This window comes from Marinobacter antarcticus (genome assembly GCF_011049865.1).
Classification (GTDB): Bacteria; Pseudomonadota; Gammaproteobacteria; order Pseudomonadales; family Oleiphilaceae; genus Marinobacter; species Marinobacter antarcticus_A.
In genome coordinates, this window is the sequence record NZ_DRGY01000103.1 from 1 (window position 1) to 40,374 (window position 40,374).

Annotated in this window: 40 protein-coding genes and 1 tRNA gene; 25 read left to right on the forward strand and 16 right to left on the reverse strand. The window is 55.1% G+C overall.

All coding sequences use genetic code 11. The annotated features are described in order from the left end of the window. From ENI00_RS12990 to ENI00_RS13010, 5 genes are all read left to right on the forward strand, one after another. Positions 1-338, forward strand: a 338-nt coding sequence (locus ENI00_RS12990; RefSeq protein ID WP_304103072.1) for a sigma-70 family RNA polymerase sigma factor, incomplete at its 5' end; no start/stop codon positions are given. A gap of 95 nt (positions 339-433) precedes the next feature. After that, positions 434-510, forward strand: a tRNA-Ile gene (locus tag ENI00_RS12995). Positions 511-901: 391 nt separating this feature from the next. Further along, on the forward strand, positions 902-1,276 hold the full coding sequence (locus tag ENI00_RS13000) for a DUF4398 domain-containing protein (protein ID WP_304103075.1): 375 nt from the start codon (positions 902-904) through the stop codon (positions 1,274-1,276). Between the two features lie 26 nt (positions 1,277-1,302). Next, positions 1,303-2,118 (forward strand): OmpA family protein, encoded by an 816-nt coding sequence (locus tag ENI00_RS13005; protein ID WP_304103078.1) that lies wholly within the window; start codon positions 1,303-1,305, stop codon positions 2,116-2,118. A gap of 118 nt (positions 2,119-2,236) precedes the next feature. Continuing rightward, complete coding sequence (locus tag ENI00_RS13010) at positions 2,237-2,692, forward strand: DUF2489 domain-containing protein (protein WP_304103081.1); 456 nt, start codon at positions 2,237-2,239, stop codon at positions 2,690-2,692. A 45-nt stretch (positions 2,693-2,737) separates the two neighbouring features. On the opposite strand, the gene ENI00_RS13015 is transcribed toward ENI00_RS13010, so the two are convergent. The 3 genes from ENI00_RS13015 to ENI00_RS13025 form a co-directional block, all read right to left on the reverse strand. Continuing rightward, positions 2,738-4,117, reverse strand: a complete 1,380-nt coding sequence (locus tag ENI00_RS13015) for an aminoacyl-tRNA deacylase and HDOD domain-containing protein (RefSeq protein ID WP_304103084.1) — start codon at positions 4,115-4,117, stop codon at positions 2,738-2,740. 147 nt (positions 4,118-4,264) lie between these two features. Continuing rightward, entirely contained in the window at positions 4,265-6,340 is a 2,076-nt protein-coding gene (recG, locus tag ENI00_RS13020; RefSeq protein ID WP_304103086.1) for an ATP-dependent DNA helicase RecG, read from the reverse strand. A gap of 8 nt (positions 6,341-6,348) precedes the next feature. Continuing rightward, positions 6,349-7,308: a hydrogen peroxide-inducible genes activator gene (locus tag ENI00_RS13025; RefSeq protein ID WP_304103088.1), complete on the reverse strand. Its 960-nt coding sequence runs from the start codon at positions 7,306-7,308 to the stop codon at positions 6,349-6,351. Positions 7,309-7,384: 76 nt separating this feature from the next. Between ENI00_RS13025 and ENI00_RS13030 the strand changes: the two genes are divergently transcribed. Continuing rightward, on the forward strand, positions 7,385-8,251 hold the full coding sequence (locus tag ENI00_RS13030; RefSeq protein ID WP_304103091.1) for an NAD-dependent epimerase/dehydratase family protein: 867 nt from the start codon (positions 7,385-7,387) through the stop codon (positions 8,249-8,251). Positions 8,252-8,318: 67 nt separating this feature from the next. Here the strand turns inward: ENI00_RS13030 and ENI00_RS13035 are convergent, their stop codons facing one another. From ENI00_RS13035 to gmk, 4 genes are all read right to left on the reverse strand, one after another. Continuing rightward, complete coding sequence (locus ENI00_RS13035; RefSeq protein ID WP_304103094.1) at positions 8,319-8,705, reverse strand: RidA family protein; 387 nt, start codon at positions 8,703-8,705, stop codon at positions 8,319-8,321. Positions 8,706-8,785: 80 nt separating this feature from the next. After that, complete coding sequence (locus ENI00_RS13040) at positions 8,786-10,930, reverse strand: RelA/SpoT family protein (protein ID WP_304103097.1); 2,145 nt, start codon at positions 10,928-10,930, stop codon at positions 8,786-8,788. A 178-nt stretch (positions 10,931-11,108) separates the two neighbouring features. Then, positions 11,109-11,321: a DNA-directed RNA polymerase subunit omega gene (gene rpoZ / locus ENI00_RS13045; RefSeq protein WP_304103100.1), complete on the reverse strand. Its 213-nt coding sequence runs from the start codon at positions 11,319-11,321 to the stop codon at positions 11,109-11,111. A gap of 87 nt (positions 11,322-11,408) precedes the next feature. Continuing rightward, a complete protein-coding gene (gene gmk, locus ENI00_RS13050; RefSeq protein WP_304103103.1) occupies positions 11,409-12,053 on the reverse strand; it encodes a guanylate kinase in 645 nt (214 codons plus the stop codon). Between the two features lie 194 nt (positions 12,054-12,247). Between gmk and ENI00_RS13055 the strand changes: the two genes are divergently transcribed. After that, entirely contained in the window at positions 12,248-13,066 is an 819-nt protein-coding gene (locus ENI00_RS13055) for an RluA family pseudouridine synthase (protein WP_304103106.1), read from the forward strand. A 15-nt stretch (positions 13,067-13,081) separates the two neighbouring features. Here the strand turns inward: ENI00_RS13055 and ENI00_RS13060 are convergent, their stop codons facing one another. Then, positions 13,082-13,948, reverse strand: a complete 867-nt coding sequence (locus ENI00_RS13060; RefSeq protein WP_304103108.1) for a YicC/YloC family endoribonuclease — start codon at positions 13,946-13,948, stop codon at positions 13,082-13,084. A gap of 240 nt (positions 13,949-14,188) precedes the next feature. Here ENI00_RS13060 and rph point away from each other — a divergent pair, with 240 nt between their 5' ends. Next, positions 14,189-14,905 carry a ribonuclease PH gene (gene rph, locus ENI00_RS13065; protein WP_304103111.1) on the forward strand — a complete coding sequence of 239 codons (717 nt, stop codon included), beginning with the start codon at positions 14,189-14,191 and terminating at the stop codon, positions 14,903-14,905. Positions 14,906-14,970: 65 nt separating this feature from the next. Here the strand turns inward: rph and ENI00_RS13070 are convergent, their stop codons facing one another. After that, a complete protein-coding gene (locus ENI00_RS13070) occupies positions 14,971-15,777 on the reverse strand; it encodes an exodeoxyribonuclease III (RefSeq protein ID WP_304103114.1) in 807 nt (268 codons plus the stop codon). 81 nt (positions 15,778-15,858) lie between these two features. On the opposite strand from ENI00_RS13070, the gene pyrE reads away from it, so the two are divergent. Both pyrE and ENI00_RS13080 read left to right on the forward strand, forming a co-directional pair. Then, on the forward strand, positions 15,859-16,497 hold the full coding sequence (pyrE, locus tag ENI00_RS13075) for an orotate phosphoribosyltransferase (protein ID WP_304103117.1): 639 nt from the start codon (positions 15,859-15,861) through the stop codon (positions 16,495-16,497). Positions 16,498-16,500: 3 nt separating this feature from the next. Beyond that, a complete protein-coding gene (locus ENI00_RS13080) occupies positions 16,501-17,154 on the forward strand; it encodes a DUF4124 domain-containing protein (RefSeq protein ID WP_304103121.1) in 654 nt (217 codons plus the stop codon). A 7-nt stretch (positions 17,155-17,161) separates the two neighbouring features. Here the strand turns inward: ENI00_RS13080 and ENI00_RS13085 are convergent, their stop codons facing one another. After that, entirely contained in the window at positions 17,162-17,500 is a 339-nt protein-coding gene (locus tag ENI00_RS13085; RefSeq protein ID WP_304103123.1) for a DUF2782 domain-containing protein, read from the reverse strand. 87 nt (positions 17,501-17,587) lie between these two features. On the opposite strand from ENI00_RS13085, the gene polA reads away from it, so the two are divergent. Further along, the gene (gene polA, locus ENI00_RS13090; RefSeq protein WP_304103126.1) at positions 17,588-20,332 is read left to right on the forward strand and encodes a DNA polymerase I; all 2,745 of its coding nucleotides are present in this window, start codon (positions 17,588-17,590) and stop codon (positions 20,330-20,332) included. Between the two features lie 65 nt (positions 20,333-20,397). Here the strand turns inward: polA and ENI00_RS13095 are convergent, their stop codons facing one another. From ENI00_RS13095 to ENI00_RS13105, 3 genes are all read right to left on the reverse strand, one after another. Continuing rightward, the gene (locus tag ENI00_RS13095) at positions 20,398-21,828 is read right to left on the reverse strand and encodes an OmpP1/FadL family transporter (protein WP_304103128.1); all 1,431 of its coding nucleotides are present in this window, start codon (positions 21,826-21,828) and stop codon (positions 20,398-20,400) included. Between the two features lie 122 nt (positions 21,829-21,950). Next, positions 21,951-23,072 (reverse strand): PilT/PilU family type 4a pilus ATPase, encoded by a 1,122-nt coding sequence (locus tag ENI00_RS13100; protein WP_304103132.1) that lies wholly within the window; start codon positions 23,070-23,072, stop codon positions 21,951-21,953. A gap of 51 nt (positions 23,073-23,123) precedes the next feature. Then, positions 23,124-24,158 carry a type IV pilus twitching motility protein PilT gene (locus ENI00_RS13105; RefSeq protein WP_304103134.1) on the reverse strand — a complete coding sequence of 345 codons (1,035 nt, stop codon included), beginning with the start codon at positions 24,156-24,158 and terminating at the stop codon, positions 23,124-23,126. Positions 24,159-24,296: 138 nt separating this feature from the next. Here ENI00_RS13105 and ENI00_RS13110 point away from each other — a divergent pair, with 138 nt between their 5' ends. The 10 genes from ENI00_RS13110 to ENI00_RS13155 all read left to right on the forward strand — a co-directional run bounded on the left by ENI00_RS13110 (position 24,297) and on the right by ENI00_RS13155 (position 33,378). Beyond that, positions 24,297-25,001 carry a YggS family pyridoxal phosphate-dependent enzyme gene (locus ENI00_RS13110; protein ID WP_304103137.1) on the forward strand — a complete coding sequence of 235 codons (705 nt, stop codon included), beginning with the start codon at positions 24,297-24,299 and terminating at the stop codon, positions 24,999-25,001. A 62-nt stretch (positions 25,002-25,063) separates the two neighbouring features. Beyond that, positions 25,064-25,897: a pyrroline-5-carboxylate reductase gene (gene proC / locus ENI00_RS13115; protein ID WP_304103141.1), complete on the forward strand. Its 834-nt coding sequence runs from the start codon at positions 25,064-25,066 to the stop codon at positions 25,895-25,897. Positions 25,898-25,927: 30 nt separating this feature from the next. Then, the gene (locus ENI00_RS13120; protein ID WP_304103144.1) at positions 25,928-26,512 is read left to right on the forward strand and encodes a YggT family protein; all 585 of its coding nucleotides are present in this window, start codon (positions 25,928-25,930) and stop codon (positions 26,510-26,512) included. Positions 26,513-26,764: 252 nt separating this feature from the next. Further along, positions 26,765-28,729, forward strand: a complete 1,965-nt coding sequence (locus ENI00_RS13125; protein ID WP_304103146.1) for a dynamin family protein — start codon at positions 26,765-26,767, stop codon at positions 28,727-28,729. 148 nt (positions 28,730-28,877) lie between these two features. Further along, positions 28,878-30,026, forward strand: a complete 1,149-nt coding sequence (metX, locus tag ENI00_RS13130; protein ID WP_304103149.1) for a homoserine O-succinyltransferase MetX — start codon at positions 28,878-28,880, stop codon at positions 30,024-30,026. Then, a complete protein-coding gene (gene metW, locus ENI00_RS13135; RefSeq protein WP_304103152.1) occupies positions 30,023-30,625 on the forward strand; it encodes a methionine biosynthesis protein MetW in 603 nt (200 codons plus the stop codon). Before metX ends, metW begins: the two co-directional genes overlap by 4 nt. After that, complete coding sequence (locus ENI00_RS13140) at positions 30,625-31,083, forward strand: DUF4426 domain-containing protein (RefSeq protein ID WP_304103155.1); 459 nt, start codon at positions 30,625-30,627, stop codon at positions 31,081-31,083. The genes metW and ENI00_RS13140 overlap by 1 nt, the downstream gene beginning before the upstream one ends. 9 nt (positions 31,084-31,092) lie before the next feature. Then, complete coding sequence (rdgB, locus tag ENI00_RS13145) at positions 31,093-31,692, forward strand: RdgB/HAM1 family non-canonical purine NTP pyrophosphatase (protein WP_304103158.1); 600 nt, start codon at positions 31,093-31,095, stop codon at positions 31,690-31,692. A gap of 4 nt (positions 31,693-31,696) precedes the next feature. Continuing rightward, entirely contained in the window at positions 31,697-32,845 is a 1,149-nt protein-coding gene (hemW, locus tag ENI00_RS13150) for a radical SAM family heme chaperone HemW (RefSeq protein ID WP_304103161.1), read from the forward strand. Next, positions 32,845-33,378, forward strand: coding sequence for a hypothetical protein (locus ENI00_RS13155; RefSeq protein WP_304103164.1), 534 nt, complete (start codon positions 32,845-32,847; stop codon positions 33,376-33,378). Before hemW ends, ENI00_RS13155 begins: the two co-directional genes overlap by 1 nt. A gap of 23 nt (positions 33,379-33,401) precedes the next feature. Here ENI00_RS13155 and trmB read toward each other — a convergent pair whose 3' ends face one another. The 3 genes from trmB to ENI00_RS13170 form a co-directional block, all read right to left on the reverse strand. Beyond that, positions 33,402-34,154, reverse strand: coding sequence for a tRNA (guanosine(46)-N7)-methyltransferase TrmB (trmB, locus tag ENI00_RS13160; protein WP_304103166.1), 753 nt, complete (start codon positions 34,152-34,154; stop codon positions 33,402-33,404). Positions 34,155-34,225: 71 nt separating this feature from the next. Further along, the gene (locus tag ENI00_RS13165) at positions 34,226-35,752 is read right to left on the reverse strand and encodes a YifB family Mg chelatase-like AAA ATPase (protein ID WP_304103169.1); all 1,527 of its coding nucleotides are present in this window, start codon (positions 35,750-35,752) and stop codon (positions 34,226-34,228) included. Positions 35,753-35,833: 81 nt separating this feature from the next. Beyond that, on the reverse strand, positions 35,834-36,088 hold the full coding sequence (locus ENI00_RS13170; protein WP_304103172.1) for an accessory factor UbiK family protein: 255 nt from the start codon (positions 36,086-36,088) through the stop codon (positions 35,834-35,836). Between the two features lie 390 nt (positions 36,089-36,478). Here ENI00_RS13170 and glnK point away from each other — a divergent pair, with 390 nt between their 5' ends. From glnK to ENI00_RS13190, 4 genes are all read left to right on the forward strand, one after another. Continuing rightward, a complete protein-coding gene (glnK, locus tag ENI00_RS13175) occupies positions 36,479-36,817 on the forward strand; it encodes a P-II family nitrogen regulator (protein WP_071264623.1) in 339 nt (112 codons plus the stop codon). A 68-nt stretch (positions 36,818-36,885) separates the two neighbouring features. Then, the gene (locus tag ENI00_RS13180) at positions 36,886-38,154 is read left to right on the forward strand and encodes an ammonium transporter (protein WP_304103180.1); all 1,269 of its coding nucleotides are present in this window, start codon (positions 36,886-36,888) and stop codon (positions 38,152-38,154) included. A 170-nt stretch (positions 38,155-38,324) separates the two neighbouring features. Beyond that, on the forward strand, positions 38,325-38,648 hold the full coding sequence (locus ENI00_RS13185; protein WP_304103183.1) for a hypothetical protein: 324 nt from the start codon (positions 38,325-38,327) through the stop codon (positions 38,646-38,648). Positions 38,649-38,776: 128 nt separating this feature from the next. After that, positions 38,777-40,374 (forward strand): alpha/beta hydrolase (locus ENI00_RS13190; protein ID WP_304103186.1); only part of this gene is annotated, 1,598 nt, incomplete at its 3' end.

Sequence of the window (40,374 nt, forward strand, 5' to 3'; positions counted from 1 at the left end):
CCATGGAGACGCCAATCGGTGATGATGAAGACAGCCATCTGGGCGACTTCATTGAAGATATCCAGGCGCTCTCTCCGGTGGACTCCGCAACGGCAGAAGGCCTGCGCGAAGCCACACGCTCTGTACTGGCAGGCCTTACTGCTCGTGAGTCCAAAGTACTGCGCATGCGTTTCGGCATCGAGATGAACACCGACCACACGCTGGAAGAGGTCGGCAAACAGTTCGACGTAACCCGCGAGCGGATTCGTCAGATCGAAGCCAAGGCCCTGCGTAAGTTGCGCCACCCTTCACGTTCCGACCACCTGCGCGGCTTTATTGACGATCAGAGCAACGGATAAGCACCACAACAGTAGCGGGCGCCGCACCTCCCCGGTATAATGGCGCCCGCTTTGTTTCCTTCACGGAAACACATTCCTGACAGCGTTCGCTGAACGGGCCTATAGCTCAGTTGGTTAGAGCAGAGGACTCATAATCCTTTGGTCCCTGGTTCGAGTCCAGGTGGGCCCACCATTACTCGAAAACGCCCTGCTAGTCGCGCCCGATGCTCATCATCGCTCCGCTTTTTTGTGTTTTTTAAATCAAATTTTTATACCAGATCGCTATGACAGCTTGTTCACAAGGTTGTCGATAAATTAAATGCCTGAAATTCAGCCACTTACTTAAGTTGTCTGCAATTGTGTAGCCGCTTCACACAGGCTTATCACTCGGCTTTATTGCGAATCAGTCATGGTTGATAGCAGGCTGCCTGCTAAGCTTATCAAAGGTGCACAAAGCACTCCGTAGTTTTACGGTACATTTTGTTGTTGCCGTTCGTACGGGTCAGTAAAACCTGACGACAGGATCGTTCCGTGCAAACCAAACTGTCCTGCAAGGCTTATATATCGATGAAAGGAGATCGTGCATGAATAAGCGTATGTCGATGTTATACACCGCCGGAGTTGCTGGCATTGCCCTCACCATCGGGGGCTGCGCCAGCCCTGGCGAGCCACCAGAGGCGGATCTGCAATCCGCAGAGAGCTCGCTCCAGCAGGCCGTGGCAGCAGATGCCCGGGAGTTTGAACCAGTGCTGCTTAACAATGCGCAAAACAAGGTGGCTGACGCTAAGAATCTGATTGAAAAAGAAAAGTACACAGAGGCTGAGCGACTTCTTAAACAGGCCTCCGTCGATGCACAATTGGCTGGCGCGCGCGCAGAAACAGCAAAGGCCAAGCGCGCCGTAGAGGAGATCAATGGCAACATTGAAGCCCTGCGCAAGCGAATGAACCAAGATCAGTAATCGCCATATCTGGAAAGGAGACTGTTATGAACAAACGCAACATAACTCTGGGCGTGGCTGCGGGCTTGTCAGTGTTGATCGCTGGCTGCGCGACAACGCCTCCCGAAAACACGATGGTGAACGAGGCTCAAGCTTCTTACGCTAAAATTAAAGACGATCCGGACGTCGCTCGCAGTGGCGACCGTCAACTTCGCAGCGCAAGAAATGAATTGAATCGCGCTGAAGCGCTAATGAATGATGGCGGGGATACCGCTAGCATAGAACAAGCAGCGTACCTTGCGAATCGTCACGCGCAAATCGCCAGCGAGCAGGGTCAGCGAGCACGACTGCAAGAGCAGGTGGATTCTGCGGAAGAACGCCGCCGCCAGTTAATGCTTAATCAAAGCTCAAAAGACGCTGATCAAGCCCGCAAAGAAGCGGAGATGCTGCGCAAGCGAATGGAAGAGCTGAAAGCCGAGCGTACCGATCGGGGTATGGTGTTAACGTTGGGTGATGTGCTTTTCGATCTCAACAAAGCAGATCTGAAATCATCTGGAGAGCAGACAACGGCGCGCCTGGCGCAGTTCATGCGAGAGTATGAAGATCGCAGGGTTCGGGTAGAAGGCTATACCGACAGCACCGGCGATGCCACCTACAATCAGAGATTGTCTGAGCGTCGGGCACAGTCTGTTCGGGATGCGCTTGTGTCTCAGGGCGTTGAGCGTCGTCGGGTAGAGACCAAAGGCTACGGTGAACAGTACCCTGTCGCCAGTAATGATTCGTCTGCTGGACGGCAGCAAAACCGTCGCGTCGAGATTGTTATCTCAGACAAAGACGGCAACATCGAGACTCGCGAGAACTAAGAACCGCGAGAGTGTAACGGTCTGCCTCCCCTTGCAAATTTTCTCCGGAGAGGTATATCGTTCAAGGCCAGCTTCCGAGCTGGCTTTTTTCATGCGTGAACCAAACAGGGAGAAGATAATGTCTCAAGTGCTGCAGTGGAGCCTGATTATTGCCGGTGCAATCGCAATCATTGCGCTGCTGGGCTTTATCCGACGAAAAAAGGTGACGCTATCGGAGAATCGTAAACGCCAGGAAAAGGCAGAAGCGTTTCAGGCCAAGCGGCGCCAGAATATGATCGACAGCATCCGCGTTATTGCTATGGCCGTAGAGGAAAATCAGATTGAATATTCGGAAGCCTGTCTGCGCATCAAGGGCTTACTCGACCATATCGAGCCTCAGCTTATGGAAAAGCCGCCTTTCCGGGTATTTCTTGAGGTCTACGAGCAACTGCGCCATATGCCCACCCATCAGGCACGCCAGGATACAGAAGCGCGTTTCGTAGACAAAATGGACAAGGAGCGGTTTGAAGTGGAAGAGCGACACGCCGATGAAATACGTCGTGCCGCGACGGCTATCCGGCACCATGCTTTTTGATCAGCAGCCGGATGCGCCTTACTCTTTAGCACTACTGGTTTAGCACTACTGATTCATCATGCCCGCCATGGCCATAACGTTGTCTTTGCTCGCCACCAGCTCATCGAACTGGTCTTCGACCTGCATACGATCCAGCCCAAGCTCGTCGTAAACATCCTGGTCAATGGGCTCACTGGCGCCCAGGGCTATACCCCTGGCTGTCAGCAGTTGCCTGCCTAGCCATAGAATCCGGGCGTAAACACTGCTAGCGCCCTTATACCCGCGACTTTTCTGATACCGGATGCCCAGAGTGACTTCATCCGGCATACCCCAGTTCTCCATAAGCTGGGCTGCGATCTGCTCCCGGGTAATACCCAGGAGGTAGTGCTCGGTTACCGAAGAATCGATAACCGAGTTCACCTCCAGGGATCGACACACCAAGTTGAAGTGGGGAGGGAAAATCTGGGCTAGCAGAAGATAGCCAAAGTTATGCAACAAGCCCGCAAGGTAAGCCAACCCGAACACAGGGCGTTCACCACGGGGCATCATGCTTGCGAGAATACCCGCCGACTGGGCCTGCCAAATGGCTTGCTGCCAATAGTCCACGTGCCCGTCAGGGTGATCCTGAGGTTGCTTGAGCGCACGCCCCAGGGACAGTCCCATAGCCAGATTCATGACCATATCAAAACCCAACACCCTCGATACGGCATCGTGTACAGAGCGCACCTGCCCGGCGGCTGCGTAAAAAGATGAGGATGCCCAGCTGACAACTTGAGCGGCCAGGCTTGGGTCGCTCTCGATAATATCGACCAGATCCCCCATCACAGCATTCGGGTTCACTCGCAAATGAATGATGCGTTCAGCCGTCTCCGGCAGCGGCGGGAGTTCCAGTGTGTCTTCAAGGCGTTGCTGAATGCGCAGGCTGGTGAATTTCTTTATGGCGAAATTCAGCTGGCTGCGATCAGTCGTTGAGTCATCCAAATTTACCGCTATGTTTTCCGATGCCACCGTAAACGATCGACGATCTGCGTTGTCTGTGAGCGCGCGAAAATCTTCTGCCGGCATTACCATGGCAAGATTTTGCTCCCCTGACTTTTGTCCCCCTAACTCCAGGGCAACCGACGGCAGATCATCCACCCGGCGGTCCACAATCGTGGGCCAACCGGTAAGCGACGGAAGTGCTGGCAGTTCCCTCAGCCCGGCCCGCTCTTTTACGCGAACCTGTTCGCGGGGTTTCATAAGGCGGAAATCCCGCTCCAGCTGCTTGTTCAGGCGCTCCAGATCAATCAGGTCTTCTTTACAACAGATAGCTTGAAGATTCCCTTGCCCGTCGTTAAGCAGCACCATCCGCAACAGTTCGTGTCTGTTCGCCTGGTTTGCGTTCCTCAGCGACACGCCCTTGGCGGCATCGCCCAGAGCCTGCTGAACCGTGACAGGTAATTCCATTGTCTTCTCCAACGTATTGCTGCATGCCATCCGGCCGTTATCGTCTGCCGTGAGGTTCCCAGTATAGGACAGGGTTTGTCTCTAAACATTGACATAGAGCCGGTTCCTGCAAATCCCTTTACGGACTCCCACGCATATCAGACCGGTTTATACATCTCCATACCGTATTTTTTCACCGAGCCAACGCTTGATCAAGGCCTGCACCCGCTGTGGGTGTCGCATAAGTCCTGGCGCCATCTCGCGCACCGGCTCAATCCAGCCTTTGTCTCGCTCAAAGTTTGCCAGCCGAAACTGCATCATGCCAGTTTGGCGGGTGCCCAACACCTCGCCGGGCCCGCGTATCTCCAGATCTTTCTCAGCGATGACAAACCCATCCTGGCTGTCACGCAGGGCCTGCAACCGTGCTTTGGCGTTAGCCAACAAAGGGGGATGGTACATGAGCACACAGAAGCTGGCCTGTTCGCCCCGGCCCACCCTGCCCCGCAACTGATGAAGCTGGGCAAGCCCAAGGCGCTCGGGATTTTCAATAATAATCAGCGAGGCGTTGGGTACATCCACGCCAACTTCAATCACCGTTGTGGCAACCAGAACATCGAGCTCTCCCAGCTTGAATTGCTCCATCACAGCTGCTTTTTCTGTGGATTTGAGGCGCCCGTGAACCAGCCCGACTTTCAGATCAGGCAACCGTTGCGCCAGCTCTTCGGCCGTTACCTCTGCCGCCTGGCACTGCAACGCTTCAGATTCCTCAATAAGCGTACAAACCCAGAAAGCCTGCCGCCCTGCCGTGCAGGCGCTGCGCACCCGCTCTATTACATCTTCCCGGCGACCGTCGGGAATCACGATGGTCTCAACCGGTTTGCGGCCCGGCGGTAATTCGTCAATGACAGATGTATCAAGATCAGCGTAGGCACTCATGGCCAGAGTACGCGGGATGGGCGTGGCGGTCATGATCAGTTGGTGTGGAGCCAGTGTGCCGCCTACCCCTTTTTCGCGCAACGCCAGGCGCTGGTGCACGCCAAATCGGTGTTGCTCATCCACAATAACCAACGCCAGGCGGTGAAATACCACATCATTCTGAAACAGCGCATGGGTGCCTATTACTACACTGGCTGCCCCTGTCTGAACCATTTCCAACGCTTTTTTACGGGCTTTGCCCTTCACCTTGCCAGACAACCAGGCCAACTGGATGCCAAGGGGCTCAAGCCAGCCACAGAAATTCTGATAGTGCTGCTCGGCGAGTATTTCTGTTGGCGCCATGAGGGCCACCTGGGCGCCCGCACCTATGGTCTGAATCGCCGCCAATGCCGCTACAACGGTTTTCCCGGAGCCTACATCACCCTGAACCAGCCGAAGCATCGGCAGTGGCTGGCTCAGATCCTGACGGATATCACTCGCCACGTGGCGCTGGGCGCCGGTCAGTGAAAACGGCAACGTTTCCAGAAAGCGTTCAGCCAGATTTCCCGAAGGTAGCAGAGGCAGAGCCTGGCGCGACTGAATCTGTTCTCGAACTTGCAGCATACTCAACTGATGGGCGAGCAACTCTTCCATAACCAGCCGCTGCTGTGCCGGATGAAGCCCCGCCATCAGCAGATTCACCGGTGCATTGGCGGGCGGTGAATGCACCATTTGCACGGCTTCACTGATTCCCGGCAGCTGATAATCTGCCAACAACTCAGCTGGTAACCAGTCCCGGATAGGATGCCGCTGAAGATACCCCAGGGCTTGCTGGCACAGCCCCCGTACGCGGGGTTGCTGAATGCCTTCCGTCAGCGGGTAGACCGGAGTGAGGGTTGCCTGGTCGCCCGTAGGCATGGGCGGCGGGTTAACCTGGTACTCCGGGTGGTAAAATTCATACCCGGCACGGCCAGGGCGCACTTCGCCGAAACACCGAACCCATGTACCCTCCGCCAGCTGGTTTTTTTGGGCAGCGTTGAAGTGAAAAAACCGCATCACCAGAAACCCGCTGTTGTCTTTCAGCGTAACCTGCAGGCTGCGGCGGCGTCCCATCATCAGATCCGCCTTCATTACCTCCCCTTCAACCACGGCCACATCGCCTATGCGCAGGCTGCCTATCGGGATAATGCGGGTGCGGTCTTCGTAACGATGGGGAAGATGGAACAGCAAATCCTGCAGCGAGGCGATGCCCAGCCGCGCGAGCTTCTCCGCCAGGGCGCTTCCTACGCCCTTGAGCTCGGTAACCGGAATATCGTCCAACGATGCCATGGCGGATGTCAGGCCGTTTCAGCGGCAACCGGAGTGTCCACTTTCGCTTGCTCAATCACGCGACACTGGCTGGCTGCAAGCGAGAGGACATCAATGGCTTTGGGCCGGGGGAAGGTTACCCGCCATGCCAAAGCCACGGTGCGAAAAGGCACAGGCGGTGCAAACGGCCGGGTTACAAGTAAGTTTTTATGATATTGCATGGCGGTGGCCGCAGAGAGCGGCAGTACGGTGATCCCCAAACCGGATGCGACCATATGACGAATGGTCTCCAGCGAACTGCCCTCAGTCACCAGCGAAGGCGATCCGCCATCAGCGCGCCGAGTAACCGCATCAACGAGCGGCGGGCAGGATTCCAGCACCTGATCCCGGAAGCAGTGCCCGGGGCCAAGAAGAAGCAACTGTTCACGAGCCAACTCAGCGCCGGTGATTTGCTCTTTCTCTGCCAACGGATGCCCTGCCGGAAGAAGCACAACGAACGGCTCATCGTACAGCGGCAACGTCAGCACTTCCGCTTCTTCGAACGGCAGTGCGATGATAATGGCATCCAGTTCGGACTGGCGTAATTTCTGACGCAAGCTGGCGGTGTAGTTTTCTTCGATGTACAGCGGCATTTCCGGGGCTGCACGGCGAAGTTCGGGCAAAAGATGCGGGAACAAATAGGGGCCGATGGTATAAATTGCTCCCACCTTGAGCGGAGAGCTCAGTTGGCTTTTTCCGCCCTGAGCCATATCGCGGATCACACCCACCTGATCCAGAACACGCTGGGCCTGCTCAACAATGCGCAGACCTGTTTCCGTCACCCGGATACTGCTTTTGCTACGCTCAAATAGAGGAATGCCCAGCTCATCTTCCAGTTTTTTGACCGCAACGCTGAGTGTCGGCTGACTAACGTGGCAGCGCTCAGCGGCCCGGCCAAAATGCCTTTCCCGGGCAAGCGTAACGACGTATCGTAACTCGGTAAGAGTCATGGGGATCTCCGGTCAAATGGATACGGGTCGGACTTTTACTAATCTATGGTTTAAAGGATAAGGATTGATATTGTCTATGGCAATCACTGAACGCAATAGTATTCCGGGAATTCTTGTTGCCGGTTGCGGCAAACTCGGTGGCGCCATCGCCGATATATTGAAAGAGTCTGCGCAGGTTTACGGGCTGCGTCGCAACCCGGACAAAGTACCTGAAGGCGTTGAGGGTATTGGTGCAGACCTGACTCGCCCGGAAACCCTGACCGGCAAGCTGCCGGAGAATCTGCACAGCGTTATCTACTGTCTGACGCCTTCCAGCTACGACGAGCAGGGATATCAGGATGCCTATGTTAACGGCCTGAGCAACATGCTTGACGCGTTGGGCGATCAGCCTCTGAAACGTCTCTTTTTTATCAGCAGCACCAGCGTTTATTCCCAAGATGATGACACCCTGGTGAATGAAACCAGCCCCACCTCTCCGGCCCGCGCCACCGGCCGACAAATACTCGCCGGCGAGCAAACGGCACTGAACAGCCAGCATCCAGCAACCGTTGTCCGCTTCAGCGGGATTTATGGACCTTCACGAGGGCGTTTTCTGGAAGAGGTTATTGAAGGCCGCATGAACCCGGTGAAACAGGCACCGTTCAGCAATCGTATTCACGAAGACGACGCGGCTGCGACGGTGGTTCACCTAAACAACATGGCGCTCTCAGGAACGCCGCTGGATACCTGCTATTTGGCCAGCGACTGCGAACCGGCCCGGCTTGATGAGGTGGTGAATTGGGTTCGCCATCAGGTTGCCTGTGCTGAGCCAATAGCAGACGCCAGACAAGGTGGTCGGGCTGGCAGCAAGCGCTGCGACAATCAGCGCCTGCTGCAAACCGGATTTACTTTCCGCTATCCGGATTTTCGGGCAGGGTACCGTGAGATGATCGATAACCGCTAGGCTCAGAATGAACAAAGGCGGCCGAAGCCGCCTTTGTTCATTCAATGATACTTTGCCTCGCGCTGTATTAACTCAGTACCATCACCGCTTCCATCTCTACCGGTACGCCCTTGGGCAAAGCTGAAACCTCTACAGCGGCCCGAGCCGGGTATGGCTCCGGAAAATACGTCGCCATGATTTCGTTAACCGCTGCAAAATTCGCCAAATCGGTTACGTAAATATTCACTTTAACAATATCCTTCAGCCCGCCGCCCGCAGCTTCACATACTGCTTTAAGATTTTCGAATACCTGACGGGTTTTGGCTGCGAAATCTCCAGCCACCACTTCCATGGTTGCCGGGTCCAGCGGAATCTGACCAGAAATATAGACCGTATCACCTGCCTTTACGGCCTGGGCGTATGGTCCAATTGCCTGAGGCGCGTTGTCAGTCTGTATTACGGATTTGTTGGTCATGCCGTTTAATTTCCTCTCGTTTAAAACGCTAATCGTCACCTTTCGGCACAGGAGCTGTCAACCAAATGACCTCTGCAGGCTCAGTATTTCACCCGATTGATCGACGTAACCGCCTTTATGTTCCGAACTCTGCGCATTACGCGGGCCAGATGTTTACGCCCATGCACTTTGACGACCAGGCTGACCGCACCGAAGCGGGCGTTCTGTTCATCCACGTTGATGCGCTCAATATTGCCATCGGCCATCGCGACGGCGTTGGCAATTTCCGCAATCACGCCACGCTGGCGTTCCAATTCGACGCGAAGCTCTACCGAGAACTCATCGGTAATGTCTTTGGCCCAGGTAAGATTGGTCAGGCGGGACCGACCCTCAAGAACGTCAGGCAGGCGGGAACAGGTGTCGGAATGGATCACCATGCCACTGCCAGAATCCATCACCCCGACAATCGGATCACCCGGAATCGGTTTGCAGCAGGTGGCAAAGTGCACGAGCATGCCTTCGGTGCCCTGTATAGTGACAGGGGCATCGTCACCGCCCTGAATATCCTTTGCAGCCACACCGGGCTCCGCGACTCCAGCACCGCTGACTAGCTGACGCGCAACCAGATAAGCCATCCGGTTACCCAAGCCAATATCACTGACGAGATCATCAAAGCTGTTAACCTGATTATGATTAATAACGGCTTGTTTCTGGGCGTCATCAATATCGGATAACCGGGCACCAAACCCGTTAAGTGACTTTTTCAGCAGAGCACGCCCCAGATCGAGCGATTCCGCCAGTTTTTGACTCTTCAGATTATGGCGAATACTGCTGCGCGCCTTGCCCGTGACCACAAAGCTTAGCCAGGCAGGTGTGGGACGTGCGCCGGGGGCTGTAATCACTTCGACGGTTTGGCCGCTCTGCAGAGGCTTACTGAGCGAACCCAGATTGCGGTTTATCCTGCAGGCCACGGTTGCATTGCCGATGTCTGTATGGATTGCGTAGGCAAAATCCACCGGAGTGGCGCCCCTGGGCAACTCCATAATCTTGCCCTTGGGAGTGAAGACATAAATCTCGTCCGGGAAAAGATCTACCTTGACGTGCTCAATAAACTCAAGGGAATCATCCGCCCGCTCACGCATTTCCATGAGCCCTTTGACCCAGCGATCCACCCTCGTCTGGTTCGCGCTGGTTGCGCTGGTCGGCTCGTTCTTGTACGTCCAGTGCGCTGCGATACCGTCATTGGCTATGTGCTCCATCTCCTCCGTGCGAATCTGGATTTCGATGTTCACATGCATGCCAAACAGGGTGGTGTGCAGTGACTGGTAACCGTTGGCCTTGGGCATCGCGATGTAGTCTTTGAACCTGCCGGGCATTGGCTTGTAAAGGCTGTGAACAGCGCCGAGGATTCGATAGCAGTCGTCTTCGTTATCCGTAATGATGCGAAAAGCGTACACATCCATGATTTCGTAGAAGGATTTCTGCTTGAGCTTCATCTTGTTGTAAATGCTGTTCAGATGTTTCTCACGCCCGAGTATCCGCCCCGGGAAGCCACGCTCTTCAAGCTTTTCCTGCAGACGGCCCCGAATATCTTCAATGATCTCTCGGTGACTGCCACGCAGCTTGTCCACAGCCTTGGAAATGTAGCGGGAGCGCATTGGGTACAGGGACGAAAAACCCAGGTCTTCCAGTTCGGTGGAAATGGCGTGCATCCCGAGCCGATTGGCGATGGGGGCGTAGATATCAAGGGTTTCTGTGGCGATGCGTTGGCGTTTCTCGTAAGGCATGGGACCAAGAGTGCGCATGTTGTGCAGGCGGTCGGCCAGTTTGACCAGAATAACCCGGATATCCCTGGCCATGGCCAGCGTCATTTTCTGGAAGTTCTCTGCCTGGGCTTCCGCACGAGTGCGAAACTCTATCTGGGTCAACTTGCTGACGCCATCGACCAATTCGGCCACATCGTCGCCAAACTGTTCCGCAAGAGCATCTTTGGGAATACCCGTATCTTCAATGACATCGTGGAGCATGGCGGCCATCAGACTCTGATGGTCAAGCTTCAGGCCCGCAAGAATGTGCGCAACGGCAAGTGGGTGAGTTATATAACGGTCGCCGCTTTTGCGCATCTGCCCTTCGTGGGCCTGTTCGGCATAATAGTAGGCCCTTCGCACTTGATTAATGCGATTTGTGTCCAGGTAGGTACTGAGCTCAATTGCCAGCCCGTCTACTGTAGCCTCAAGCGACACCATGCCTCCGTCATTTCAATGTTTCACGGTTACCGGGAGGCAGAAACAAAAAAAACCCGAATGCACGCATCCGGGTCCTTTTCCGTCTTTCCAGCAACAATCCAGAGATATACTATAAAACTGCTGAGACAGTTTTCAATGCTTTCCTTTGCCGGGCGGGCCAACTATGCCCGCATCAACTCTAATCTTCTTCGATTTCGGTCAGCAGATCGCGGCTAACCAAACCTGCAGCAATTTCGCGCAGGGCGATTACGGTAGGCTTGTCGTTTTCTTCCGCAACCATCGGCTCGGCGCCTTTGGTAGCAAGCTGACGGGAACGCTTGGTCGCCAGCATCACCAGCTGGAATCGGTTATCAACGTGTTCCAGGCAATCTTCAACGGTAACTCGTGCCATAACTTCCCCGACGATATAAAATGACTGATTTAGAGAACCGCATATTCTACTGCCGGCCGCACAATTTGTATACACCAAAAGCGCGAATCATGCGGAAGCGTTGTTTACCCTACAGAGCCCGGCAAGCAAACCTGCGTGTCGTGCTTGCTGGGTTATTATTTGCAGACGTTGGCTGCGGACAATAGCCAACAAATCCGCCAACGCGTCCCGGAAGTCATCGTTTACAACCAGATAATCAAACTCCGCCGCGTGACGGCATTCTTCTCTGGCCTCCGACAGACGCCGCTCCACTACGTCCGGCGCATCGGTACCCCTGCCCACAAGACGATCCCGCAGGGTGTCAGCAGAAGGTGGCACTATGAACACACTGACACCCTCGGGAATAAGGCGCCTTACCTGTGCAGCGCCCTGCCAATCGATCTCGAGAATCACGTCACGCCCCCGGGCGAGCATATCCCGAACCCACACCTGAGACGTGCCGTAATAATTACCAAACACATCGGCATGCTCCAGGAAGTCCCCACGGCCGATCATGGCCTCAAACTCGTCACGACTAACAAAATGGTAGTTAGCGCCGTCTTTCTCACCTTCACGCATAGGGCGGGTAGTGTGGGACACAGACACATCCAGCGTTTGATCTGCGCGCAGCATTTCCGCTACAAGACTGGTTTTGCCAGCACCCGACGGCGCGGAAATGACAAACAGTGTACCCATCTCACCGGCCTGGCTCATGACTCGACAACTCCCGAACTGGATGTGGCCACCATGACTGAGGGCCCGGAAAACCGAAAATTATACGGTGTTTGATCAAACTGCGCATCCCGGATGCCCCCGACAACTGTTAACATCAACGCCACAGCAGAAAAAGCGCTCACGCACTTGCGAACCGATCTGCTTGCCATCAAACCCGGAGATGCTGGCCCGTAATGCGCAAAAAATTCGACATCACAACAACGCAGCCCGAAACCGCCATTGAAGCCCTGAGCCAGGCATCAGGGCTTTCGCGCGAGTGCATCAAAGATGCGATGAACAAAGGCGCATGCTGGTGGACGCTCAAAGGTAAGCAGGTAAGGCTTCGGCGCGCAACCCAAGGGCTCAGAGCAGGTACAAGGCTGCAGCTTTATCACGACAAGAACGTACTGGCGCGAAAGCCGGAAGCGGCAACGCTGGTTGCCGACAACGGCCGTTACAGCGTCTGGCACAAACCCCACGGTATGCTGGCGCAAGGCTCGCAGTGGGGAGATCATTGCAGCCTGCTGCGGTGGGCCGAACTTGAGCTCAAGCGCCCTTGCTTTCTGATCCACCGGCTGGACGCCGATGCCGCCGGCCTGATGCTCATCGCCCACGATTCGAAAGCCGCCGGCGCGCTCTCTCAATGCTTTGCGGGTCGCACCATAACCAAACACTACCTTGCCAGAGTAACCGGCACTCTCAATACTCGAGACCAGCTCATAGACGCCCCGATTGACGGCAAAACCGCCATTAGCAGAGTCACTACGCTGAGCATGGACGAATCCGGCCCAACCAGCCTTCTGCAGGTCACCATTGAAACTGGCCGAAAGCACCAAATTCGCAAGCATCTGGAGAGCCTGGGGCACCCCATTATCAGCGACCGCTTATATGGCAAACCGGCCAAGGTTCCCTTGCAGCTCCTGGCGTTCAGTCTTGAGTTTGACTGTCCCTTGAGCCGCCGCCGGGTAAAGCTGGAACTACCCGAACCACTGAACAGACTGGAACCGGCATAAACGGGCAGCGCCCAATCACTCTATGTTCTGCACCTGCTCCCGAACCTGCTCAATCAACACTTTCAAATCGACCGCGGCCCGGGTAACCCCCGCATCAATGCTCTTGCTGCTCAGGGTGTTTGCCTCTCGATTCAGCTCCTGCATCAGAAAATCCAGCCGTCGCCCGATCGCTTCGTCACGCTTGAGCGTGTCCGTCACTTCGCTGATATGCGCATCAAGCCGGTCCAACTCTTCCGCCACATCACTTTTTTGCGCCAGCATGACCATTTCCTGAGTAATGCGCTCGGGGTCTAACTCTACTTTCGCTTTTTGGAAGCGCTCGCGAAGGTGCTCTTCCTGCGCTTTCAGCAGCTCGGGCATGCCGCCACGAACGGTCGCAACCAACGCTTTCATTTGAGTGAGGCGCTCTTCAAACAATGGCCGCAAGCGTTCACCTTCACGCTCGCGCACAACGGTCAACTCTTCAACCGTTTGCCGGAACAGGTCCAGGGCCGCCTCTCGAGCTGAGCTAAAGTCCTGCTCCGGTGCCGACAACACGCCGGGCCAACGCAAAATATCCAGCGCGTTAACATGCGCCGGGTTATCCAATATGCGGTTAATCTGGTTTGCTGCTTCGTTGATCGCCTGCGCGACATCCTCGTTAATCTCAAAACCCGGAACACTTGCCTCCCCTGCTTGCAGGCGGATTGACACATCCACCTTGCCCCGGTTCAGTTGCTTTCTCAGCTCTTCCCGAAACGGATTTTCAAGCTCACGCAGGGCTTCCGGCAGCCGAAAAGAAGGTTCCAGATATCGGTGATTAACGGTGCGAATCTCACAGGTCAGCGTGCCCTGGCTGTCCTGAACGTCCTTCCGGGCAAATGCAGTCATACTTTTGATCATGGCGGCTCCGGCTTGGTCAGTGATCGTGGTCGTAGATTATAGTACCTGAGTCTAACAGGCCGCGATCATCCCCGGCGAACGACGCCTGAGACAGCTCAATTTGCCTGGCACCGGCACCCCGGTAACCGGCCCCGACGTGTTATACTCCGCGGCTTCCCAACGCCAATCCGACCGGGGCCAGGTTCCCGGACACTTATTTCAAATAACTTTTTCAAATACCTTTAAATACTAGGAAACACTATGCGTCCAAGCGGCAGAACGCCCGAGCAGCCCAGAGATATTCGCCTTACCCGGAACTACACCTGCCACGCCGAAGGCTCGGTACTAGTGGAGTTTGGCAACACCAAAGTCATCTGCACCGCATCAGTGGAAAACAAAGTTCCGCCGTTCCTGCGTGGCCAGGGCAAAGGCTGGATCACTGCGGAATACGGCATGTTGCCGCGCTCAACTGGCAGCCGCATGGGCCGCGAAGCAGCCCGTGGCAAACAGGGCGGCCGCACCGTCGAAATTCAGCGCCTGATCGGCCGCTCTCTGCGCGCAGCCGTTGATATGGAAGCACTGGGCGAGCACACCATCACCATAGATTGCGACGTCATCCAGGCCGACGGCGGCACCCGCACCGCAGCCATCACCGGCGGCTGCGTGGCGTTGGTCGATGCGTTAAACCATCTGGTTGAAACAAAGCGTCTGAAGAAGTCACCGTTGAAACAAATGGTCGCGGCGCTCTCGGTCGGCATTTACAAAGGCACACCGGTTATTGACCTGGACTACCCGGAAGATTCCGACGCCGAAACCGACATGAACGTCATCATGACGGACCAGGGCGGCTTCATCGAAATTCAGGGTACTGCAGAAGGTGCGCCGTTTGTTCAGGAAGAACTGGACAGCATGCTGGTGCTTGCCAAGCAGGGCATTGAGACGTTATTTGTACTGCAAAAAGAAGCGCTGGAAGGCTAAAGAAGACAACGCAGAAGCCTGGGTGTCGGCATCACTGCCGACTCTCCCACAAAACTCAGGCCAGCTTAAAAACCAATCTCAATATCGTAATCCATAATCACAGGCGCGTGGTCCGAAAAGCGAGTAGTGCTGTCAATCCAGCCATCCTGAATGGTTTTGCGAATACCCGGCGTCATCAGCTGGTAATCCACCCGAATGCCCGCATTTTTCCGTGAACCCTCAACCTGCTCGGGCCACCAGGTAAACTGATTGCTTTGCTTGTTGATATCGCGAAAAACATCGATACAGCCCATTTCGTCAAGGAGCCGATCAAGCCAGGCGCGCTCGTGGGGCAGAAACCCGGAAAAATCCAACTTGTGGTACAGGGGGCTGGCATCTGTGACATGGTGCGCCGTCTGCAGATTCGCGCCAAAAATAAATTGGCGGCGCTTTCGCAGTGTTTTTTGCATGTGCAGACCAAACGCGTCCATAAAGTCGTCTTTATGGTCGAGCACGGTCAGATCATCTTCACTGATCAACTCATCTTCACGGCCGAGCGCGCAGGGGGCCAGAACACAGGCAACAGAAACCTTGTCAAAGTCCGCCTGGATAAAGCGCCCTTCGCGATCGGCTTGCTCATTGGCAAAACCGTACATAATGGCCTTGGGAAAGTGCCGGGTGTATATGCCCACGCCACCGTCCTCATTGTTTTCGCCATCAATGAAGTACGCCTCATACCCTTGCGGGATCAGGTTCTGGTCTTCAATTTCATAGGCGCGCATGCGGTGATCCTGAACACAGACAACGTCCGCATCCTGCTCGGCCAGCCAGTCAAAAAAACCTTTATCAACGGCCTGGGCAAGACCATTGACGCTGATTGATACTACCCGCATACGTGTTCCCTGATTCGGTTTGTGTGTATGATACCGTTTTTACGCGTTATTAACAGATTCACACCCGCCAGAAGCCTTGCCATGCACGACTATCAGCAACATTTTATTGAATTTGCCATCCGCCGTAACGTACTTCGTTTTGGTGATTTTACCCTCAAGTCCGGTCGCACCAGCCCATACTTTTTCAATGCAGGGCTATTTAACACCGGGAGTGACCTGCTGCAGCTCAGCAAAGCCTACGCTGAGGCCATCGACCGCAGCGGCCTGAATTATGACATCATTTTCGGCCCTGCCTATAAGGGCATTCCGTTGGCAACAGTGACCGCCATGGCATTGGCCAATGAGGGCAACAGCAAGCCGTTTGCCTTTAACCGTAAAGAAAAAAAGGATCACGGTGAGGGCGGTCATATCGTTGGCGCACCGTTGCAGGGTAAAGTGCTAATCGTTGACGATGTGATCACAGCCGGCACCGCCATACGGGAATCCATCGACCTGATCCGCGAGTCTGGCGCGGAACCTGCTGGCGTGTTGATCGCCCTGGATCGGCAGGAGCGAGGAAACGGCGAACTCTCCGCCATACAAGAGGTAGAGAATGAGTTCAGCATTCCGGTGGTCAGCATCATTCGTCTGGAACAGATTCTGGACTATCTTGAGACCAATCCGGATTTTTCTGGCCACGCCTCGAAGGTGGCCCGCTACCGGGAACTTTACGGAGTCTGACTGATGCACAAACGCCTGACCGCATTTTCTGCCACCGCCTCGGCACTGCTGCTAACGCTTGGTTTCGCAACCCATGCAGCAGCGGGCATGTACCGTTACACGGACGAAGCCGGCCAGGTTGTGATCAGCAACACCATTCCCCAGCCAGCCACAAAACGCGGCTACGACATTCTCAATTCAAGTGGTCGCGTAGTGGAAATTATCCCGCCGGCGCCAACGGAAGATGAAATTGCGGCTCGCGAAGCAGAAAAACAGCACCAGGCGGAACTCGCCGTTCAGCGCGGCAAAGACGCTCAATTGCTGAAACGCTTCAGCCATCCAGACCAGGCCATCAGAGCCATGCATCGCAAACTGGATGAGCTACGCGGTTTGATTCAGCTAAAACGGGGCAATATTTCGGTCATCTCAAGCCAGCTCGACAACGAACAGAGCCGGGCTGCTGATATGGAACGCACGGGCCAGAAAATACCAGACGCAACCCTCGACAAAATCCATCGCCTTGAATCCCAGATCCGGGATATTGAAAAAGAAATTGCTTGGCAAACTCAGGAAATCAATTCCCTGAAACAGGAGTTTGAGGTTGATATAGAAAGGCTTGAACAAGTGACCGGCAAAACTCGTACGCTATCACTAGAGAAAGCCAACACTGACGATTAGCAGGCGCTTACCAGCGAAACAGAACCCAGCTCGGAATCAGCATTCCGGAATCCGCTTCGCGGATCCAGCCACCGCCGTCGGCGGGCACCAGGTAATAGGTGCTGCCGACTTCCGGCACGACCTTTATCTCCATAAGCTGCCCGTTTACCCGGTACTCGTAGAACACCTCACCATCGCCAGGCCGAATAACAATCTGCGGGCCGTCAGTGGATGACTGATAGTCCGAAATCACGACCGGTTCTTTGGGCGTTTCTACACGGATCTTATCCAGAGCACCGCTTTCCTGTGCCAACGCAGATCCAAAGCTGCACACAAGTAGAACGGCGGAACAGGCGATTCGTTTCATTTTCGTGATACTCTTTTGTCCATCGAATTGAGTACAGAGTTGCACAAGCCAACCCACGCTTCAATCAGAATCCGGATCCGTTTTGACATGACTGAACAAAAAACCCCACCTGTGGTGCTTGTGGACGGCTCGTCCTATTTATTCCGCGCTTATCATGCACTTCCGCCACTAACGACCAGTAAGAATCATCCCACCGGCGCCATCAAAGGGGTCATCGCGATGATCCGACGCCTTGAGCAGGACTTTCCTGGTTCGAAGCTGGTTGTGGTCTTCGATGCCAAGGGCAAAACCTTTCGCCACGATCTCTACGAAGACTACAAAGCCAACCGCCCGCCCATGCCGGACGATCTGGCAATGCAAATTGAGCCCATTCACCAAATGGTGAAAGCCATGGGGCTGCCACTATTGATAGTAGAGGGCGTAGAAGCCGACGATGTGATTGGCACGCTTGCCGATGAAGCCACCAGTAAAGGCATTGATGTGGTGGTCTCAACCGGCGACAAGGATATGGCCCAGTTGGTGAGCGATCACGTAACGCTGATCAACACCATGACCGAAACCCGGATGGACCGGGATGGCGTCAAGAACAAATTTGGCGTGCGCCCGGACCAGATTATTGATTATCTGGCCTTGGTGGGCGACAAAGTAGACAACATTCCAGGGGTTAACAAATGCGGCCCGAAAACGGCGGTGAAATGGCTGGAGGCTTATGACAACCTGGATGGCGTGATTGCGCACGCAGGCGAAGTCAAAGGCAAAATTGGTGAATATTTGCGTGAAGCCATCGAAATTCTGCCCCTGAGCCAGGAACTGGCCACCATCAAAATGGACGTGGCTCTGGCCTTCGGTCTGGAAGACCTGCAGGAACGACAGCAAAACGACGAAGAGCTGCTGGCACTGTTCCGGGAATACGAGTTACGGAGCTGGATTACCGAACTGGAAGCAAAAGCGTCGGAAATCGCCGAGGCCGGCGACCGTCAAGTGGCGGAACCCAATGGCAATAACGCGTTAGCGGCGCAGCAAAAACACTACAGCGTCATCACACAACAAGAAGAGCTCGACGATTGGGTAGCAAGGCTCAAAGCCTCCGAGCTGTTCGCCTTCGACACTGAAACCACCAGTCTGCGCTATATGAGCGCCGAGGTCGTGGGCGTATCGTTTGCAATCGAAGCCGGCGAAGCCGCATACGTGCCCTTCGGTCATGATTACATGGGCGCGCCCGAACAGCTTGATCGCGATAACGTATTGGCTCAGCTCAAACCCTTGCTGGAAGACCCCAAACAGAAGAAAGTCGGGCAAAACCTAAAGTACGATAAAAACGTGCTGGCCAATCATGACATCTGTCTGGAGGGCATTGCCGAAGATACAATGCTGGAATCCTATGTGCTCAACTCAGTGTCATCCCGTCATGACATGGACACCCTGGCCCGGAACTATCTGGGTGAGGAGACAATCACCTTTGAGTCCATTGCCGGCAAAGGCGCAAAACAACTTACCTTTAACCAGCTGGACCTGGAACAAGCTGGCCCCTATGCCGCAGAAGACGCCGACGTTACCTTACGCCTGCACCAGGTATTACGCCCCCAACTGGCAACAACCGGAAAGCTGCGATCGGTTTATGAGGACATCGACCTTCCATTAGTGGCCGTTCTGTCTCGTATGGAGCAGCGCGGAACGCTCATAAAGGCCAGCACCTTGCGCCAACACAGCCAAGAGCTCGCAGAGCGGATGGCCGAACTGGAAAAACAAGCCCACCACGTGGCCGGCGAACCATTCAATCTGGGTTCACCCAAGCAGTTGCAAGTCATCTTTTACGAGAAGATGGGCCTTCCGGTGGTCAAAAAAACCCCCAAAGGAGCTCCGTCTACCGCAGAACCTGTTCTGCAGGAACTGGCCCACGAGCATGAACTGCCGCGGATTATTCTTGAACATCGCAGCCTGAGCAAGCTCAAGTCCACCTACACAGATACCCTGCCAGAGCTTATTCACCATCGCACAGGGCGGGTGCACACCTCGTATCATCAAGCTGTAACGGCCACAGGCCGGCTATCGTCATCAGAGCCCAACCTGCAGAACATCCCCATTCGCACCGAACAGGGCAGGCGCATTCGTCAGGCGTTTATCGCCGAGCCGGGCTACAAGCTGGTCGCCGCGGATTATTCGCAGATTGAGCTGCGCATTATGGCGCATCTATCTGGCGACAAAGGCCTTCTGACCGCTTTTGAGAAGGGCGAAGACATTCACAAGGCAACCGCAGCGGAAGTCTTCGGTGTAGCACTGGGCGACGTAAACAACGATCAGCGACGCAGTGCCAAAGCCATCAATTTTGGCCTGATATACGGCATGTCAGCCTTCGGGCTGGCCCGTCAGTTGGATGTGGAACGAAAAGTGGCACAACACTATATCGACCGTTATTTCGAGCGCTACCCGGGTGTTTTGCGGTACATGGATAATATCCGCAAACAGGCCCACGACGATGGCTTTGTGGAAACACTGTTCGGCCGTCGCCTGTATTTGCCTGAAATTAACGCACGCAACAAACAACTGCAACAGGCCGCCGAGCGCACTGCCATCAACGCGCCCATGCAGGGAACAGCCGCTGACATCATCAAACTGGCGATGATTGAAGTAGAACGCTGGCTGCTTACAGAGCATGCCGATACCGCGCGCATGACCATGCAGGTGCACGACGAACTGATTCTTGAAGTAAAAGAAGGCGCCGTAGACATGATTCGCGAAGGGCTGATCAAGCGCATGTCCGGTGCGGCGAAGCTGGCGGTACCCTTGCTGGTAGAGGCAGGTGTGGGGGACAACTGGGATCAGGCCCATTAAACAAAACCGCCCGGTTGGCCAGCCTAACCGGGCGGTTATTTACAGCCTTTCGGTTGAATCACCGCCTAGAACGCTTTGCTGATCTGGATGGCTGCGCTCCAGGCTTGCAGATCGTATTCTGCGCTGTAGGAAGAGTTCGGATCTCTCGGGCTGGGCTGCGTTCCGCCCGGCGTCAGAACATAGGGCTTGTCCTCTACTTTCGGATCGTCCGTAAACAGTAACGTGCCAACCGCTGCGTCTACCGTCCAGCCGCTCTGAGGGGATTTCCACTGCGCGCCCAACGTCAGCCAGTGGCGATCACTGGAAGGAATGCGTGCCGTAACGTACTTGTCGACCGGTGACTCATCCCACGCATAGCCAGCTTTCAACGCCCATTCGGGCGTTGCTTGCCAGATGCCACCCAGATTGAACTGCCAGGTATTGCTCCACTCCTCCGGAACATGGGTAAGCTGACCAGGCATGCCGCCCAAATTTTTGCCAGTCAAAGGTTTGCTGGAATCGCGGCCATAAATATCGAGAGACTCGAACCGGCTCCATCTGGAATAGGTTGCGCCCGCAAGAACCGTAAACTCGTCAGTCAGTCTGTGCCGGATACCGGCAGTGATGCTCTCGGGGATCGCCAGCGGAACTCTGGCCGGCTCTGTCGAATCAATCGCCACAGCCACTCCGGGTCCGGGCGGTGTGGGCGTGCCCGCAGGGGTTGCCACGGCTACGTTCGTAAACGTGGCATCGCCTTTAAGTTCCAGCTCGGTGCCGGTCTGAGCCTTCAGACCAAACTGAGTCCGATCGTTGAGCTCATAAAGAAAACCAATCTGAAAAGTGACGGCAACATCATCACCTTCAATGTCGGCGTAACCCTGCGATGGCGTTCCGGGAACAGCCCCGCTTGGCGCCTGTGCAAGCGTGCCTGAGTTATCCAGAAACTTAGTGAGCCGGCCTTCAACGTACAAGACGTTGAGGCCCAGACCCATCGACAGGCCTTTGCCATTGTTAACCGAGATCGCGGGCGTGAACGCAATGGCTTTCAACTCGGTTTTATCCGCGAAGAAACGGCCAATAAAATCATCATCATAGTCTGCAGCAAGACCGTAAGGTACGTGGATGCCAAAGCCGATATCAATGGAATCACTGATTTCGTGGGTCAGGTAAGCGTTTGGCAGGAAGGCGGGATCTGCTATGTCTCCGCCGCGACTGCCAGAAACCGGCTGGCCAATCTGGTTGCTCGACGTGATGCTTCCACCTTTGGCTTCGGCATCAATATCAAGCACGGCAGCACCAAAGGAAATATTTGTGCCGTTTAGCTGGCCCATGCCCGCCGGATTAAAGAAAACGGTTGTCGCATTTTCCGGGTTCGCGGCTGCGCCGGCGTTGGCAACGCCCATGGCACTTGCGCTTTGTTCATTCAAAGAAAAACCGCCAGCCAAAACGCTGGCCGGGGCAGCTACTGCGGCCAATGTGGCCAACCTGACAGCACGAGTAAGCAGTGTGGGTTTCATAACAGCAGTATCTCCTTTGTCGTTTCAAAAGAAGTATACGCAGCAGACACCCGTGGTCTCAAATGCTAAAACTATTGATTCAAAACACTAACCGTTCAGGAATTTTGTCGACACCTGTTTTGTCAGTCGTCCTGGATCGTCAGTTTATTAACAGACGACGACAACTGATCGGCCCCTTGTGCATCGGTACCCAGTTTTATCATCAAACGCAGGTCGTTGGCCGAGTCAGCGTGGGCCAGCGCGTCCTCGTAGGTAATGGAGCCCTCTGCGTATAGCTGATACAGGGCCTGGTCGAAGGTTCGCATGCCGGATTCGTTGGATTTGGCCATCAAACCCTTGAGTTTATGCACTTCTCCTTTACGGATCAGATCCGCAACCAGTGGTGTATTGACCAGAACCTCAATAACGGCTTTGCGGCCTTTGCCATCCGGTGTGGGAATCAGCTGTTGCGCCACGATAGCCCTGAGGTTAAGCGACAAGTCCATCCAGATCTGATTGTGCTGTTCCGGCGGGAAAAACTGGATAATTCGGTCGAGTGCCTGGTTGGCGTTGTTGGCGTGCAAGGTCGCCAGACAAAGGTGGCCCGTCTCCGCAAACTGCACCGAATATTCCATTGTCTGGCGAGTGCGCACCTCACCGATAAGAATAACGTCCGGAGCCTGTCTCAAGGTGTTTTTCAGTGCCACTTCAAAGCTTTGAGTATCAATTCCCACTTCCCGCTGAGTCACAATGCAGCCTTGGTGCTGGTGCACAAACTCAATGGGGTCTTCAATGGAAATAATATGGCCACGGCTGTTCCGGTTACGGTGACCAATCATCGCGGCCAGCGAGGTCGATTTACCGGTGCCGGTGGCGCCGACAAACATAATCAGACCACGCTTGGTCATGGCCAGCTCTTTAACGATTTCTGGCAGTGACAGGTCGTCAATCTGAGGAATCTTCACCTCAATCCGGCGCAATACCATGCCGCACAGGTTGCGCTGGAAGAACGCGCTCACCCGAAAACGGCCAATACCCCGGGCACTGATCGCAAAATTACACTCGTGAGTTTCTTCAAACTCGATTCGCTGCTTGTCACTCATTGCGCCGTAAACAAACTCTCGCGTCTGTTCCGGCGTCAACGCGTTCTTGGTGACCGGCAGCACCTTACCGTTCACTTTCATGCTGGGCGGAACACCGGCCGTGATAAAGAGGTCTGATCCTCCTTTCTCTACCATCAGGCGAAGCAGCTTTTCGAATTCCATTTTTTGATTTCCCACATTCTTTTTATATGAGCACCCGCAAAACGCCGGGGATCAGAAATTATCAGGCATTTTCGCTTTAGCCCGCGCAGCATCGCGGGAAATCAGCCCCTTTTGTAGCAAACGCTCAAGACACTGATCCAACGTTTGCATGCCCAGCGATGCACCGGTCTGGATCGATGAGTACATCTGCGCAATTTTGTCTTCACGAATCAGGTTTCGGATGGCGGCCGTACCGATCATGATTTCATGAGCCGCTATCCGGCCGCCGCCCATTTTCTTCATCAGCGTCTGGGAAACGACAGCCTGCAGCGACTCGGAGAGCATGGAGCGCACCATGGACTTTTCTTCCGCCGGAAACACGTCTACCACCCGGTCAATGGTTTTCGCCGCCGACGTGGTATGCAGAGTGCCAAAAACCAAGTGGCCTGTTTCCGCTGCGGTGAGTGCCAGGCGGATGGTTTCCAGATCGCGCAGTTCACCCACCAGAATGATATCCGGGTCTTCCCGCAGCGCCGACCGCAAAGCTTCGTTAAAGCCCAGAGTATCCCGGTGCACTTCACGCTGGTTTATCAAACACTTTTTGGAGTCGTGCACAAATTCAATCGGGTCTTCTATGGTGAGAACATGCTCGTAACGGGTATCGTTGATGTAATCCATCATTGCCGCCAGCGTGGTCGACTTACCGGAGCCCGTAGGCCCGGTTACCAACACAAGCCCGCGGGGCACAGAGGAGATATCCTTGAACACCTGGCCCATGCCGAGGTCTTCCATCGTCAGTACTTTCGAGGGAATGGTACGGAAAACGGCGCCGGCGCCCCGGTTCTGATTAAAAGCGTTAACACGGAAGCGAGCGACACCCGGCACCTCAAAGGAAAAGTCGGTTTCCAGAAATTCCTCGTAGTCCTTGCGCTGCTTGTCGTTCATGATGTCGTAAATAAGCCCGTGAACTTCTTTGTGCTCAAGGGGCGGCAGATTAATACGGCGAACATCACCGTCAACACGAATCATCGGGGGCAAGCCGGCAGAAAGATGCAGGTCAGACGCACCCTGTTTCGCCGAGAAAGCAAGCAGTTCAGTAATATCCATAGAAGTCCTCGGACGGCTTTTCTTTTACACAGGTAGCGTCTGTTCAGCACAACCCGGCCGTGATCACTTGGCATTTCAGTGACCTGCGAGTAGTGTGTCGCTATAATACAGACAGACCAAACGTGACTATTTCGCACTATGAGCAGCATAGCAGACAACCTCGGGAGCGTAACCCGACGCATACAAAAAGCAACATTGCAGGCCGGCCGGGAGCCGGATTCGGTGGGTCTTCTGGCGGTCAGCAAAACCCGCCCTGCAGGCGAACTCAGAGCCGCAGTCGCTGAGGGCCAATTGGCATTCGGGGAAAACTACCTTCAGGAAGCCCTGGAAAAAATGGCCGAACTCGCCGACCTTACCGGTATTGATTGGCATTTTATTGGTCCGCTACAGTCCAACAAAACCCGCCAGATCGCGTCCGCTTTCTCCTGGGTACACAGCGTGGATCGCCTTAAAGTAGCACGCCGCCTCAGCGAGCAACGGGACACGGGCTTGCCACCCTTGAATATTTGCCTTCAAGTCAATATTAATAACGAACAAAGCAAATCCGGGTGCCAGCCGGAGGATTTGCCAGAATTGGTTCACGAAATAAGCCAATTACCAAGGCTGACTCTCCGGGGGCTTATGGCCATTCCCGATCCGGAACAGGCCGAGCCTGAACTGAGAGCCAGTTTCGGCAAACTGGCAGACACCCTGAACACGCTGCGGGCAGACTACCCAGAGGCCGGCCCCCTGGACACCTTGTCCATGGGCATGTCCGGTGATCTCGAAATCGCGATTGCGGAGGGCGCCACCTGGGTTCGTGTTGGCACCGCCGTTTTTGGCGAACGGTCACCCAAGAGCTGAATTGATCGGTTCCTGCTATCATCAGGGCCCGATGTCTAATCGAACAACCGTTGGAGTATATTTTGAGCAAATCACCAACCATTTCGTTTATCGGTGCCGGAAATATGGCGAGCGCCATCATTGGCGGCATGCTGGATAGCGGCTTCAAGGCCGAAAACATATGGGTAAGCGCGCCCGACGATGATCATCTGCAAACCATACGCAAGCGGTTTGGTGTGAGCGTAACAACGGATAATCGTTACTGCGCCGAACAGGCCGACATGGTTGTGTTGGCAGTAAAACCGCAGATTATGGCGGACGCCTGTCGTGACATAGCGCCCATAGCCCAGAATACCCGCCCGTTAATTGTATCCATTGCTGCTGGCTTGGGCGCTGAAACCCTTGATGCATGGCTTGGTGGTGGTCTCCCGATTGTCAGGGTCATGCCCAATACACCTGCTCTGGTTGGCAAGGGCGCCGCCGGGCTTTTTGCCACTGAAAGCGTGACCAGCGACCAGAAAAACATGGTGCAGTCGGTTTTTGAGGGTATAGGTATCGCAGTGTGGGTTGAGGATGAAGCGCTGCTTCATGGCGTAACGGCGCTTTCGGGAAGCGGCCCGGCCTATTTTTTCCTGATGCTTGAAGCACTGGAAGCTTCCGCCACCGAAGCCGGAGTAGAAGCCACAACAGCCCGCAAGCTTGCCATTCAAACCATGGCGGGGGCAGCCGAAATGGCAGCCAAGAGCGATCAAGACCCGGCCCAGTTAAAGAAAAACGTTATGTCCCCGGGCGGTGTGACCGAGCAAGCGATCAACACGTTCGAAGAAGGCGGCATGCGTGACCTGGTTAGCAAGGCTTACAGCGCGGCTTACAAGCGCTCTGAAGCCATGGCCAAAGAACTGGCAGGCAAAGACTAAAACAGTCACTGACAACGGAGAAATGGCTACATGCTGGCAGACATCCTGATTACGATCCTGCTGATCGCGTCCACCTTTTATATGACCATAATACTGCTGCGCTTTTTGCTGCAACTGGCCCGGGCAGATTTCTACAACCCGATTTCCCAGTTTGCGGTAAAAGCCACCTCTCCCCTGCTTCGGCCACTGCGCCGGGTCATTCCCGGCTGGGGCGGATTTGACGGCGCAGCTCTGGTTCTGGCCATTATTATTCAGGCGATCACTTTCTTCCTGATTCTGGTTGCCCTGAACGGGGGCATTCCTGCTTTCAACCCGCTCACCCTGTTGGTCTGGGCCGTTCTGAATGTGCTGGATCTGATAGTCAAGATCTATTTCTGGTCTGTTATCGCCGTCGTTGTGGTTAGCTGGATTGCGCCCGGCAGCGGGCATCCTGCCATTCAACTGGTCGCGCAGATTACCGAACCGGTTATGCGCCCCGTGCGCAACCTTATGCCATCCATGGGAGGACTGGACCTGTCACCCATCATTGTCTTCCTCATCCTGAACGTGCTCTCTGTTATGATTGAGCACATGAAAGTGGCAGCCGGTCTCGGATCCATTGGACTTGGAATGTAAGCCACGTCTCAAAAAAACAATTTGTAACAGTTTTCCACAAAACGTCCAAACCGCAAGCCGCAAACTCACTCCGTTGATTTTGCGGCTTTTTTTATTGCATTCATGTCAACGATTGCCACACACATGCAAACACCCTGCCGCGCAAACGCTGGGAACAGGCTAATATTAACCGTTATTAATTAATCCGTAAGTCACGTGAATCCCAGCGAGTCTGCCCAGGGAATACCAGAAGTCGTGCAGAAGGAAAATCTAATGAGTCTTCAGGGAAATCTGACCCAGCAGGTAGAGGCCTATCACAACTGGAAAAAAGAGCTGATCCGCCAGATCGGCCGTTATCGGCTGTGGCTTCAGGACAACAACCTGTTCTCTGACGACATCAGCAACCGGATCCGCCATGGCCTTGAGCTGCTTATTGAAGATGAGCTCACCATTGCGTTTGTCGGTGAGTACTCCCGAGGCAAAACGGAACTGATAAACGCCCTGTTCTTCTCGGATTTTGGTCAGCGCATGCTGCCCTCCCAGGCCGGGCGCACAACCATGTGTCCGACTGAGCTATTTTTTGACCGCAGCGCCAACGAAAACTATCTGCTGTTGCTCCCCATAGAGACTCGCACCGGCAACTTTTCATTGCAGCAATTGCGCAAACAGCCTGAACGCTGGGTAAAGCACGGTCTGGATGAGCGCGACCCTGAGATCATGCGCGAGATCCTCGGAGAAGTGGCCCGGGTCAAAAGCGTGCCTCCCGAACAGGCACGAGCGCTGGGCTTTGACGAAGACATGCTGGAACACGATCGCAACAACCCTGGCAACGTTCTGGTTCCGGCCTGGCGCAACGCCCAGATCAGCATTCGACACCCTTTGTTCGAACGCGGCCTGCGCATTCTTGATACCCCTGGCCTTAACGCCCTTGGCTCTGAGCCGGAGCTCACCATTAGCATGCTGCCAAAAGCGCATGCCATTATTTTCGTACTCAGTGCAGACACCGGCGTTACTGCCAGCGACATGACCATCTGGAAAGAGCACATAGACACAGAGCACGCCGATCACCGCGCCGGCAGGTTTGCAGTACTGAACAAAATAGACGTACTTTGGGACGACCTGCAAGGCGAAAAACACACTCACGAGGCTATCGAGCGAGTGCGCGGGTATACCGCGGATCATCTGGGCATTCGGCAGCAGGACGTTATACCTCTGTCCGCCAAGCAGGGTCTGGTTGCGCGGGTCAGAAAAGACAACGATCTGTTTACCCGCTCCAACATCGGCAACCTGGAACAACTGATTATCCAGCGCATTCTCATGCACAAAGAGCAGTTGATCACGCAAAGCCTGATCAATGATCTGCTGGGTATGTTGCAGAACAGCCAGGCGGCGATGCAGACCCGCCTCGACTCTCTTGAAGAAGAGTCTCAAGCCTGCTCCGGCACCACCATGGACAAAGCCGCGCTTACCCGGTTGGCCGACCGTGCCCAGACAGATTATGATTTTTACTATAAAAAATTGATCACTCTGCGCTCAAGCCGCCGGTTGATGGGCTCTCAGGGCCAGATGTTAAAAACTTTGGTTGCCGAAGATCGCTTTGAAACCCATGCACAGAGGATCCACAAAAGTATGTCGAAAAGCTGGACCACGGCAGGCATGAACAGCGCCATGGATCAGTTTTTTGAACTGCTGGAAAGTGATTTCTCCAACCTGCTCAGCGAAGGCCGCCTCGCGGAAAAGATGGTTGGGGCCATCTATCGCAGGTACAACGACGATACCCGTGCCCGCCACCTGGAACCCATTCCGCTGCGTGCCGGCCGACACGTTATTGCGGTCAGGGAGTTGCGCAAAAAAGCCCGGCGTTTCCGGGTCAGCCCCAAAAATCTGCTCACCGGGCAGTCCGTTCTGGTGCGACGTTTTTTCAATGTAATGGTCAACGAAGCCAGAACTCTGCATGCCCGTGTACGCGACGACGTGGAACGCTGGCCCTCAGAAGCGCTGTTGCCGATCATGCAGTACTCAATGGAACAGAAACAATTGCTGGAGCATCAGATACGACGCCTCCGGGACATGGTCAGAAACGACCGTGACGGCCGCTTTGAACGTGAACGCCTGAGCAACACGATCAGCGACCTGCGCCGGCAACTGGAATTAGTGGATGCCATGCAGCGGCAAATTCGCAAGCCCGCACCCACCATGATCCAACAGAAAGTGGTGAATATTTCCGGTGCTATTTAGCCGCGCTATCTAGTCGCATTATCTAGCCGCGACAGAGCCTGTCGGTTGCAGCCATGACGGCCCGCCATTAGACTGCTTTGCTGGTTGAGTTTTTACGTCAGCCCGCAAAGCCGTCACTAACGGACCGAACAAGGAATCTTTCGCGCCGATGCCCGAGCCCATGCCTGTGGATTCTGTAGGGGTAGTCACCCCACAGACGTACCCTTTTGAAACGCCTATCGAGTTGGCGTGCGGACATGCACTGGAGCGCTATGATCTGGTGGTTGAGACCTATGGCGAACTCAACGCGGATCGCAGCAATGCCGTACTCATATGTCATGCCCTGAGCGGGAACCATCATGCCGCCGGCTACCACTCTGTGGATGATCGCAAACCAGGCTGGTGGGATACCTGCATCGGGCCAGGAAAGCCCGTCGATACAGATCGTTTTTTTGTGGTTAGTCTCAATAATCTGGGTGGCTGCCACGGCAGCACCGGCCCTAGCTCAACCAATCCATCTACAAACAAACCTTATGGCCCTGACTTTCCCGTTGTCACGGTTAGCGACTGGGTAAAAAGCCAGGCGCTGCTGGCAGATCGGCTGGGCATTGAGTGCTGGGCTGCGGTTGTGGGCGGTTCACTGGGGGGAATGCAGGCACTGCAATGGAGCCTTGATTACCCTGATCGACTGAAGCATGCGGTAGCCATTGCCTCCAGCCCTCGTTTAACGGCCCAAAATATCGCATTTAACGAGGTAGCACGACAGGCCATTACCTCTGACCGCGAATTCCATGACGGCCGGTATCACGATTTTGACACCCTGCCCCGGCGTGGTCTTATGCTGGCAAGGATGGTGGGGCATATCACCTACCTCTCAGATGCCTCCATGGGCGAAAAGTTTGGCCGTGAGCTCAGGGATCAGGCCTACAAATTTGGTTACGATGCGGAGTTTCAGGTAGAAAGTTACCTCCGCTATCAGGGTGAACGCTTTTCGGAAGTCTTCGATGCCAACACCTATCTTCTGATGACCCGGGCGCTGGATTATTTTGACCCGGCCTATGAATCCGACGGCGACCTCTCCAAAGCGCTCGCCAAAGCCCGCTGTGAGTTCCTGGTGCTGTCTTTCAGCACCGACTGGCGTTTCACCCCGGCCCGTTCCGAAGAAATGGTGAACGCCATGATCGCCGCCCGCAGAAAAGTCAGCTACGCAGAAATCGATGCGCCCTGGGGCCACGATGCGTTCCTGATTCCGACCCCGCGCTATACCAGCATCTTCACGGCGTATATGGATCGTGTGGCCAGGGAGGTAGGAGCATGAGGGCGGATCTCGAAATCATTCAACAGTGGGTGAAACCCGGCCATCACGTGTTAGACCTAGGTTGCGGCGACGGCACCCTGCTCGATTTCCTCAAACAGGAGCGTAACGCCACCGGTTTTGGCCTGGAGATCAACCCGGACCACATAACCACCTGCATGAATCGTGGCGTCTCGGTGATTGAACAGAACCTGGATACCCAGGGGCTGGATAACTTTGAAAACAACAGCTTTGATATTGTGCTGATGACACAGGCGTTGCAGGCAGTGCGCCGGCCCGACAAGGTACTGGACGAAATGCTACGCCTTGGTGACGAAGGCATAGTGACCTTCCCCAACTTTGCTCACTGGCGCCTGCGTTGGGGATTGGCTCTCAGCGGCCGCATGCCCGAATCCGAAGCTTTGCCGTATAAATGGTATAACACACCCAACATACGGTTATGCACCTTCAAGGATTTTGAAGCCTTGTGTCGCCAGAAAGGCATACAAATCAAAAGCCGGCGCGTGGTGGATGGCCAGCATCAAAACAGCTGGCTGGCGCGCTTTTGGCCAAATCTGTTGGGAGAGATCGCGGTTTACCGCATTACCCGGGAGAAAAAGTAATGATAGATATCGGTCTGCGCAACACTTTCACCCTGGCGACAGTCGCCTTGTTTGCTGTTTTCTTCAGCCTGCCCGCTCACGCCGATTCCGAAAACTTCGGAGATTATCAGGTGCGCTGGAGCGTATTGCCGAGCACGTTCCTGACTCCGGAGGTAGCAAAGGCCAACAATCTTCAACGCAGCAAGAGTATTGGCATAGTCAACATCGCCATCATGCAGAAAAATGAAAACGGTGTGATCAAGCCGGTTACCGGCCAGGTAGAAGGCAAGGTTTCAAACGACATTCAACAGGTAAGGTTTCTGGCCTTTCGCAGGATTACGGAAGGCGATTCCGTCTACTTTATTGCCCAATACCAGTATTCGTCCGCCGAGCTGCTAACGTTCAACATTACCGCTCGCCCTTCCGGTCAACGCCAGGACATGCCTGTGCGATTTGCCCACACGCTTTTCAACGATTGAGCGGAGACCATGCCTGAACAACTTGTTATCGCCAGCAACAACAAAGGCAAAATCAGCGAATTTACCCACCTTCTTGCCCCTCTGGATCTTATTCCGGTGCCCCAGGGCGAACTGGGCGTTGGCGAAGCAGAGGAGCCGGCAGTCACCTTTGTTGAGAACGCCATTCTGAAAGCGCGCCATGCCGCCCGGGAGACCGGCCTGCCGGCACTGGCGGATGACAGCGGACTGGCCGTGGATGCACTGGGGGGCGCGCCCGGCGTTCGTTCGGCCCGTTACGCCGGCGCCGACGCTTCCGACCTCGAAAATCTGCACGCGCTTCTGGGCGCCATGATCGATATACCCGATGGCCAGCGCGGGGCTCAGTTCCACTGTGTGCTGGTGTACCTGAGGCACGCCGACGACCCGACACCGATCATCTGCCACGGCCGCTGGCCTGGCACGATACTCAGAGCACCTCAGGGCGATGGCGGATTTGGTTATGACCCAATCTTTCTTTGCCCTGAAAAAAACCTCAGCGCATCAGAACTGACCCGGGACGAGAAGAACCGGATAAGCCATCGGGGTCGCGCCCTGACGTTGCTGATGGAACAGCTCCAGGCGGAGATCTGAGCCAGTGACCACTCCTATCCCGGCGGCCGTCACGCCGCCTTTGAGCCTGTATATACATGTGCCCTGGTGCGTGCGCAAATGCCCCTACTGTGACTTCAATTCCCACGCCATCCAGAATGAACTCCCCGAAACCGCTTATCTGAACGCCCTGCTGGAGGATCTGGATCAGGATCTTGCGCTGACCTCAGGTCGCAGCGTCGAAACGGTGTTTATCGGTGGAGGAACGCCATCACTGATGAGCAGTGATTTTTATCAGAAGCTGTTCAAGGGACTCCGGGAGCGCATGATCTTTGCGGAGGATGCTGAAATCACGCTGGAGGCCAATCCAGGCACGTTGGAAGAAGGTCGGTTTGAAGCCTTTCATGACGCCGGCATCAATCGTCTTTCAATTGGTGTGCAGAGCTTCAACCCGGCCCACCTGAAAGCCCTTGGCCGCATTCACGACAGTACAGAAGCGCACAGGGCAATTGAGGCCGCAAAAAAGGCCGGCTTTGATAACTTCAATCTGGATTTGATGCACGGTTTGCCGGGCCAGACACCTGGCGAGGCGTTGGACGATCTTCGATCTGCCATGAGCCATGAGCCGCCGCACGTGTCCTGGTATCAGCTGACACTGGAGCCCAATACCGAATTTTACAGCCGGCCGCCGGATCTGCCGGACGACGACCTGCTCTGGGAGATCGCACAGCAAGGCGGCGACTATCTGCACCAGCAAGGCTTTCACGACTACGAGGTGTCGGCCTGGAGCCGCGAAGGCAAGGCTTCACGGCATAACCTTAATTACTGGACGTTCGGGGACTATATGGCTATCGGCGCCGGTGGCCACGGTAAAATCAGCCTGTCGGACGGCGCGATAATGCGCTATTGGAAGACGCGTCAGCCGGACGCCTACCTGAACCGAATCGGTAGCCGCACCGCCGGAAGTGAGCAAATTGAGGCGGACGAACTCCCGTTAGAGTTTTTGATGAACGCGCTGCGCCTGCGAAAAGGAGTGGATGAAAGCCTTTTTTTTGAGCGCACGGGTTTACCCCTGACATCCGTTGCGGTACAACTTCAAAGACTGCGTGAAGATAAACTACTGGTAAGCGACCGGCTTCAGGCAACACGTTTGGGGCAAAGGTATCTGAACAGTCTGTTGGAGCGTTTTCTGTAATGGACACAGAAAAGGGATTACCGACCTTATCCAAAGGCCTGAAAGCCTGTCTGATTGCGACTCTGGCTTTGGTGGTCGTTTTGGTGCTGATAAACCAACCTTTAAAAACCGGGTCAGCGCATCAGGGCATCGTCAGCTACCAGTTGGCAGGAAATGCCGAGCAAGCCTGGGCTATCGTGCAAAGCTGGGGCAGTAACGGCTTACAATGGGCAAGACTTTCGCTTTGGGTAGACTTCCTTTTCGTTCCTTTGTATTGCGTCACCCTGATTATGCTGACCCGACACTGCATTCTGGACAGACCCGGCGTACGCGAACGCACGACCGCACGATGGATTCAAACGCTGTTTGTATCCGCAGGCTTGGCGGATATCACTGAAAATGCGCTGCTGCTAAACAATCTGGAAGCACCTACAGATGCCATCAGCCTTGCCGCCGCTATCAGTGCGCTGATCAAGTTTACGGCGCTCACCCTCGGTATTGCCGGGCTGGTCATCATCCGCGCATCCCGGCGCCATCCGCTGGTGCCGGGCTAAATGAGTGCTGAGCCAAAAAGCCGTCAATTAGTGCGGTGAAACAGCAAATCCCAAACACCATGCCCCAGATTTTCGCCACGCTTCTCAAACTTGGTAATGGGACGATAGTCAGGCCGTGGTGAATATTCGCCCTGTGCCCGGGTATTGGCAAACCCTTCAGACTCCCCCATCACGTCCATCATGTGCTCAGCGTAATTTTCCCAGTCTGTTGCCAAATGCAGGATCCCGCCTACCCGCAGCTTGTGGCGGATGCGCTGAACGAATTCAGTCTGCACAAGCCTGCGTTTATGGTGCTTCTTTTTGTGCCAGGGATCCGGGAAAAACACCATAACCTGATCCAGGCAGGCATCTGGCAGGCACAAATCAATCACATCGTTGGCATCAATGTTGTAAACGCGAACGTTCTCCAATCCGCGATCCTCAATTTCCTTGAGTAGCGCACCGACACCGGGTAGATGAACCTCTACACCGATGAAGTTCTGCTCGGGTGCGGCTTCAGCCATTTCCGCAAGTGAACCACCCATACCAAAACCGATTTCAAGGTTGAGCATGGCATCGCGACCAAACACCTGGCGGGGGTCAATCATGCCGTCTTCACGGCTCAAGCCAAATGTCGGCCAACTGCGCTCATAGGCTTTTTTTTGGCCTTCCGTCATGCGCCCCTGGCGCAATACAAAACTGCGCACACCACGGCGCGTGGTAATCGGTGACTCACTGGTCGTTTCTGACGGGATGTTCTCGTCGTTGGGATCTTGCGGCGTCTTCTGGTCAGTCATCTGCAATCCTCAACCGCGGGCGGCGGGTCTGATTATCGGAATTTGCGTACAGTTTACCAGAGTAAAAGGCGTCAGGCGGATACCACAGAACTGTTACCAACCTGGCGATCAAACTGCCGATAACCCAAAGCCTCCACAAGGTGTGGCTGCGAAACGGTACCCGAGCCATCAAGATCAGCCAATGTGCGCGCCACACGTAATATCCGGTGCAGGGCCCGAGCCGACAACCCAAGTTTTTCCATTGCACTACAAAGCAGCGTTTCGCCAGCGCGTTCAAGGCTACAAGCGTCCTGCAACTCGCGCCCAGCCAGGGTGGCATTTACGCATCCGCGACGCGCCTGTTGCGCCCTGGCAAGCGCCACCCGTTCGCGCACCACAGCACTGGGTTCACCGTCGCCTCCCGAGTGCATCAACACATCACCACCTTGCACCGGCACTTCCACGTGCAGATCAAACCGGTCCAATAGAGGGCCGGAAATTTTCGACCGATAACGCATTATCTGTTGCGGTGTGCACTGGCACTCAATGGTTGGGTGCCCACTGTAGCCACACGGGCAGGGATTCATGGCGCCAATAACCTGGAAGCGTGCGGGGAAATTAACCTGGCGAGCGGCCCGACTGATCGAAATCTCTCCGGTTTCCATGGGTTCGCGCAGTACTTCCAAAACCCGACGCTCAAACTCTGGCAACTCGTCAAGAAACAGCACGCCACGGTGTGCCAGCGAGATTTCTCCGGGCCTCGGACTGCTACCACCACCCACCAAAGCCACCGCCGAAGCGGTATGATGCGGGGACCTGAACGGGGGTTGGCGCCAGCCGCCGGCTCTTAGCGGCTGGCCAGCAACCGAGTGCACGCTGGCCACCTCCATGGCGTGCTCATCGCTCAGATCCGGCAGAATTCCAGGCAGACGACTGGCCAGCATGCTTTTGCCTGTGCCTGGAGGACCAAAAAACAGCAGATTGTGCGCCCCCGCCGCCGCCACCTCCAACGCCCGCCGCGGCACGCTTTGCCCGCGCACGTCGGCAAGGTCTGGCATACCAGCGGCCATAGCAGCCTCCGGCACCGTGCGAGTCAAAGGCACTAGCCTCGCACGACCACAAAGGTGTTCACAAACAGCCAGTATATGCCCCGCTGCCAGTACATCATCCTGGCTGGCTAGAGCGGCTTCTTCTGCGTTGCCATTTGGCACCAACAAACACCGGCCTTCTTTGCGCGCCGCCAGCACGGCGGGCAAAACGCCTTTTAACGGGCGCAGTGCGCCGTCAAGAGAGAGTTCACCGAGGAATTCACAGGAAGTCAGGCTTTGCGAAGGAATCTGTCCAGAGGCGGCAAGAACGCCCAGAGCAATCGGCAAATCAAAGCGGCCGCCCTCTTTAGGCAGGTCTGCCGGAGCGAGATTAATGGTTATGCGGCGGGCGGGAAATTCAAAGCCTGCATTCAGTAGCGCGCTTCTTACACGCTCGCGGCTTTCGCGCACGCCGGTCTCCGGAAGCCCAACAATCGTGAGCGCAGGAAGTCCACCGGAAAGATGAACTTCAACGGTGACCTCAGGTGCAGAAACGCCAATGCAGGCGCGGGAATGGACGACGGCGAGCATAACAACCTTCCATGGTTTATGGATATCAGTGTGGGCCGATGTGAGTTGGCCTGCCCGGCTTCCTGCCGGGAATCATGGGAGTTATTGAGCTTTCGGGGGTTTGTCCAGCTCAGCAACCCTTTTTTCCAGAGCCTCGACCTTTTCACGGGTTTTCATAAGCACCGCCTGCTGAGCATCAAACTCTTCACGGGTTACCAGCTCAAGGCGCGACAGAACCGCCATTACGGTAGCCCGAGCCTGAGTTTCAAAATCTTCCCGGGCCGCGCGGGCCATGTCTGGAACAAGCTGGCCGAACTGCCCCTGCAGCTGGGCGAAAATATCCTGTGGAGCTTTCACTCATCACCTCACTGGTTCAAATAATGTCCGGTTTCGACCCGTACGACGGTGCCGCGACCATTTTGCAGGAGTGTATCACACCGCCAGCCCTGCCATACTAGACGCGGTACGCACTATACTAGGCTTGCTCTGCCCTTGCCTGCTCCGATCTGGCTCACGGGAGGGCTCAGCGCTCTATTATGGTGCGCAAACGGGCACTCGGACTCATACCGAACGACTACCGAGATTGCTCAAGATACTGATTTAAAGATATTTTTTTGCGTTGGCATACCCGGTGCTAAAGCTCTTGCACGCAATCCGCACAATTGACGTGCGAAGCGGCAGCACCCCCAACTCAACAACTGGCCGGTGGGCTCTCACTGTTGGGACGGTTTTACCAAGGAGAAAGCAATGAAACTTGTGACAGCGATCATTAAGCCTTTCAAGCTGGATGATGTCCGTGAGGCACTATCCGAGATAGGCGTACAAGGCGTAACCGTCACCGAAGTTAAAGGTTTCGGTCGGCAGAAAGGTCACACAGAGCTTTATCGTGGCGCGGAATACGTGGTGGATTTTCTGCCCAAAGTAAAAGTAGAAGTTGCCATAGGCGACAACTTGCTGGATCAGGTTATCGAATCCATCACCAAAGCTGCCAACACCGGAAAAATCGGTGACGGCAAGATTTTCGTGACTGAGTTGCAACAAGCGATCCGGATCCGAACAGGCGAAACCGGCGAAGAAGCGGTTTAATCCTGCTCTGATCACTTAAAAACCAACGCAAAAAAACAATCTGAAGTGCCTTGTGCGGAGGGCTTCCCATGGAAAGCAATATTTTTCAGTTGCAGTATGCAATAGATACTTTTTATTTTCTGGTGTGCGGCGCATTAGTTATGTGGATGGCTGCGGGTTTTGCGATGCTCGAATCCGGGCTGGTGCGGGCCAAAAATACGACGGAAATTCTCACCAAAAACGTCGCGCTATACGCCATAGCCTGCACCATGTACCTGGTGTGTGGCTACGCCATAATGTACGACGGCACCCTCCTACTGAACGGTATCGAGAACGTCGATACAGCATCCGTATTAGGGGATTTTGCAACCCGGGAGAATGGCTTCGAAGGCGGGGCAATCTACTCCAGCGCGGCGGATTTCTTTTTCCAGGTGGTGTTCGTCGCCACGGCCATGTCGATCGTCTCCGGCGCTGTGGCAGAGCGCATGAAGCTTTGGGCATTCCTTGCCTTTGCAGTCGCGATGACCGGCGTTATCTACCCGCTGGAAGGCTCCTGGACCTGGGGTGGCAAGGACGTCTTTGGGCTGTACAGCCTCAGTGATCTTGGGTTCAGCGATTTTGCAGGTTCTGGCATTGTTCATCTTGCCGGTGCGGCTGCGGCCCTTGCTGGCGTGCTGCTGCTTGGTGCTCGTAAAGGCAAATACGGTCCTGGGGGCGAAATTCGCGCGATTCCAGGCGCTAACCTGCCCATGGCTGCTTTGGGTACGCTTATCCTCTGGATGGGATGGTTCGGCTTTAACGGTGGCTCTGTTTTGAAGCTTGGCGACATCGCAAGCGCCAACTCGGTCGCCATGGTATTCCTCAACACCAACGCAGCGGCTGCCGGCGGTGCCATTGCCGCCCTGATAACCGGCCGCTTGCTATTCGGTAAAGCCGATCTGACCATGCTCCTTAACGGTGCCATTGCCGGCTTGGTGGTTATCACCGCCGAACCTTCTACGCCCAGCGCTCTGATTTCAACGGTTTGGGGTGGATTAGGTGGCGTAGTGGTCGTGTTCAGCGTGATTTTTCTGGACAAACTGCGCATCGACGATCCAGTGGGTGCCATCTCGGCCCACGGTGTGTGCGGTTTCCTCGGGCTGATGCTGGTGCCGGTCACCAACGCAGGCGTTACCTTCAGCGGGCAGTTGATTGGTGCCGCGACCATATTCGCCTGGGTGTTCCTTGCCAGCCTGGTTGTGTGGGGCATCATCAAGGCGGTGATGGGCTTGCGAGTCAGCGAAGAGGAAGAATACGAGGGCGTGGACATTTCTGAGTGCGGCATGGAGGCGTATCCCGAGTTTGTCACCGGCAAGTAGGGTAATCTGAAAATAAAGGCAAAAGGGGTGCCCGAAAAGGCACCCCTTTTGCGTTATATACTCGCAGCTTCTCAACGGCTATTTTAGCCGCAGATGGAAAGTGACAGTGTTTCCCGGTTCCGCTACTATCACTCTGCATTCTGGTCATCTAAGGATAGATGAAGGCTTCCATGAAGGACTCCACAGCGCTGAGCCCTATGGCTCACACAATCACTTCGTTTTACCATCACGCCAATCCGTTGAGCAAAGACGCCCACTGGTATCTGGTTGATCAGGCCAAGCATCCTGATGCGCTGCGCCGGTTGTTTGAACATGATCCAGCGCCCGTTTACGATCTGCCTTACATCTATTCAGGCTACCGAAAACAAGCGTTCGATGGCCCTTTGATCATCAAACCCGTCGACGATGACTGCAAAACATGGCTCAACGATTGGACCACCACTGGCAAGGCCCTGGCGTTGCATAGCCCACAATTGGCGCTGGGCTCTTGGTAATGCAAGGCTTTACCGACGGATTAAGCGATGATGAACTCGCGACGCTACGCAAGACCAGGCAAGGAGCCTATTGGTCAGACACACTGAACGCACTGGCAACATTAACGCATTCACAGGAAGGAACCTGAATGACACCCGCAAGCAACCTGCCCTTTTCACCCAGCGCCGCGCCTCTCGGGGCGCACGGCGCGCCTGTTTGTAAGTACGAAACCGCAAACGTGCTGTTACGCCGCTCCGATAACCTCAGGCGGCCCCAATCTTTCAGTAATGCCGGCACAATCCAGGATGAAAGCGGCAATACTGTCACGGCCGAACTGCGCGATGGCACAGAATATACGCCAGACAAGGCCGAGGCTCACTTCACCGAACTCGTCACGGGCAATGCCACATGGCACTGGCCTGGGGAACCAGAGGGAGAGCACATGATCGGGTTTGATACCGTGAGCGAACAACGCCGCTTCGCCCCCGGCAATGCCCTCGATGAAGGTATAGACCTCACCGTTATCGAGGGTGAACGCAAAGCAAGGGCGATACACTTACCGCCACCGGTGATCATTAATTTACGCGAGTCAGCCCCCGCAGCAGATGACTTGCTGACCAACGAGCAACTGGATTACTTCCAGGCAAACGGCAACAACGCGCTCATCTACGTACACGGCTACAACGTGCCCCATGGCGAATGGGGGAGATTCCTGAACCGCAAAGATAGCCACAAACGATACGGTGGCCATGGGCCAGTGCCCGTGAATGTCTGGCACCCCAACAAGGCCACAGTGTGGCAGGACGCGGAAGCACTATCGGGCTACAGTGCCACCCCACTAAAAGAAGATCAGTTGAATGGCTCAGGCGCTCACAATTGGGCGATTCATGTGGAGTACCAGCTAAACCGTGCCGCGGGCTTTGATGGCCAGGACTGGATGCCATACAGCCGCATTATCAACATTTCCTGGCCAGGCGACACGGGATCCACCGATTTCATGCAGGCGGAACTGAATGCAATGGCAGCAGGCCGGCGCCTGGTCCCGTTACTGGTGCAGTTGGCAGAGGCAGGCATTGCCATCAACCTGATCTCCCACTCCTTGGGTGCCCGGGTTGCGCTCACGGCCTTGAACATTGTGGGCTCCATCGGGAAAAGCAACCTCGTCGACCACCTCTTTCTCTGGCAACCCGCCGTTGCCGATAACGCGCTCACCAACGACAGTAGTCGTGACGTACATCCTTTGGGGCTGGGCGTATTCCCGTCCGCCCACAGCGCCGCCCGCAAGATTGTGGTGCTGCATTCCCGTGGCGACGGCGTTCTTGGTGCGGATAATAGTGAAGATAAGGCTTGGTGGCAGAACACCATACTGGGCCCGTCTCGGTTAGCAGTTGCAGGATGGAATATCGCAACCGCAGACGATCCCATGGACGATGCACTGGGTAATTTGCGGGGGGCCTATGATAAAAAATGGTGGACCTTCCCGAGCTTTCTGGATAGCGGTTTCGGGCCGGCCATCGAAAAACTCTACAAAGACTACCTACCGTTAACCTTCGACGCGCGAAAAACAACGCACCCCCAGCGATCTATGTATGTGCCCGAGGCCCTTAAAAAAACCGTCAAAGAAAATTGGGCCAGGTTGGAAAAGGACATTCTCGCCGAAGCGAATGCTCTCTGGCAGCCCTGTATCGACTGCTTGCGCAACGGGGAACGGCCGCCTGAGTACACCCTGTTGTCACCATTGAACCA

Coding starts and splice junctions, on each gene's coding strand:
- rdgB (WP_304103158.1), top strand. CDS start 31,093: ATGCCTGAACAACTTGTTATCGCCAGCAACAACAAAGGCAAAATCAGC.
- ENI00_RS13015 (WP_304103084.1), bottom strand. CDS start 4,117: ATGGAATTACCTGTCACGGTTCAGCAGGCTCTGGGCGATGCCGCCAAG.
- ENI00_RS13085 (WP_304103123.1), bottom strand. CDS start 17,500: ATGAAACGAATCGCCTGTTCCGCCGTTCTACTTGTGTGCAGCTTTGGA.
- rph (WP_304103111.1), top strand. CDS start 14,189: ATGCGTCCAAGCGGCAGAACGCCCGAGCAGCCCAGAGATATTCGCCTT.
- ENI00_RS13035 (WP_304103094.1), bottom strand. CDS start 8,705: ATGACCAACAAATCCGTAATACAGACTGACAACGCGCCTCAGGCAATT.
- ENI00_RS13005 (WP_304103078.1), top strand. CDS start 1,303: ATGAACAAACGCAACATAACTCTGGGCGTGGCTGCGGGCTTGTCAGTG.
- metW (WP_304103152.1), top strand. CDS start 30,023: ATGAGGGCGGATCTCGAAATCATTCAACAGTGGGTGAAACCCGGCCAT.
- trmB (WP_304103166.1), bottom strand. CDS start 34,154: ATGACTGACCAGAAGACGCCGCAAGATCCCAACGACGAGAACATCCCG.
- metX (WP_304103149.1), top strand. CDS start 28,878: ATGCCCGAGCCCATGCCTGTGGATTCTGTAGGGGTAGTCACCCCACAG.
- ENI00_RS13185 (WP_304103183.1), top strand. CDS start 38,325: ATGAAGGACTCCACAGCGCTGAGCCCTATGGCTCACACAATCACTTCG.
- ENI00_RS13040 (WP_304103097.1), bottom strand. CDS start 10,930: ATGGTGTCGCTTGAGGCTACAGTAGACGGGCTGGCAATTGAGCTCAGT.
- pyrE (WP_304103117.1), top strand. CDS start 15,859: ATGCACGACTATCAGCAACATTTTATTGAATTTGCCATCCGCCGTAAC.
- ENI00_RS13105 (WP_304103134.1), bottom strand. CDS start 24,158: ATGGATATTACTGAACTGCTTGCTTTCTCGGCGAAACAGGGTGCGTCT.
- ENI00_RS13155 (WP_304103164.1), top strand. CDS start 32,845: ATGGACACAGAAAAGGGATTACCGACCTTATCCAAAGGCCTGAAAGCC.
- recG (WP_304103086.1), bottom strand. CDS start 6,340: ATGGCATCGTTGGACGATATTCCGGTTACCGAGCTCAAGGGCGTAGGA.
- glnK (WP_071264623.1), top strand. CDS start 36,479: ATGAAACTTGTGACAGCGATCATTAAGCCTTTCAAGCTGGATGATGTC.
- ENI00_RS13070 (WP_304103114.1), bottom strand. CDS start 15,777: ATGCGGGTAGTATCAATCAGCGTCAATGGTCTTGCCCAGGCCGTTGAT.
- ENI00_RS13125 (WP_304103146.1), top strand. CDS start 26,765: ATGAGTCTTCAGGGAAATCTGACCCAGCAGGTAGAGGCCTATCACAAC.
- ENI00_RS13055 (WP_304103106.1), top strand. CDS start 12,248: ATGCGCAAAAAATTCGACATCACAACAACGCAGCCCGAAACCGCCATT.
- ENI00_RS13110 (WP_304103137.1), top strand. CDS start 24,297: ATGAGCAGCATAGCAGACAACCTCGGGAGCGTAACCCGACGCATACAA.
- ENI00_RS13140 (WP_304103155.1), top strand. CDS start 30,625: ATGATAGATATCGGTCTGCGCAACACTTTCACCCTGGCGACAGTCGCC.
- rpoZ (WP_304103100.1), bottom strand. CDS start 11,321: ATGGCACGAGTTACCGTTGAAGATTGCCTGGAACACGTTGATAACCGA.
- ENI00_RS13000 (WP_304103075.1), top strand. CDS start 902: ATGAATAAGCGTATGTCGATGTTATACACCGCCGGAGTTGCTGGCATT.
- ENI00_RS13100 (WP_304103132.1), bottom strand. CDS start 23,072: ATGGAATTCGAAAAGCTGCTTCGCCTGATGGTAGAGAAAGGAGGATCA.
- ENI00_RS13060 (WP_304103108.1), bottom strand. CDS start 13,948: ATGATCAAAAGTATGACTGCATTTGCCCGGAAGGACGTTCAGGACAGC.
- ENI00_RS13180 (WP_304103180.1), top strand. CDS start 36,886: ATGGAAAGCAATATTTTTCAGTTGCAGTATGCAATAGATACTTTTTAT.
- ENI00_RS13095 (WP_304103128.1), bottom strand. CDS start 21,828: ATGAAACCCACACTGCTTACTCGTGCTGTCAGGTTGGCCACATTGGCC.
- ENI00_RS13120 (WP_304103144.1), top strand. CDS start 25,928: ATGCTGGCAGACATCCTGATTACGATCCTGCTGATCGCGTCCACCTTT.
- gmk (WP_304103103.1), bottom strand. CDS start 12,053: ATGAGCCAGGCCGGTGAGATGGGTACACTGTTTGTCATTTCCGCGCCG.
- ENI00_RS13010 (WP_304103081.1), top strand. CDS start 2,237: ATGTCTCAAGTGCTGCAGTGGAGCCTGATTATTGCCGGTGCAATCGCA.
- ENI00_RS13030 (WP_304103091.1), top strand. CDS start 7,385: ATGGCAATCACTGAACGCAATAGTATTCCGGGAATTCTTGTTGCCGGT.
- ENI00_RS13165 (WP_304103169.1), bottom strand. CDS start 35,752: ATGCTCGCCGTCGTCCATTCCCGCGCCTGCATTGGCGTTTCTGCACCT.
- ENI00_RS13025 (WP_304103088.1), bottom strand. CDS start 7,308: ATGACTCTTACCGAGTTACGATACGTCGTTACGCTTGCCCGGGAAAGG.
- polA (WP_304103126.1), top strand. CDS start 17,588: ATGACTGAACAAAAAACCCCACCTGTGGTGCTTGTGGACGGCTCGTCC.
- ENI00_RS13080 (WP_304103121.1), top strand. CDS start 16,501: ATGCACAAACGCCTGACCGCATTTTCTGCCACCGCCTCGGCACTGCTG.